The 41998-nt window shown below is 59.0% G+C and carries 38 protein-coding genes and 1 tRNA gene; 16 read left to right on the top strand and 23 right to left on the bottom strand.

All coding sequences use genetic code 11. From position 1 onward, the window contains the following. Positions 1–269: 269 nt before the first annotated feature. Complete coding sequence (locus NW829_RS00655) at positions 270–1160, bottom strand: ferredoxin--NADP(+) reductase (RefSeq protein ID WP_011434421.1); 891 nt, start codon at positions 1158–1160, stop codon at positions 270–272. A 351-nt stretch (positions 1161–1511) separates the two neighbouring features. On the opposite strand from NW829_RS00655, the gene NW829_RS00650 reads away from it, so the two are divergent. Continuing rightward, complete coding sequence (locus NW829_RS00650) at positions 1512–2519, top strand: phosphoribulokinase (protein ID WP_414416217.1); 1008 nt, start codon at positions 1512–1514, stop codon at positions 2517–2519. 86 nt (positions 2520–2605) lie between these two features. Then, a complete protein-coding gene (gene pgl, locus NW829_RS00645; protein WP_414416216.1) occupies positions 2606–3337 on the top strand; it encodes a 6-phosphogluconolactonase in 732 nt (243 codons plus the stop codon). A gap of 151 nt (positions 3338–3488) precedes the next feature. On the opposite strand, the gene NW829_RS00640 is transcribed toward pgl, so the two are convergent. The 4 genes from NW829_RS00640 to rplS form a co-directional block, all read right to left on the bottom strand. Continuing rightward, positions 3489–3911 (bottom strand): hypothetical protein, encoded by a 423-nt coding sequence (locus tag NW829_RS00640; protein WP_414416215.1) that lies wholly within the window; start codon positions 3909–3911, stop codon positions 3489–3491. 402 nt (positions 3912–4313) lie between these two features. After that, positions 4314–5138 carry a tetratricopeptide repeat protein gene (locus tag NW829_RS00635; RefSeq protein ID WP_414416214.1) on the bottom strand — a complete coding sequence of 275 codons (825 nt, stop codon included), beginning with the start codon at positions 5136–5138 and terminating at the stop codon, positions 4314–4316. Positions 5139–5207: 69 nt separating this feature from the next. Next, a tRNA-Trp gene (locus NW829_RS00630) sits at positions 5208–5280 on the bottom strand. Between the two features lie 67 nt (positions 5281–5347). Beyond that, complete coding sequence (rplS, locus tag NW829_RS00625) at positions 5348–5713, bottom strand: 50S ribosomal protein L19 (protein ID WP_041437725.1); 366 nt, start codon at positions 5711–5713, stop codon at positions 5348–5350. 178 nt (positions 5714–5891) lie between these two features. Between rplS and NW829_RS00620 the strand changes: the two genes are divergently transcribed. Both NW829_RS00620 and NW829_RS00615 read left to right on the top strand, forming a co-directional pair. Then, positions 5892–7265: an efflux RND transporter periplasmic adaptor subunit gene (locus NW829_RS00620; protein WP_414416213.1), complete on the top strand. Its 1374-nt coding sequence runs from the start codon at positions 5892–5894 to the stop codon at positions 7263–7265. Further along, positions 7262–8473, top strand: a complete 1212-nt coding sequence (locus NW829_RS00615; RefSeq protein WP_414416212.1) for an ABC transporter permease — start codon at positions 7262–7264, stop codon at positions 8471–8473. Before NW829_RS00620 ends, NW829_RS00615 begins: the two co-directional genes overlap by 4 nt. On the opposite strand, the gene NW829_RS00610 is transcribed toward NW829_RS00615, so the two are convergent. After that, positions 8470–9978 carry a UbiD family decarboxylase gene (locus NW829_RS00610; protein ID WP_414416211.1) on the bottom strand — a complete coding sequence of 503 codons (1509 nt, stop codon included), beginning with the start codon at positions 9976–9978 and terminating at the stop codon, positions 8470–8472. The genes NW829_RS00615 and NW829_RS00610 overlap by 4 nt on opposite strands. A gap of 18 nt (positions 9979–9996) precedes the next feature. After that, positions 9997–10893, bottom strand: a complete 897-nt coding sequence (locus tag NW829_RS00605) for a carbohydrate ABC transporter permease (protein ID WP_414416210.1) — start codon at positions 10891–10893, stop codon at positions 9997–9999. Positions 10894–11113: 220 nt separating this feature from the next. On the opposite strand from NW829_RS00605, the gene NW829_RS00600 reads away from it, so the two are divergent. Further along, entirely contained in the window at positions 11114–11449 is a 336-nt protein-coding gene (locus tag NW829_RS00600) for a YbaB/EbfC family nucleoid-associated protein (protein ID WP_011434432.1), read from the top strand. 21 nt (positions 11450–11470) lie between these two features. Next, entirely contained in the window at positions 11471–12070 is a 600-nt protein-coding gene (gene recR / locus NW829_RS00595; RefSeq protein ID WP_414344525.1) for a recombination mediator RecR, read from the top strand. Between the two features lie 13 nt (positions 12071–12083). Here recR and NW829_RS00590 read toward each other — a convergent pair whose 3' ends face one another. Continuing rightward, complete coding sequence (locus tag NW829_RS00590; RefSeq protein ID WP_414329036.1) at positions 12084–12662, bottom strand: hypothetical protein; 579 nt, start codon at positions 12660–12662, stop codon at positions 12084–12086. 246 nt (positions 12663–12908) lie between these two features. On the opposite strand from NW829_RS00590, the gene frr reads away from it, so the two are divergent. Both frr and NW829_RS00580 read left to right on the top strand, forming a co-directional pair. Then, entirely contained in the window at positions 12909–13457 is a 549-nt protein-coding gene (gene frr, locus NW829_RS00585; RefSeq protein ID WP_011429597.1) for a ribosome recycling factor, read from the top strand. Between the two features lie 235 nt (positions 13458–13692). Further along, positions 13693–16410, top strand: coding sequence for a CBS domain-containing protein (locus tag NW829_RS00580; RefSeq protein ID WP_414416209.1), 2718 nt, complete (start codon positions 13693–13695; stop codon positions 16408–16410). 9 nt (positions 16411–16419) lie between these two features. Here NW829_RS00580 and NW829_RS00575 read toward each other — a convergent pair whose 3' ends face one another. The 4 genes from NW829_RS00575 to NW829_RS00560 form a co-directional block, all read right to left on the bottom strand. Continuing rightward, positions 16420–16926 (bottom strand): hypothetical protein, encoded by a 507-nt coding sequence (locus NW829_RS00575; protein ID WP_011429595.1) that lies wholly within the window; start codon positions 16924–16926, stop codon positions 16420–16422. A gap of 92 nt (positions 16927–17018) precedes the next feature. Then, complete coding sequence (locus NW829_RS00570) at positions 17019–17978, bottom strand: transglutaminase family protein (RefSeq protein WP_414416208.1); 960 nt, start codon at positions 17976–17978, stop codon at positions 17019–17021. 408 nt (positions 17979–18386) lie between these two features. Further along, a complete protein-coding gene (gene mazG, locus NW829_RS00565) occupies positions 18387–19469 on the bottom strand; it encodes a nucleoside triphosphate pyrophosphohydrolase (RefSeq protein ID WP_414416207.1) in 1083 nt (360 codons plus the stop codon). Next, on the bottom strand, positions 19450–19671 hold the full coding sequence (locus NW829_RS00560) for a DUF2949 domain-containing protein (protein ID WP_041436895.1): 222 nt from the start codon (positions 19669–19671) through the stop codon (positions 19450–19452). The genes mazG and NW829_RS00560 overlap by 20 nt, the downstream gene beginning before the upstream one ends. 510 nt (positions 19672–20181) lie before the next feature. On the opposite strand from NW829_RS00560, the gene NW829_RS00555 reads away from it, so the two are divergent. The 3 genes from NW829_RS00555 to lipA all read left to right on the top strand — a co-directional run bounded on the left by NW829_RS00555 (position 20182) and on the right by lipA (position 22454). After that, a complete protein-coding gene (locus NW829_RS00555) occupies positions 20182–20418 on the top strand; it encodes a DUF3148 domain-containing protein (protein WP_011429589.1) in 237 nt (78 codons plus the stop codon). A 465-nt stretch (positions 20419–20883) separates the two neighbouring features. Further along, positions 20884–21369 carry a DUF4079 domain-containing protein gene (locus NW829_RS00550; RefSeq protein ID WP_414416206.1) on the top strand — a complete coding sequence of 162 codons (486 nt, stop codon included), beginning with the start codon at positions 20884–20886 and terminating at the stop codon, positions 21367–21369. 230 nt (positions 21370–21599) lie between these two features. Beyond that, a complete protein-coding gene (lipA, locus tag NW829_RS00545) occupies positions 21600–22454 on the top strand; it encodes a lipoyl synthase (protein WP_011434441.1) in 855 nt (284 codons plus the stop codon). Here the strand turns inward: lipA and NW829_RS00540 are convergent. After that, positions 22451–23695: an Era-like GTP-binding protein gene (locus NW829_RS00540; protein WP_414416205.1), complete on the bottom strand. Its 1245-nt coding sequence runs from the start codon at positions 23693–23695 to the stop codon at positions 22451–22453. The two genes, lipA and NW829_RS00540, sit on opposite strands and share 4 nt — an antisense overlap. 684 nt (positions 23696–24379) lie before the next feature. Between NW829_RS00540 and NW829_RS00535 the strand changes: the two genes are divergently transcribed. The 4 genes from NW829_RS00535 (at position 24380) to aroQ (ending at position 28856) form a co-directional block, all read left to right on the top strand. Beyond that, positions 24380–25813 (top strand): glycosyltransferase, encoded by a 1434-nt coding sequence (locus tag NW829_RS00535; RefSeq protein ID WP_414416204.1) that lies wholly within the window; start codon positions 24380–24382, stop codon positions 25811–25813. A gap of 318 nt (positions 25814–26131) precedes the next feature. Then, entirely contained in the window at positions 26132–28081 is a 1950-nt protein-coding gene (locus NW829_RS00530) for an acetate--CoA ligase family protein (RefSeq protein WP_414416203.1), read from the top strand. A gap of 168 nt (positions 28082–28249) precedes the next feature. Beyond that, the gene (locus NW829_RS00525; RefSeq protein ID WP_011434447.1) at positions 28250–28381 is read left to right on the top strand and encodes a hypothetical protein; all 132 of its coding nucleotides are present in this window, start codon (positions 28250–28252) and stop codon (positions 28379–28381) included. Next, complete coding sequence (gene aroQ / locus NW829_RS00520; RefSeq protein ID WP_049749607.1) at positions 28359–28856, top strand: type II 3-dehydroquinate dehydratase; 498 nt, start codon at positions 28359–28361, stop codon at positions 28854–28856. Before NW829_RS00525 ends, aroQ begins: the two co-directional genes overlap by 23 nt. Positions 28857–28862: 6 nt before the next feature. On the opposite strand, the gene NW829_RS00515 is transcribed toward aroQ, so the two are convergent. The 3 genes from NW829_RS00515 to NW829_RS00505 all read right to left on the bottom strand — a co-directional run bounded on the left by NW829_RS00515 (position 28863) and on the right by NW829_RS00505 (position 31438). Continuing rightward, the gene (locus NW829_RS00515) at positions 28863–29873 is read right to left on the bottom strand and encodes an alpha/beta fold hydrolase (RefSeq protein WP_414412617.1); all 1011 of its coding nucleotides are present in this window, start codon (positions 29871–29873) and stop codon (positions 28863–28865) included. Then, on the bottom strand, positions 29870–30796 hold the full coding sequence (locus NW829_RS00510) for a fatty acid desaturase family protein (protein ID WP_414399867.1): 927 nt from the start codon (positions 30794–30796) through the stop codon (positions 29870–29872). Before NW829_RS00510 ends, NW829_RS00515 begins: the two co-directional genes overlap by 4 nt. Before the next feature lie 105 nt (positions 30797–30901). After that, a complete protein-coding gene (locus tag NW829_RS00505; protein WP_414375330.1) occupies positions 30902–31438 on the bottom strand; it encodes a thioredoxin family protein in 537 nt (178 codons plus the stop codon). Between the two features lie 191 nt (positions 31439–31629). Here NW829_RS00505 and pheT point away from each other — a divergent pair, with 191 nt between their 5' ends. Further along, a complete protein-coding gene (gene pheT / locus NW829_RS00500; RefSeq protein ID WP_414412618.1) occupies positions 31630–34107 on the top strand; it encodes a phenylalanine--tRNA ligase subunit beta in 2478 nt (825 codons plus the stop codon). Positions 34108–35459: 1352 nt separating this feature from the next. On the opposite strand, the gene NW829_RS00495 is transcribed toward pheT, so the two are convergent. From NW829_RS00495 to NW829_RS00465, 7 genes are all read right to left on the bottom strand, one after another. Continuing rightward, entirely contained in the window at positions 35460–36599 is a 1140-nt protein-coding gene (locus NW829_RS00495) for a glucose-6-phosphate dehydrogenase assembly protein OpcA (protein ID WP_414416202.1), read from the bottom strand. 130 nt (positions 36600–36729) lie between these two features. Then, a complete protein-coding gene (locus tag NW829_RS00490) occupies positions 36730–38328 on the bottom strand; it encodes a glucose-6-phosphate isomerase (RefSeq protein WP_414416201.1) in 1599 nt (532 codons plus the stop codon). A 46-nt stretch (positions 38329–38374) separates the two neighbouring features. Further along, positions 38375–38881, bottom strand: coding sequence for a 2-amino-4-hydroxy-6-hydroxymethyldihydropteridine diphosphokinase (gene folK, locus NW829_RS00485; RefSeq protein ID WP_414414067.1), 507 nt, complete (start codon positions 38879–38881; stop codon positions 38375–38377). Continuing rightward, complete coding sequence (gene folB, locus NW829_RS00480) at positions 38878–39243, bottom strand: dihydroneopterin aldolase (RefSeq protein WP_414416200.1); 366 nt, start codon at positions 39241–39243, stop codon at positions 38878–38880. Before folB ends, folK begins: the two co-directional genes overlap by 4 nt. Next, positions 39230–40099 (bottom strand): dihydropteroate synthase, encoded by an 870-nt coding sequence (gene folP, locus NW829_RS00475; RefSeq protein ID WP_414388310.1) that lies wholly within the window; start codon positions 40097–40099, stop codon positions 39230–39232. Before folP ends, folB begins: the two co-directional genes overlap by 14 nt. A 541-nt stretch (positions 40100–40640) precedes the next feature. Further along, positions 40641–41732 carry a redox-regulated ATPase YchF gene (ychF, locus tag NW829_RS00470; RefSeq protein ID WP_011434459.1) on the bottom strand — a complete coding sequence of 364 codons (1092 nt, stop codon included), beginning with the start codon at positions 41730–41732 and terminating at the stop codon, positions 40641–40643. Between the two features lie 63 nt (positions 41733–41795). Further along, positions 41796–41998: hypothetical protein (locus NW829_RS00465; RefSeq protein ID WP_414416199.1), on the bottom strand; the 203-nt coding region annotated here is incomplete at its 5' end.

Raw genomic sequence — 41998 nt, 5'->3', positions numbered from 1 at the left:
GGAAAAAAGCGCTCACGCTGGGAGATAGAAGCATTTTGACATACTCCCCACGCCAATCGCGCCGGCGGAGCACAGCTCTCGGGCAAGGCTCTGGTCACGAGTTTCACGAAGCACTTCGGGAAAGGAGCTCCTGCACCACATTCTTGTCCCCTAGCTGCCCAGCCTGTGCCACAAACTATTGCCCATCGACCACACGGTACGGATAGCCTCATCCGGCACCTTGCAGAGGAGCGGGATCCCTTTGGCTCTGAAAACCCGACAAGCAGGGATCAGTAGGTTTCTTCGTGCCACCTGTCTGCTTTCTTCAGTTCCTTCTGGAACTTGCTCCAATCCTGACCGGCTTGTTCCGCCAAAGGCCCCATGACGTTGTTGATCCCGTCCTCCATCCCCTTGAGGCCGCAGATGTAGGTGTAGGTGTTGGGCTGTTGCAGCATCTCCCACAGCTCGGCGCCGTACTCGGCCATGCGGTTTTGCACGTACATTTTCTTGCCATCGGGGGTCTGTTGCTCGCGGCTGATGGCGTAATCGACGCGGAAGCGATCCCCGTACTGGGCTTTCCAAGCCTCCAGATCCCCGTGGTAAAGCAAGGTGGAGGTGGTGGGCACCCCAAAGAACAGCCAGATCTTGCCCTGATAGTTGGGATCCTCCTCAAACAGGTGCTTGATGAAAGCGCGAAAAGGAGCAATGCCGGTGCCGGTGGCGATCAAAATCAGGTTGGCGTTCTCATCTTCGGGCAGTAGGAAGGTTTTCCCCGATGGCCCCGTAATCATCACCTCATCGCCCGCCTTCAAATCGGTGAGGAAGCCGGAGCAGACCCCCACCCCCGGCTGGCCTGTCTCTCTATCGACATATTCGGCCCGCTTCACGCTCAAAGAGACGGTGCGCCCCTCGCCATCATCGCCAAAGCGGGTGGAAGCAATCGAGTAGAGGCGGGGCTTGTGGGGCTTGCCCTTGGCATCTTCGCCAGGAGGGATAATGCCAACGCTTTGCCCTTCTAGGTAGCGGTAGTTGGGATCCGGCAAGCTGAGCACAATGTGCTTGGTCAGTCCGGGTGCCCCTTCGCCGACAATGGAGTAGGTCTCCACGCAGTGGCCGATCAACGGTGCGTTGGGACGATACAGATTGACGACAACCTCTCGCTTTTCTGCGCTGGCAACCATACCTGCGATCTGCTCCTGGCTCTGGGAGGAAATGAGTTTACATATAGCAAAATAGCAAACACCACAGCAGCCCGGCTGCTCAAATGGAACTTGTCAGAGGAGAAGCAGACGACCTTCGCCAGCCCCCCAGGCCGTCCTGAGAGCGGCAACCCCGGAAAAATAATCCCGGCCAAGCTCATCGGCCAAAAATATGGATTTTTTGTTAAATTGTTGCTTAGGGTGCCCACCTCTCTGGCCTGCCAGCGGCTTGTGATGTAACGGCTTTATTTGGTATCATGCAAGACCGTAACAGTTGGTAACTTTCTAGAGCCTTTTTCTCAGTTTTGCCCTGCCCGTCCCCAAGGAGTTCCCATGGCAAGCAGTCCTGATCGTGTTGTGATGATTGGTGTCGCCGGAGATTCTGGCTGTGGCAAGTCCACCTTTTTACGCCGGCTGGGGGATCTATTTGGCCGGGATCTGATTACCACCATCTGTCTGGATGACTATCACTCCTTGGATCGCTACCAGCGCAAAGAGAAGGGCATCACGGCGCTGGATCCCCGCGCCAACAACTTCGACCTGATGTACGAGCAGGCCAAGGCGCTCAAGAACGGCCAAAGCGTGATGAAGCCCATCTACAACCACGAGACGGGGATGATTGACCCGCCGGAGCTGGTGGAGCCCAACCGCATCATCGTCCTAGAGGGGCTGCATCCCATGTATGACGAGCGGGTGCGCCAGCTGCTGGACTTCAAGGTGTACTTGGATCTGGCGCCGGAGATCAAGATTGCTTGGAAAGTGAAGCGGGACATGGCGGAGCGGGGCCACACCTACGAAGATGTGTTGCGCTCAATCGAGGCTCGCCGCCCGGACTTTGAAGCCTATGTCGATGTGCAGAAGCAGTACGCCGATGCCGTCATTGAGGTTTTGCCCACCCAGTTGTTGCCGGAGCTGGATCCAGAGCACAAAGTACTGCGGGTGCGGCTGATCCAGCGGGAAGGGGTGAAGTACTTCGACCATGTTTATCTCTTTGACGAAGGCTCCACCATTGATTGGATCCCCTGCGGCAAAAAGCTGACCTGTTCCTACCCGGGGATCCGCCTCCACTATGGCCCTTCCACCTACTTCGAGCACCCGGTTTCGATTCTGGAGATCGACGGCACCTTCGACAAGCTGGAAGAGGTCATCTACATCGAGAACCACCTGAGCAACTTGTCCACCCGCTACTATGGCGAGCTGACGGAACTGTTGCGCAAGCACCCGGAATACCCGGGATCCCGCAATGGCTCTGGTCTGATTCAGGTCATCGTGGGCCTGAAGCTGCGCGCCCTTTACGAGCAAATTCGGGCAGAAGCCAAAGAGCTGGCGGTGGCTTCCTAGTGTTTGCCCCGCTTAGGGGATCCCTTCGGTAAAGTGTTGGTGCAGGTCGGCTGACCCAGCATAGGTCGGCAGTAGGGCTTCGGTGTATGCAGGGATTCCAGTTGGAGATCTTTCCAGAGGGATCCGTCCTGATCCAACGGGCCATCGAGATTTGGCAAGCTCGGTCAGCCGCTGCCATTCGCGAGCGGGGACGCTTTACGGTGGTCTTGGCCGGGGGAAGCACCCCCAAGAAGCTGTATGCTGCCCTGGCCCAAACCCCAGGGATCCCTTGGCAACAAACCTGGCTGTTCTGGGGGGATGAGCGCTATGTTCCCCCGGATCACCCTGAAAGCAACTACCGCATGGTACGAGAAACCTTGCTGGAGCAGATCGGGATCCCGGCGGCTCAAGTTTTCCCTATGCCCACCCAAGCGGGGGATCCCCTTCGCGATGCTGCCGAATACGAGGCGACCCTGCGGCAGATTTTCGGTGCAGAGTGCCCTTCTCTCGACCTGGTATGGCTGGGAGTGGGGGAAGACGGCCACACAGCTTCTCTATTTCCCGACACCGCCGCTCTGCAGGTGCAGCACCGCTGGGTGACGGTGGGGCAAAAAGGGCAGGAGCCGCGTCTAACCTTGACCTATCCCGTCCTCAATCAGGCAGCCCAGGTGGTGTTCCTGGTAACCGGAGCGAACAAAGCCCCCATCGTGAAAGAGGCGCTGACCACCGAGGCCCACCTACCCTGCCAGCGCGTAAACCCCAGAGGACGGCTGCTGTGGTTGCTGGATGCGGCGGCAGCGGCTCAACTGCCCCTGCCCTGTGTCCCGCTGCTCAGCTAAACAACAGGCGGGCTAACTGCCGATGGGATAGGATCCCCAGGCCCACCGCCCCCAAAATCATCCCAGCCCATTCCAGTGGCCACAGGTTTGATAGCCCCAGCGGCCAACGCACCAGGTTTCATGGGTCGAGAACCGGCGGGGCAGGGATCCCTCAGGGGTTGCCGGGCAAATTCTTCAGTACTGGAATCACCAGCTCTTGGACGGGCAGCGCTACGGGCTGGGCGGAGTCACTGCTCAGGGAGCTGGATGGCGTAGAAGGGGAAGAGCTGGGGATCTCGCCCATGGGCCGCAGTTGCCAGCGGATGATCTGCTCGCCGCGGTAAAAGGTAACCAACAACTGATCCCCTTGCGATTGGATTTGCCAGGTGCCATCACCGCTGGTTACCGAAATATGGCCGCCGGAAAAGGGTGCATCCAAAGCCGGCCCCGATTGGCTCCAGATACGCCCGCCACCCGTTTCCAAGATCAATTGCACCGTCGCCCCCTGCCCCTGGCCGCTCAAAATTTGGCCGGTTCCGCTCCAAACTCGGGTTTCCGTCTGAGCCACGGCGGGTTGCCCAAGCTGCAGAACCATGAGCAACAGCCCTGCCCAGCTCCAGTGATTTCGCAGCCTCCCTCTTCCATCAGGGAAGAAGGAAGAAGAGCGAGAGAAACAAGCCATTGCACTCACGTTGATACCACGCGCCGCGATAGGACTGAAACAGACGAAGAAGAAGGCGAAAAGGTGTCGCAGGAAGCAATCCCTTACACAGTTTTTTTCACAGCTCGCTGAAAGCCTTTGGGATCCCTCTGCGCTCTCTTGGCTCTGGGTTAAGCCTGCTGCTGGAATCCGCCCTCGGCTTGATCCCAATCTAGCAATCTCCATCCCCCCAGACAGGATGTAACCTGAGACTCTGGCTGCGGGGATCCCCAGCAACCGTTTCGTCAATGCGCAGAGTCAAGACCCAGAGTGCCTCCGCCGCAATCGTAAGCCTCACTACTTGAGAGAAAGGAAACGCTCCAGAGCTGCCACCATTGCCGGTGGCCAACGGCGGACGGTTTTCACCCATTCCAGGTCGGCGTAGCGGGGATCCAGCCCTTGCACAGCCACCCAGTGACTTTCAGCCTCTCCCTGGCGACCCTGCGCCCAAAGAATGGCGCTGAGAGCAGCCCGCATATCTGGAAACTTCGGGTACTTGCGCACCAGAGCCCGCATCAAGCGCAGAGCAGCTTCTGTTTCGCCCACCTGGTAGAGGCTCAGAGCATAGTTGGCCTGAGCGAAGGCGTAGTCGGGAGCCAGTTCTGTAGCGCGGCGGTAGTCAGCCAAGGCCTGTTGCCATTGGCCCAGCCCTGCTTCCGCATTGCCACGGTTGTTGTAGGCCGCCGCATCGTTGGGATCCAACTGCAACACCCGCTCATAATCGGCAATTGCTTCCTGCCACCGCCCCAGCCCCTCCAGAGCAGTTCCTCGATTTAGATAGGGATCCGGTGCCTCAGGGGCCAAACGAATGGCCTCAGCGTAATCCTCCAGAGCTGCCTGCAGTTGGTGCTGGCTGACACGGGCATTGCCCCGGTTGCTCCACAGGGCTGGATTATCAGGCTGGATCTGCAACAGTTGAGTCCACAGGGCTTCCGCCCGGGCAAAATCTCCCCTCCGAGTTGCAGCAAAGGCTTCCTCAAACAGTCGATCGATCTGGCGATCCACCTTGTGGCTCGCCGCCGTTGCCACAACACCCAATCCAGGCCAGACAGGGATCCCTAGCCAAAACAGCAGCCCCAGCAGCAGCGCAGGGAGTAGGTTGGGTACACTGACGGACTTCATGGCTGCAAAAACCACCTTGGATGGGGTGTCCCCACCTGAAGCCATCGCCGCAGGGGGTCTGATGGTTAGCGCGCCCTGGAGGACTCGAACCCCCGACATCCGGTTTTGGAGACCGACGTTCTACCAACTGAACTAAGGACGCATTGGCCAAAGGTTACACCCGCTTACCCAGTGTAGCAGGTACACCTAATTTTCAGAGGAGCTGTTCCTCAACTATCTGGGCTCTCTGCCTTAGCCTTGATGCGAGTGGCTTTGCCCACCCGATCCCGCAAATAGAACAGCTTGGCCCGGCGCACTTTACCCCGCCGCAGCACCTGAATCGACTCGATGCGCGGGGAGTGAATGAGGAAAACCCGCTCCACACCGATCCCTTGGAAAACCTTGCGCACCGTAATGGTGCGGTTGATACCGGAGTGGCGCATGGCAATGACCGTGCCCTCAAAGGCTTGTACCCGCTCCTTGCCCCCCTCTTGGATGCGAACTCCCACCCGTACCTGATCCCCAACCCGAATCTCCGGCAGATCCGGCTTCATCTGGGCAGCTTCAATGGAGCGGATGATCTCCTCAGCGTTGATGCGAACGTTCATGGCCTTCCCGCGCTACCGGCAGTTAACCATCGTAGCAATCGTCGCTGTTTTTTGTACAGAGCTGGCCGACATAGAGCTCAAGAGGTGGGAGACTGTGTTTACGCTTCCCCCATTTTTCCAATAGGCTAGACAAAGATAAAGCTTTTGTTACAAACGGGAGACTTTTGTGATCCTGCACACCGATGAGCCCAAGACGGGATCCCTGTCTACTCCCAAGCTTGCAGAGCAGCCTCTGCCGCAAAGCAAACCCCGCCGCCAGAGATTTCCCTTCGGCTGGATGCTCCTGGGCTTGCTGTTGGCCGGCCTAGGGGGCAGCGGTCTCCTGATCCAGCGTCAGCTGCAGCAGCAGAGGGCAGAACGGCTGGAAAGATTGACGGTACCGGTTCAAGTGGTGGATCTGACCCAACGCCTGCGGGTGAGCGGCCAGGTGCAGCCGCTCCGCCAGGTGAATGTCAGCCCTCGCGAGTCGGGTCGCCTGGCGGAACTGTTGGTGGATCAGGGAGATGAAGTGGTGGCAGGGCAGTTATTGGCCCGGATGGACTACGGCGATCTCGCCAGTGGCATTCGGCAAGCCCAAGCCCGCATTCAAGAGCTGCAAGCCCGTCTAGCGGAGCAACAGGCCGGAGAGCGCCCCCAGGTGATCGCGGCGGCCCAGGCCAGGGTGGATGCTGCCCGGTCGCAGGTGGACTTGGCTCAGAGGGAGTTAGAGCGCATCCAGGCCCTGGTGCAGGCGGGGGTGGTAGCCCGCAGCGAGCTGGATCAACGCTCGGCCCGCCTGGAACAAGCGCAAGCGGATTTGCGAGCTGCTCAACAGGAGTTGGAGCGATTGCAACTGGGGAGCCGCCCGGAAACCCTACAGCAAATTCAAGCCCAAATTGCCCAGGCACAAGCCGAGCTGGCCCAACGGCAATCCCGGTTGGCTGACACCGAAGTCCGCGCCCCCTTTTCCGGTGTGGTGGTGCAGCGCTTTGCCGAGGTGGGATCCTTTGTAGCTCCCACAACAGCAGCTTCCGATGCCACCGCAGCTTCTTCCAGTTCCATTTTGGCGCTGGCTCAGGGAATTGAGGTGCGGGCAGAAGTGCCAGAAGCCCAAATTGCCCAGGTGCGGGTGGGCCAGCCGGTGGAGATCCGCTCCCTGGCTTACCCCGACCGCGTAGTGCAGGGGCGGGTGAAGCGGATTGCACCCGCTACGGTGGTGGTGCGAGAGGTAACCGTCTTTCGGGTCTTCGTTGAACCGGAGCCTGGGGCCGACTTTTTGCGCACCGGCATGACTGTTTCGGTGGATTTCATTGGGGATCCCCAGCCTCAGGCTCTGACGGTGCCCTCAGTGGCTATCCTCCGGGAGGAAAGCCAGGAAGGCGTGCTCCTGCTGGATCCCCAAAGCCGGCAACCTGTCTATCGCCGCGTGGAAACGGGCATCACTCAGGGTGGAGTTACCCAAATCCTCTCTGGTCTGCAGGCAGGGGATCGGGTCTTTACTGCCCTGCCTCCTGGGGTGAACCTAGAGACCTTGATTCAAAGAGCGGAGCAACAGCCATGAGCCTGGCAACGGCGGCCAAAATGGCCTGGCAAATGGTGCGACGACATCGCCTGCGCACCGGGCTGAGCATGCTCGGGATCCTCATCGGCAATGCGGCGGTGGTGGCCATTGCCGGATTTGGCTATGCTGCCCAAGAGATGGCGGTGGATCAATTTCGCTCTCTGGGCACCAACTTGCTGATCGTCTTTTCGGCCAACTTGGGCCTGGTCGATGCCGGCAACATCCGCCCCCTCACTTTGGAGGATGTGCGAGCCATTGCTGCGGAAGTGCCTGCCGTGTCAGCAGCCGTCCCCAGCCTGGGCACCAATGTGCGCGCTGTGCGAGGTGGAGTGGATCGCCGCTACGAGGCCACCGGCACTTGGCCGGAGTATTTGTCGGTGTTGAACTTAGAGATCGAGGCAGGCCGCTTTCTCTTGCCCTCGGATATCGAGGAACAGCGCCCGGTGGTGGTGCTGGGCAGCGATGCCGCCAGCCAGTTGTTCGGCCTGGACCCTGCCGCTGCTATTGGGGAGACCGTCCTACTGAACAATTTGCCTTTCGAGGTGATCGGCACTTTGCGCTCGAAGCCGACGGTGTTTGGCAACAGCGATGCCGGAGTGTTTCTGCCGGTGGATGTGGTGGCCAATCAGTTGGTCGGGCGACGCTCCCCCTACGGCACAGAGCTGACGGCGATTTTCGTCTCGGCCCGCTCTGTGGATGATCTGCCCGCTGCCGAGTTCCAAATCCGCAACCTGCTGCGCCAGCGGCACCAATTGGTGGGAGAAGATGACTTCATCATCCGCAACCAAAAGGTGCTCCTGGATGGGTCGGCCAGGATTTTGAGCCTGCTGCGGGTGCTGCTGACGGGCACGGCGGCCCTCTCCTTGCTGGTGGGAGGGGTGGGGATCATGAATGTGATGCTTATCTCGGTTGCGGAACGCACCCATGAAATCGGGCTGCGCAAGGCGATTGGGGCGGATAGCCGGCAGATTTTGCAGCAGTTTGCCGCCGAAGCGATTTTCATTGCCGTGACCGGGGGGGTGCTCGGGATCCTTCTCAGCAGTGGCCTGCTGGTGGCGGTGCAGGTATTCACCCCCTTGGCCACCCAAGTCGATGGGGTGGCAGTGGGAGTGGCGTTCTCCCTTTCCACTGGGATTGGGCTGGTCTTCGGCATTTTCCCGGCCCGCAAAGCGGCGCAACTGGATCCCATTGAGGCCCTGCGGGCTTAGAGCTCGTATCCAAACAGGCGGGGATCCGCCGGCTGCCCATCGAGATCCGCCAGGCCATATTCTGCCCAGCGGCGATCCACCAAGCGGGCCACCTCCGGATCTGGAGCAAGGGGCTCCCGCCAGGGAGCATCGGTTTCCGGGGGAATTTTGGTGGTGGCATCAATGCCCATCTTGCCCCCCAGACCCCGTTTTTCGGTGGCAAAGTCCAAGGTGTCAAAGGGGTTGTCCGCCAGAATAAACACATCCCGCTGCGGATCCACCCGCGAACACAGACACCAGAGCACCTGCCGTGGATCCCGCACATTGATATCCTTGTCCACCACGATCACAAACTTGGTGTAGCTAAATTGGGGCAGGGCGCTCCAAAAAGCCAAAGCCGCCCGCCGCGCCTGGCCAGGGTAGGCCTTGTCGATGGAGAGGATGGCTGCTTTGTAGCCCAGCGCCTCCATCGGCAAAAAGAAATCTACAATCTCCGGCACCTGCTGCCTGAGGATGGGGGTGTAGATGCGGTTCAGGGCCAGCGCCATCATGTCGTTTTCTTTGGGGGGCTTGCCGCTGAAGGTGGTGAGATAGATGGGATCCCGGCGGTGGGTCAAGCAGTGGAAGCGAATCAGAGGGGCCTGCTCGTTGCGGGGGCCATAGTAGCCGATGTGATCCCCGGCAGGCCCGTCGGGGGCCACTTCCCCAGGGGTGATGGTGCCCTCCAAAACGATCTCAGCATGGGCCGGCACCTGCAGATCCACCGTTTTGCACTGGGCCAGGTGCAACCCTTCTCCGGCGTAGAGACCGGCAAACAGCCACTCCGACAGATCCACCGGCAGGGGTGTGGCCGCCGCCAGAATCACCACCGGATCCACCCCCACCGCCACCGCCACCTCCAACTTTTGGCCCAGGGCCGCCGCTTTGCGCAGATGCCGAGTCGCCCCCCGCACCGACAGCCATTGCACCGTCATGGTGGTGCGGCTTTGCAACTGCAGGCGGTACACCCCCACGTTGGGGATCCCGTTTTCCGGGTCTTTGGTGACCATCAGGCCCAAGGTCAGCACCCGTCCGGCATCGCCGGGGTAGACCCGCAACAGGGGCAATTGGGTGAGATCCACTTCCTCTCCCCGCCGCACCACCTGCTGACAGGGAGGGATCAGATCCCGGCTGGGTCTCGCTTTGAAGACGCTAAGCAGCGCCTGTCCCAACTCCACCGCCTGGGCAAAGCTCCGCGGTGGCCGCGGCTGGTAAAGCAGGGCCAGCTTTTTCCCCAGTTCCTCCAGATCCTGAGGCTGCTCCATTCCCAAAGCCCAGCAAATGCGCTCCACCGTGCCCAGGGTGTTGATGAGCAGCGGCATTGAGGATCCCTTCACCCGCTCAAACAGCAGCGCCGGCCCCCCGCAGGCCAAGAGGCGATCGGCAATCTCGGCAATTTCCAGATCCGGATCCACTTCTGCCGAAATGCGGCGGAGCTGACCACGGGATTCCAGCAGAGCAATAAAACGGCGTAGATCTCTGGGCATGAAAGGGAACCTAAGGGCTTACTTGTCGCGATTGAGGGCTAACCCGCTCATGAAGGGCTTTTGCAGGACAATGAACACCAGCAGCGGCGGGATACTGGCGATGATCGCTCCCAGCATCATGGGGCCATAGGAGGCCGAGCTATCCAGATTGAGCAGGGATTGCAGCCCCACCTGCACCACTTGTCGCTCTCGGCCTTGCACGATCAAGCGGGGCCACAGGTACATATTCCAAGCGTAAACGAAGTGAATCACCGCCTGCGCCCCGATGGCGTTCCAGCTCAAGGGGATCAGCACCTGGGTGAGAAATTGCAGCGGGTTGGCCCCGTCCAGTTGGGCCGCCTCCGCCAGCTCGCGGGGAATGTTGGAAAAATGCTGGCGAAACAAAAACGTGGCCGTGGCGCTGGCCAGAAAGGGCACGATTAAAGCGTAGTAGGTGGATCCCCAGCCCAAGTTGGTGACCAACCGCAGCAGGGCAATGATCAAGATTTCTGTGGGCATCATCAGCGTGATCAGCACAAAGCCAAAGGCCAGCCCTTTGCCGGGAAAGCGGAAGTACACAAAGGCCAGCCCGGCTAGCAGCGACAAAACCGTCTTGCCCACGGTGATCGCCACCGCCACGATGGTGCTGTTGACCATGTAGTGGCCCAAGTGCCGCGCCACCATCACCTGATGCCAGTTGAAGGCAAAAGAGGAGCCAAAGGTCAATTGATAGCGGAACACCTCGGCATTGTTCTGGGTGCTCACGAGCAGGGCGTACAACACCGGAAATCCCAGAACCAAGCAGGCCAGCACCAGGCCCAAATGCACATACCAACGCTCCGGGATCCAGCGCCGCCAACGCCAGGGAGAAGGCTCCACCCGAGTTGAACTGGGCTGGGCTACTTGAGAGCGGGGATCCTGCAACAATTGAGCCATAGCACCTCCGGACAGCAAACGCTGATGAGCAGATGGAGTTTCTGGGTCGATCTTCGGCTTCTCTTGTGAGGATAATCTGCCAGAGTTAAGGGCAACCTAAGGAAGACCGGTCGCGTTAGCGGTGCAAGCACCTCTGCCCAGACTTGCGAGTGCTTTCACCGGCGATGGGGAAACGGGTAGAGTAGAACAGCAGTATCTGGATAACCCAAGAGAGGATCCCATGACTCGAGGCTTTGGCCCCTTCGGCAAAATCCAAGAAGCGCTCAAGAAAGCCCAAGAGGTGCGCGATGGCGCTCAAAGGCTGCAAAAAGAGCTAGAGGAGATGGAGATCGTCGGCGAAGCCGGCAATGGGCTGGTGAAAGTGACGGTAAACGGCAACCAAGAACCCCTTAAGGTCTCTCTGGATCCCCAAGTGCTCCAGGAGTCGGTGGATGTGGTAGAAGACTTGCTCCTGACAGCAATGGTGAACGCCTACACCCAATCTGCTGAGACGATGCGCAAACGCATGGAAGAGCTGACCGGAAACATCAGTCTGCCGGGGTTGGGACTGGGTTGAGCCCCGCCTCCTTAACTCTCTATGTACACTCGCCCCTTGGCTCGCCTCATCGAAGAGCTGCAACGGCTGCCCGGCATTGGCTCCAAAACCGCTCAGCGCCTAGCTCTCCACTTGATCAACCGGCCTGCCGGCGAGATCGAGGCCCTGGCCAAAGCCCTGCTGGAAGCCAAGCAGACGGTTCGGCACTGTTCCATCTGCTTCAACTGGTCAGCGGAGGATCCCTGTGAGATTTGCCGTTCGCCACAGCGGGATCCCTTGCTGTGGTGCGTGGTGGCCGATGTCAAAGATTTGATTGCGATGGAACGCACCCGCGAGTTCAAGGGGCTCTACCACGTTTTGGGCGGCCTCATCTCCCCCATGAACGGGATCGGGGCCGACCAACTGCACATCCGCGAGCTGGTGGCCCGGGTGGCACGGGAAAAACCGCAGGAGCTGATCTTCGCCCTCAGCCCCAGTGTAGAGGGAGAGGTGACCATGCACGTGGTCAAGGATTACCTGAAGCCAGTTGCCCCCACCTTGCGCATGACCCGCCTGGCCTTCGGCCTGCCCATGGGATCCGAGCTGGAATACGCCGACGAGGTCACCCTGGCCCGTGCCCTGGAAGCCCGGCAGGAGTTGTGAGCCGCCCAGCCCATCAATCGCAGCCGGTTACCCCCTCCGCGCAGTAGGTGCTCCACCAGGGGTTGAAGTTGGCAGGATCCTCCGGCAGAGTGCTGATGTTCAGAAGTTCCTGGAAGCTGCTGTTGCGGCCTCCGTAGCGCAGGTGCATGTGCACCGGATCCCCGTGGGGTGCCCGCAGAATCACATAGGTGAAGGTCTCGCAACTGGCGTCTGCTCCAGGCTGCAACTGAAACAAATCCCAGATGGAACTTAAGGAGCGCTCAGGGTAGTAGAAGGGATCCGGCGCAGCCCCCCGATAGGCGTAGCGACAATTTTCCGCCAGGGGCTTTTTCCCCTCCAGATCGGCGTAGAAGGAGAAGAACTCCATCTTCTCAAACTTCACCCGCTTTGGATTGCGCGGATCGTTGGCCGATTGTTCCAGGGACGTATCCAGAGTGAAAACACCATCAATTCCCAGGTAGGGCACTTTATAAGCATTGGGGGACACAATCTGCAGCTCTAAGGCTGCCGCAGCCGCTCCAAAACCCAGGAGACTCAAGCTGCCGATCAGCCAGGCTAGGGCCGTTGAAGAACAAACTTGACGAGAGGGCATAAAACTTCGTCGTGCCTGTATTGTGCAGTAAAGTCCAGACCAGTCTAAGAAAAGCTTTGAGCTCGTACTATCCCACTGGGGGGCATTTTGCGGAAATTCGCCAGCTGCAGGTGCAGCTCTGGGGAACGGGATCCCATCTGGATCCCAACAAGGCAGTAAAATTGAGGTCAGGCTCACCGTAGAGGTGCCAGGTTTGCTGCCAGAGCCTGATATCTGGAAACTGATTTTGAAAGCGAGGAAAACCCCGTGGAGCTAGCTGAGATTGAGGAGTTGATGAACAAAGCTGTGCAAGCCACACAGCGCTCCTTTAATACGGTACGCACCGGGCGGGCCAATTCCAGCCTGCTGGATCGGATTCAGGTGGAGTACTACGGCGTGCCCACTCCCCTGAAGGCCCTGGCCAGCCTCACCACGCCAGACTCCAGCACTCTCTTGATCCAGCCCTTTGATCCCTCGACCTTGGCGGCCATTGAGCGGGCCATTGTTGCCTCTGACCTAGGTCTAACCCCCAGCAACGACGGCAAGGTGGTGCGGCTCACCATTCCCCCCCTGACGGAAGAGCGCCGCAAAGAGCTGAGCAAACAGGTGGCCAAGCTAGCCGAAGAGGGGCGAGTCTCGATCCGCAACATCCGGCGGGATGGCATCGACTCGGTGCGCAAGCGAGAGAAAAATGGCGAGCTGTCTGAAGATGAGTCCAAAAGCTTGCAGGATGCCATCCAGAAACTAACTGACCGCTACATTAAGAAGATCGATGAGCTGCTGGCAGAAAAAGAAAAGGAGCTGACGACCCTGTGAAGGCTCCTTGCTGGCATCCTCCCCACTCTACTGGATTGCTTCTGCGCAGCGGTAGGACGGGGTTATGACCCAATTTTTTGATAAAAACCCGGACACCCGTCCTGAAACTTAGCTTCGAGGTTTTCACTTGCCCCTCGGAGTTGAGCAGCCCTTCATTTCTTCTTGTCCGATTCCAACAAGAGGGATCCCGGCTTAGGCCAGGATGGAAGGGGGGAAAACGACAACTCTTGCCGCAATGGATCTGGTCCTGTGCCATCAATCGGCGGATTTCGACACCCTAGGGGCGGCGGTGGGAGCGGCGCGCCTGTATCCGGGTGCCCGCATCGCCTTGACCGGGGGATCCCTGCCGGGGGTGCAGGAGTTTTTGGCCTTGTACCGAGATGAATTTCCCCTCATTGAGTTGCGCTCTGTGGATCCGGGACAGGTGCAGCGGTGGATTGTGGTGGACTGTCACGATCCGGATCGCTTGGGCAAAGCTGCCGCTTGGTTGAGCGTCCCCGGCACCCAAATCGAGATTTTCGACCATCACCTCAGGGATCCGGAAACCCCACCGGATGGCTTTTGGCCGCAGCAGCAGGTGAACTGTCATATCGAGGCCGTGGGGGCCACCTGTACCTTGCTGGTGGAGCGGCTGCAGGCTGCTGGGATCCCTCTCAGCCCTTTTGAGCGGCTGGCGCTGGCTTTGGGCATTCACATGGATACGGGATCCCTGACCTTCCCGGAGACCACCGCCCGCGATGCTGCTGCCCTGAGCTGGCTGTTGGATCAGGGGGTGAACCTGGTCTTGTTGCGGCGCTTTTTGGGGGATGGCCTCACCCCAGAGATGCGCGAGCTGCTCAGCCAGGGGTTGGCCCAGATGCAGGTGCAGCAGGTGGGGGAGTATCGCCTGGGAGAATGGCTGCTAGAGCTGCCGGAGTTTGTGCCCGGCTTGGCCGGCCTGGTGATGCGGCTGATGGATCTGACGGGAGTGGATGTGCTGCTCTTGGTGGCGCGGCAGGGGGAGCGGCTCAGCCTGATCGGGCGGGCGCGGCAGGAGTTTGCCCAGTTGGGCAGGGTGATGGCCCTCTACGGCGGCGGTGGACACGATTGTGCTGCAGCAGCCACGTTAAAAGCCAGCCCAGAGCAGCCTTTGCCCGACCCGGCCCAAGTCATGGCGGCCCTCAGGCAGGCTGTCCAAGAGCGGATCCCGCCCCCGGTGACGGCCAAAGATTTGATGTCGGCCCCGGTGCGCACCATCCGACCGGAGATCACCATCGACGAGGCCCAGCGGGTGCTGCTGCGCTACGGCCATTCCGGCCTGGTGGTGGTGGACGCTCAAGGTCGCCTGGTGGGGGTGATCTCGCGGCGGGATATCGATATCGCCCTGCATCACGGGTTTGGCCATGCCCCCGTCAAGGGCTACATGACCACCGACGTGAAAACCCTCTCCCCCGACACCCCCTTGGCGGAGATTCAGCGGTTGATGGTGCAGTGGGATATTGGCCGCCTGCCGGTTCTCCAGGATGGCCAGTTGGTGGGCATTGTAACTCGCACCGATGTGTTGCGGCACCTACACGAGTTGCCGGCCCTCTCACCCCAGTTGGCTCTGCCCACCCTTTCCTGCCCCTTGGATCTCACCTTCGCGGCCCTGTCGGAGCGGCATCGACAGTTGCTGGAGCAGGCCGCCCACATCGCCGATGAGAAGGGCCTGAGGTTGTATCTGGTGGGGGGAACGGTGCGGGATCTGCTGCTGCACCGGTGGGGACGGCAGCCCTCGCCCAACCTGGAGCGGCTGGATCTGGACTTGGTGGTGGATGGGCCCTACTCTTCGGCCCCGGATGGGACGGATCCCCCGGGCTGGGGCTTGATTTTGGGACAAGCGCTCAAACAGCACTTCCCAGAAGCGCGGCTGGAGATCCACGGCAAATTCCAAACGGCGGCCTTGATCTGGCCAGGCGGCTTTTGTGTGGATATCGCCAGCGCCCGCACGGAGTTTTATCCCTACCCGGCCTCTCCCCCCGAAGTGGCCATGGGATCCATTCAGCAAGACCTCTATCGGCGGGATTTTTCCATCAACGCCTTGGCCTTGCGCCTCAACGGCCCCCAGCGAGGACAGGTGCTGGATTTTTTCGGCGGACAAGCGGATCTGCAACAGGGGATCATCCGGGCATTACACCCCAACAGCTTCATCGAGGATCCCACCCGCATTTATCGGGCGGTGCGCTTTGCGGTGCGCTTGGGCTTCGCCCTGGACTCGACCACAGAAAAATGGATCCGCGCTGCCGTGGCCAGTGGTCTGCACGATGCCGTCGGCGGGGATCGCCTCAAGCAGGAGCTGGCCTACATTCTCGGATCCCGCGATTGGCCCCAAGCCTTTGAGCGGCTGGCAGAATGGGGGGCTTTGCGCTGTATTCACCCCGACCTGGAGTGGGATCCCTCCCTGTGCCGGCGGTTGCAACGGGTGGGCCGCTGGGCTTATCACTTTCGCCGCCGCTATCCTGAGCTGGGATCCCAGGAGATCTGGCAACTGCGCCTAGAGGCTCTCCTCCTCACCCTACCCCAAGCCCCCCAGGTGGCCAGCCAACTCCACCTCACCCAAGCAGGCATCGAACGCCTCAGCCATTTCCCCCATTACCAAACCCTGTTGGCCCAACTGGATCCCAGCACCCTCTCTCCGGCCCAGGTGGTGCAACTGCTGCAGGGGCTGCGGATCCCGGCGGTGATTTTGTTGGCCGGGATCGCCCCCAAGCCGGCCCGGCGGCTGATCTGGCGCTATTTGCAGGAGTGGTACTGGGTGAAGCCGCTGCTCAACGGCCACGATCTGCGTCGTCTGGGTTATAAGCCAGGTCGCCCCTTCCAAGCCATTTTGGAGCAACTGCGTTGCCTCACCCTGAACGGCGAACTCACCACCCCGGCAGAAGCCGAAGCTTGGCTGCAAGAACACTTCCCCCTGCCACAGGCTGGGCCAAAGTAGAAGGTCGAATCAGTCGAAATAGAAGAGAGTCACCAACTTGTGTTGCTCCTCGGCGTGCTTGCAGGCATCCAGCAGCGTGACGCTGTCGTGGAAAACAAAGCAGATCAACTGCTGGCACTTGCCGATGATCTCCAGGTTGCACAGGCGGCTGGCCTCCGCCAGGGGAAGATGGTCGTTTTCGGGATGTTCCACCAGATGCAGCACCTGCTCCAGGCTGGCCCGCGACTCTGCCGGCTGTCGCTCCAAACTCTGGGGCAAGATCACCGTCAAGGACTTCATGTCCGCCCGCATCGCCCCCCGAATGACGGCCAAGTTGGTGCCAATGGCCCCAGAGGTGAGGATCTGATTGCCGGTAAGGGCCAGGGCATAACTGAGGGTCTCGATCAAATACTGGTGGGTAATGGGCACATGACGACTGCCCAGGATGGCCACTCGCTTCGGCCCAACTTGCTGAATGGCGGCCAACTCCTGCAAAAACGTATCAACGCTGGTGGGGACATCAATAGACTGGGTCAACGGGATCCCTCGGCAAATTCTCAAGATCTGGGCTAGGCTATGCTATCTCAAATTTCCGCTTTGGGATCCGGCCAAGTTGAAGCTCTACGGCTTCAGCCCCAAACTTTTGGTGAAGTGCTAAGGCTGTCTGCAGCAAGCTGGGCTTGGCTTTGCGCAGAAGATCCCGCCTGGATGTGGATGGTGTAGCTCATACTGCTGTGAACGCCCTTGCCCAGCCAATGGCCGTAAATGGGAGCGGCATCTCTGGGGTAAGCGCTGGCCGCCAAAGCCACATGACCATCGGCCACGGCCAACCCCTGGGTGGGATCAAAGCCCCGCCAACCGGCCCCTGGCAAGTACACCTCCGCCCAAGCGTGCAAATGACGGCGCACAGGCTCTGGGGGTTCTCCACCCCTGCTCTCCCCCGAAGGCTGCGAGGGGCTGACCTGGTAGCCACTGACAAAGCGCGCGGCCAAGCCTACCGTACGGCAGACCTCCATGAACACCAGGGCCAAATCGCGGCAGGCTCCGGTTTTGCGATGCCAGGTCAAGCCGGCAGGCCAGGGATCCCCCTTTTCCCGCAAGATGTGGCGGCATTCTGAATAGATGCGCTGGTTCAGCGCCGGCAGAAAAGCTGTCGTTTCCCCCTGCACGTGATCCCATAGCTCCCAGGCCAAGGCCTGGATGCCGGGATCCGCCTGAGCCGTCAGATAAGGCTGTAATTGGGCTGCCAGCGTGCTGGGATAGTCGATGGGGAGATGGGTGGCCCAATCGCAGAGCAGGTAGTCGAAGGGATTCTGCCGCAGGGTGAGCACCGTGGCCTGAGTTTGGATGCGCAAGTGCTCGGTGGGATCCCCAAACCAGAGCCGAACCGCCGCGTTGCCCTCCAGGTCCACCAGCGCCGATTGGCCCACCGGCTGCGGATCCACCTGCAACTCAAAAGCCAGGAGAGTTTGGATCCCGTCGCAGCGCGGTCGCAATCGCACCGTGTGGGGCTCCAGTTGGACTGGACGACTGTAGCGATATTCGATGAGATGGCGGATCTGAATTTGCACAGGCCAAATGACGGGCAAGAGGTTTCACCACAGGCAGCCGAGCCTTGAGATTAGGCAACCCACCCAAACTGCTCTCGAATCAAAGCCAGGAGGTAGCTGTATCCTCTGCCGGGGAGCTTTGAAACTTTATCTGAGTTTGAGATCTCCGAGAGCTCTGCCCTGCCTCCCCAATCATCGAAACCTTCAGCTTAGAGCGAATATACTCCCCGGCCCGTACAGGAGCATAGCGAGGGGGGTTTGCTGCATTCTGGCATGTGGGCAGGCATTCAATCCAAGCCCCAGCTTGCTCAAAGGAAGAAACTGGAGACATAGCCGACATAGAGACAGGTGCTCAGAACAGCTCCTACCCTACAAAGAGAACTTGCCCCAAGACTGTGTGGGCGGATACCCCCTCAAAGCCAGCGCCAGCTCAACCCCATATCCAAACTAGGGATATTCTTGCTTGGCCTGTTGCCAAAGGACTTCCAGCTCCTGGAAACTGCGTCCTTTCAGAAGGGAGCTTATGCCATCGCCGGGCAGGGATCCCGCTGGTTCCTGAGCCAGCTCTTCCATGCGCAAAAAACGGCGAGCAAAGCGCAGGTTGGTTTGGGTTAGAGCTTGGGCAGCATCCAAACCATACCAACGGCCCAAGTTGACCAGGGCAAAAAGCAGATCCCCCAGTTCGGCTTCCTGCCGAGTTGGATCGGGGGGATCCCTCTCCAATTCTCGACGCAGCTCGGCTTCTTCCTCGCGGATCTTGGCCCAGATCCCCTCCACCGTTGGCCACTCAAACCCTGCCCCCACCACTTTGCAGGAAATTTTCAGGGCAGCCATTAGGGGAGGCAAACTTTGGGCATAGTGCAGCAGTTTTTGGCCAAGGCTTTGATCCGGTCGCTCCCCTTGCTTGATCTGTTCCCAAGAGCGGTGCAACTCCGGAAGATCTGCCATCACAGCATCCCCAAACACATGGGGGTGACGGCGGATGAGCTTATCGGCAATTCCCGCAGCCACAGCTTCCAGATCAAAGTGGTTCTGCTCGGCAAAGATCTGAGACTGCAACACCACCTGCAACAACAAATCCCCCAGCTCTTCGGCAATTGCTGCCGGATCCCCGGCTCGAATGGCAGCTACCGTCTCATACGCTTCTTCAAGAATGTAGGGGGTAAGAGACTCTGGAGTTTGGGCCCGATCCCAAGGACACCCGTCGGGAGCGCGCAACCGAGCAACAATAGCCGCCAAACGACTCATGTGTGAGCTAGAGGCGGAACGCTCCAGATAAAGGTGGGCAAAATGGCCCGTCGCTTGAGGATCCCAGCTTTGCAGCGTCAATGGGCCGGCCACCACCTCCAAGTCTTCTGTTAGCAACGTAACAGACTGGACAGGAGAACAGATCTGTTGCAAAACACTGCGCAGCTTCGCCAGATCCTGGCCCCCACAGCTTTTCAGCAGCAGGGATCCCTGCTCAGCAGCGAACCACCGAGCCAGAGCCTGTTGCCAGTTGGGCTGAAGACTATCCAGCGTTTGCAGCATGATCAAAAGGGTAGGCGCGGCCCAAATCCAAAAGGCGGCTGAGCTGCTCCAGATCGATGAAACTCAACTCCAAAAGGATCATCAGCAACGGCCCTTGCTGGCGATGCTGCAGCTTCTTGGCCAGGCTCAGTTGAGAACGGTCGATAATGCCCGTTTCCAATAGATATTCCTCAAGGGCTGGGGGGGGAATGGGATCTAGCATGGTCGTTTCGCAGCGCTGAAGTAAGGACGAGTATGAAAACTGAGAAGATAGCAAACCAATGTAACTATTCTTAACACTTCTACAGAATTTCGGCAAAGATCTGGCTGGTGCGTAGGCCGAAGGCGAGCTTGCTAAGCGCTGCGCCCACAGCTCCAGGACAAGAGAACCCCTAAATTGCCTCGGCAAATGAGGTTTCCGTATCCAAGGACACAAAAAATGGGTACCAAGAGTTCATGGTATGGTAGCAAATTGGCGATCAGTTGGCAGCACCCCGAAAGGCCGACTGCTTTTTCTTTGTGGGAAAAACCAACTCACCTTGCAAGATGTTACCTTTTTATCTCGTTGAATCCTCGTGCTTGATAAAAATCTTACAACAATTCTTCGGGGATCCAATCTGTTCGGCTCCTCTGGGATCTGCCCTAATGCTGTCATCCTGCTCGGGTTCGGTTTTGGGCATACATCGTCCTACGTTCAGCTAAGCTAGAGACACTTGCCACATGGACTCCCGTTATGTCTGAAGCCCAGGGTTTACTGCCGGTGGGGGCAACGGTTCAAGTGGTGGAGATGCCTCCTTACCTAAAAACGGCTGACCCAATGCCGATGTTGCGCCCGGCCCATTTGATCCGCTTGCACGAACAAGGGGTGATCCTGCAGCGGCGGCTGTTGGGCACCTACAGTGTGCAGTTTGCCAATGGCATCTTTCTCATAGACGGAAAATATCTCGCGCCGGTGGGATCCCTGTCCTGACACGCCCATCTCTCCTCCGAGCCAGCTGGATGGGTTTGCCGGCCTTTAGAACCTTTGGGAGCTGGCAGCTTTCTGCAGAAGCGAGCCTTCAACTGGCCGGCGGACTTTCGCGATAGCCTGAACCGCGGCTAGCCGCTTCTGACGCTTCAGCGAGCTCAGTTGCTTATTCCCGTCAGCGGTGTCGAAGTAGCTGACAGACCTGCCCAGCTTTTGGTAGCTGGTTTTGCGATCTGCCACCGCCGCGCTGTAGAGGGCTCAGCACATCCGCCCCCAGTGGTGCAAGAGTTTTTCTTGCTGGCGACTGGGATAAAGCTGGGCCGCGGCAGCGTTGCGTAGCCACAAAGTGACGCAGGGGGTTACCCTGCCATAGGGTGCCAGTCCGCTGCGCTGAGACTGGAGACTGCCGCGCATCAGGTTAACTCATGTTAATTTGGGGGCGTCTTCCTCTTCCATCCTGCGATCTCTATGAGCATTCAACTTCCCCGCTGGCTAGAGCTGGCCTTGCCCTTCTTTCATCCTGTGCTGATGATTTTGGCGTTTGCGCTGGCCCTGTATGCCCTTTACCTGGGTCTGCAAGCGCGACGGGTGCGCACTGCCTCGGCAGAAGAACGCAAAGAGCTGATCAAAGGGAAGTTTGGTCAGCGGCATTTCCTCGCCGGATCCCTGTTCTTGGTGTTGATGGTGTTCGGGGCGCTGGGCGGCATGGGGGTTACCTACCTGAACAATGGCAAGCTGTTTGTTGGGCCTCACCTGCTGGCTGGGTTGGGCATTGTGGCCTTGGTGGCCAGCTCTGCGGCTCTAGCACCGCTGATGAAAGACGGGCAAAAGGTCTGGGCGCGTAATGTGCATGTCCTATTAAACGTGGTGATCCTGGCGATCTTGGGTTGGCAGGCGGTGACCGGCTTTCAGATTGTGCAGCGCATCGTCAACCAAATGCTGACCACACCCTAGGTGGCTTAATCTCCCCGAAAGACCCATGCAACCCTGAACAGGGCTGAGCTTTGGGAGGACTTTGTCCCGCTGGTGCGAGCCGAGAAGTCCGTCGACCCAAAGACTTCGGCCTCCCCTTTTCGGAACCCAGAGCTTCATCATGTCAGAATGGCAGAGCAGGCGCTGCATCCTTCGGCTGTAGAGGGGCGCAGTCTTGTTGCCGATACCCAGTTAACGCAACGGTTCTCCCTATGTCGGTTAGCCCTCTTCCCAGTTGGGTCAAGCGTTCCATCGGCAAAGCCAGCGAGACTTCAGCGGTGCAGCAGGTGATCAAGCAGCGGGGCCTGCACACCATTTGTGAGGAGGGGCGCTGTCCAAATCGAGCCGAGTGCTACAGCCAAAAAACCGCTACATTTCTGCTGATGGGAGGGATCTGTACCCGCGCCTGCTCTTTTTGCCAGGTGGCCAGTGGACGGCCCGCACCGTTGGATCCCACAGAGCCGGAGAAAGTGGCCGAGGCGGTTGAGCTGCTGGGGCTCAGCTATGTGGTACTCACCTCGGTGGCCCGCGACGATCTGCCCGACCAGGGATCCGGTCGCTTTGTGGAGGTCATGGAGGCAATTCGGCGGCGCTGCCCCGGCACCCAGATCGAGGTGCTCACCCCCGACTTTCGCGGGGATCGCGAGTGCATTGCCCGTGTGGTGGCTGCCCAGCCTGTTTGCTACAACCACAACATCGAAACGGTGCGACGCCTCTCCCAGGCAGTACGGCGCAGCTCCGGCTACGACTTGTCCTTGCGGGTTTTACGAACGGTCAAGGAGCTGAATCCTGGATTACCCACCAAGTCTGGGCTGATGCTGGGGCATGGGGAGACCCGCGCAGAAGTGCTGGAAACTTTCCGGGATCTGCTGGCGGTGGGATGCGATCGTCTGACTCTGGGGCAATACCTGCAGCCTTCCTTGGCCCATCGCCCTGTGGAACGCTACTGGACTCCGGAAGAGTTTGCCGAGCTGGGCCAGATAGCCCGCCAGATGGGGTTTCGCCAGGTGCGCTCAGGGCCATTGGTGCGCAGCTCCTACCACGCTGCCGAAATGGTTGAGAACTAGGCCAGGGAGCTTGGCAGAGAGGCTGTGCAGTCTGTCATAGCCAACCTTTCCCGTCCGATCAAGGCACGAAGGCCCGCTTCCAGGCCGAACGCTCGGGCTGCAAACCGGCTGAGCACCTGTGGCGCCAGGGATCCCAGGCGATACAGGCTGACCCCCGCTACCAGACCCGGCAAGAGGCCGTTGCCCCAGCCTCCCCACAGCCAGGAACTCACCCCTTCCGCCAGAAGCAGCAAAGCCCCATTGAGCAGCAGCGGTCGCCACAGCCCCTCGCGAAAGGAGACCAGCCCCCTCCACAAGGCCGTCCGGGGTAGGTGAAGCCGCACTCCCAAGCCCAACAGCCAAAGGCCATCCAGCAGTGGGGCCAACAGCAAATCCAACCCCAGCGGAGCCAAGCCCACCACAATCCCCTTGCCGAGGGCGACAGCTTGGCCCCATTGCTCCACAAAGGGGGCATGGTGCTGCCACTGTTTTTCCAGAATCTGGGCCTGAACCCGGTCCAGCCGCTTCAACACATTCAAAGCCAGGAGGGATCCCGCCTCGGTTTGCAAAATCTGCAGAATTCGCCCCCGCAAGGCTTCAATTTGGGGTGCAGGCCGTTCCCATTCCAAAGTAATGCGGCCATCCGGCCAGTGGGTGCGGACTTTCAGAGGTTTTGGGCAAGCGGCCACGGTCAAAATCTCCTGCGGCGATACCCAGCCTAGGTGGCGGCTGATCTGGGCACAAATGGCCTGCAACTCCGCTTCGGAGTAGAGATCGCATTTGTTCAACACCAGCAGGATGGGCTTGTATAGAGTGCGCAGCTCCGAGAGAGCTTGGTATTCCAACTGGGTCAGGTCGGTGGCGATGACAAACACGATCAAATCCGCCGAGCGGGCCACATCCCAGGCCAACTGTTCGCGGGCTTCTCCTTCCACTTCGTTCAAACCCGGAGTATCCACCAGCCTCACCCGCCAAGGGATCCCTGGCTCCGGCTGCCACAGCAGGGATTGGGGCTGCTGAGTGACCCCATTGAGGGGGCCCACCTTCAATCGCTCCTCGCCGGTTAGGGCGTTCAGGACGGCCGACTTGCCACGGTTGACCAGCCCAAACACCGCAATGGAAAACAGCCGCGCGGTGAGGCGCTTGCGCAAAGTGGATAGAGCCCTGAACTCCGGTTGTAAATCCCGACGGCTGGCCAGAGATTGCCAATGATCCCAGCACCTTTGCAAAACGGTTTCGGCTTGGGTCAAGGGAGTGGTCATAGACAGGGGCAATGGACTAACCCTCACTCTAGAGGGAATTGCCCCTCAGGGCTAGCCGTTTCTCCCCCCCAGCGTGGGGAATCCAAACCCCACAAAATAGGGCATGATCACCCTAGGGTTCCGCCGAATCTCCTATGCTGTACCGCCTTCCCCAATCTCTGAAATGGCTTCGTGTGGGTGGATCCCATCGTTCTAAGCAAGAGCGCCAGATCGTGCGCAGCCTGCTGGCCTTTGCTGGGGCGCTGCTGGTTATGGATGTTGTGCTTCTGAGTACTCTTCGTTAGTTCAATTGGCTTGCCTGAGTGGTTTTTGGGATGCGCACCCACCACAAATGGCGTCGAATGGCGTCTTGAATAGCGTTTGGGGTTGACCGAGCAGCTTGGGAGATTTCTATTCCGAATTGCAGCTGGCGAACCCAGTCTCCCCTCCCTAGTTGCGGGAGAGGGGCTGAGGGCAGTCGCATTCGCGTGGCAGATCGGAGACCAAAAGTAGCACCGAGCACCAGGGGAAAGCCAACGAAGCTTTCTCTGCCCGCTGCAGGAGAGGCGGAATAACTGTAACTCTGGCGGGGAAAGGAATAGGATGCTACATTCTGTCTTCCTTGCAGGAGCTTAATCTGGCTCTCAACATCTCTACATGCTACAATTCGCCCTGTGCCAAGAAGTTTTGAGGTAAGCGCTATTCATGCAAGCCATGGAAAATTCTAAAGCTGAGGCTCTACAGCCGCGAGTTCTCTTAGTATGGCAAAATGTGGTGGACTACCTCACATTCCCGGTTTTTTCCAATAAGCAGGTAACCCTGTGTCCGGGATGGGCAGCGAAGGGGTGTGGCTTTAACTTTTACAGCATTCCTCAGGGGCTGGTTGAGTGCCCCTTGGGAGACTACGATCTTTACGAGTTTGTGCATCGTTCGAATCAGATTGAAGATAAAGAGTTTGATTTAGTAGTAGTTAACTCTTCTATTTTCGACTCATGTAAACCTTTCAACACCAAAAAGTTCGGCTGTCCAACAGTTTTGTTAGCTGGAGATACCCATTGGGGATTTCCTCTATATGGTCACAGAATAGCACCTATTAACTATCTCTTAAATTACTGCAGCCAAGAGAACTTTGACTATGTAGTCACTACTTACAATCGGCAGCATCTACACTGGTTTGTTTCAGCAGGGATCCAAAATGCGGCGTGGCTGCCTTTGATGAATATGTACGTGGTCACTCATGAGTGGGTAGAGACAAGAGAAAACAGAATTGCTTTCTTTGGCCACATCGGTAGCTTTCACCCAAGGCGCTCTTTCCTGATCAATGCTCTGAGAGAAGCGGGTTTGCCTTTGATTGCTAAGTCAGGAACTAGAGAAGAGGGAGCTCATTTATTTGCCCACTCCTTGATCTCTTTTAACTGTAGCCTAAATGGCGACATTAACTTGAGGAACCTTGAAATTATCTCTGCAGGGGGCTTTCTATTGACAGATCGCCTTTCATTTGCATCTGGTTTTGATGAGTACTTAGTTCCCGGACTATATTGCGATACCTACAACTCTTATTCGGAGCTAGTAGAAAAGATTAAGTTTTACTTAGAGAACCCTGAATCAGCAATAGAGATTGCCAAAAGAGCTTATGAGAAGTTTTTTACCGACTGGCATCCAAAGTATCGAATGGCCGATCTAATGAATTGGATATTTAATGGAGAGCTGCCCGATTTTTACGCAGCAAAATCTGATCCCCGCTTTCTTATCAGCACCTCCTCTAGGGATTTGATAAACACACGTCTGGCTATTTACGAGTCTGCTCAGGAGCTACATCGACTGCAGGAGCAGCCAAAGGTGCTCGTTGGCCGGAACTGTCCTCCAGTGATTGTGGCCGATTTGCTAGACCTGCAGAGGTTAGATCTCTATGTTGAGCCTGGTTTCCCCCTATCTGATCTCCCAAGCGATGGAAAAATCCTGTCTCGTCTCCACGTAGCCAATATAAACTCTTATGTCAAAGAAAAGTGGGATCTTCTTATTGTAAAGACAGACGACCAATTGACAAAATTCGGTTTTGTTTTTTCCTCTAGATTTGTCTTTATTTTAGGAAGTGAAAATCAAATTGCTTTCTCCAACACAAAGGACTTATTTACTTAGTCGGCTGTTAATAGAAGAATGGGAACTCTAATCCGTCAGATACTTCACGATAGGATTTAGCCTATAAGAAATCCACAAGCAGGAATCGGGGGAGCAGCAGCTTACCGGGGTATCCAGACCCAGGCCTGCCTTCTATCCTGCTCGACTGGAACTCTTGTACTTAACTCTCCAAAGGGGCTTTAACAGGCAAAAAGCTGCCCGGGATCCCTTGTGCTGCGGGGATGGGGGTCGGATCGGGAATAATGGAAGCGGCCCAAGCCGGGGGAGTTGGGTTTTCTCCGAGCTGAGGTCGTTGTTTCCCTTCTCTTGAGGCCGGCTATGGTTTTGCAGGAGGCGGCGGGCGTGCCCCGCATCAACGCGCGCGAGTCGGATGTTTTCGACATTTTCAACCTGAAGCATTATCTCGGCCCTAACCCCTATCTCAATACAGCCGCTTTCACCTTCGACTTTGCCCTTACCCAGTGCCCACAGCCGCTGCCCATTGATGTCTACCTGTCCAAGGTCTGCTTCCATTTCCCCCAGTTGCAGGAGGGATCTTATCCTTCCTACGCCCACTTGTTTGCCCGGCTGGTGACGGAGGTGAACCGGTTGCAGATGGATCTCCACTTGCAGCGGTGGAGCTGTCATCCGTTTTCAGAGTATGTGCGCATCGCGGTGCAGACCTTACATGGCCGTACCACTCGTGCTGCGGTCTATTTTGCTTGGGATTGGCTGGAAGCCATCACCCAAGGACAGCCCTTCGATTTTGAAGGGGAGATGCGCCGCCTGCAGCAATTGTTTCGCGACTCGGTGTACGGCGGGCCGACGGTCTATGCCCTCTTGCGGGCTGCTCACGAACGCGGGATCCCGACCTACTACCTGTGGGATGAGGGGGTGATGCAGTATGGCTATGGGCGCAACCAGGTGCGAGGGGTGGCCACCACCTTTCACTGCGACAGCCATCTCGACTCTGACTTCACCACCCGCAAAGACGATTGCAAAGCCTTTCTGGCGGCGCAAGGGTTCCCCGTGCCCCAGGGAGAGGTGGTCGCCTCTTTGGCAGAAGCTTTGCAGCAAGCGCAAGAAATCGGCTATCCGGTGGTGCTCAAGCCGGTGGCCGGCCACAAGGGGATAGGGGTAACAGCAGGCATTCAAACCCCGGAAGAACTGGCCTTTGCCTACGAGGTAGCCGTGGCAGCCCTTCCCCCTGAGGAGCCCATCCGACTGATCCTGGAAAAGCATCTGCAGGGCACTGATTTTCGCCTGTTGTGTGTGGGAGGCCGCTTTGTGGCGGCCACGGAACGACGCCCCGCCTCGGTGACGGGAGATGGCCAAAGCACCATCGGGCAGCTCATCGAGCAGGCCAACCGGGATCCCGTCCGTTGGGATACCCCCACTTCTCCCCTGGGGCCGATCCAATGGGATGAGGCAATGGAGCGCTTTCTGGCAGAGCAAGGCTTGACAGTGGACAGTGTGCTGGAACCGGGGCGGACGGTCTATCTGCGCAAGGTATCCAATCTCTCGGCGGGAGGAGTGAGCCGCGATGTCACGGCCACCGTCCATCCCGACAACGTGGTTTTGGCCCAAACCATTGCCCAGCAGTTCTCGCTGGTGTGCTTGGGCATCGATGTCATTGCCCCCAGCCTGGAGCGCTCCTGGAAAGAGAGATCCCTGGGGATCATCGAGATCAATGCTGCGCCAGGTGTGCTCATGCACCAAAAACCTGCCATTGGCGCGGGAGTGGATGTGCCGGGGGCAATCCTCGACCATCTGTTTCCCAAGACGGCCCGCATCCCGATTTTGACCTTTAACCGCCTCACCTTGGCGGAGGCGCACACCTTGGTGGAGCATATTTTGTCCCACCGCCCCAACGCATGTGTGGGATCCGTCTGTCGGGAGGGCGTGCTGCTAAACCACAGCTCTAGACCCCTGCAGGGCAGCCTCTTTCGCCAGGTGAAAACCCTGCTGCGCCATCCCCAACTGGATCTGCTTTTGGCAGAAGCCGACGCAGAGACCCTGGAGCGGGAGGGCTTGGCCTACGAAGGCAGCGATCTGGTGGTGCTGCGGGATCCCTCCGATCAAGAGCTGCAAACCCTGAAACGGGATCTCAACCCCGGCGGCGCCCTCTTCCTGCAGCGGGGATCCACCCTAACTTTGACGGTGGCGGGCCAGGCGGAGCGATTTGAATTGCCGGGGACAGACCTTCAGATGGGGATCCTGCTGCGCTCCATGACCCTGCGGATCATCTGCAGAACCATTAGCCAGATGCTGAAGAACTGGTCTGGCTGAGGGGTTTTGGATTTTCTTCAGATTCTTGTAAAAGGGTAGGCAAAACAAGGGATCCCTGCTGGGGAAAAAGGCTGGCCAGCCAGTCAGCTCTACACCCCTCGGAAAGAAGCGCTATCATAGAAGTCCGTCGAATAAACTCCCTTCGTAAAACCTCGCGAGGCAGATCGGATGGATTGGGTAGAAAAGGTGCTGGAAAAGATCCGGGAATGGGTGGAACGTGTGATCGACACCCTGCTGGGGAACCCCCAGCCTCAACCTGCTCCCATTCCGGTAGAAGATGGATCCCATCGTCGTCGTTAATCCGACTGCCATTGCCCCCGGCGGCGAGCCTCTCAGCCTCTTGGTACTGCATGGCCCCAACCTCAACCTGCTGGGGGTGCGAGAGGTGGGCATCTACGGCTCAGTATCCCTAGAGCAGATCGATCAGGCTCTGCATCGGCAGGCAGAAATGCTAGGGGCGAAGCTGGAGATTCTCCAGTCCAACCACGAGGGGGTGCTCATCGATGCCATTCACCGCGCCCGCCAGCAGCATGTCGGCATTCTGATCAACCCTGGGGCCTATACCCACACCAGCATTGCTCTCCGAGATGCCATTGCAGCCGTAGGATTGCCCACTGTGGAAGTCCACCTGAGCAACATCCATCGCCGCGAGCCCTTCCGCCAGCACTCTTACATTGCTGCCGTAGCGGTTGGGCAAATCAGCGGCTTCGGAGCACAAAGCTACCTGTTGGGACTACAGGCTCTGGTGCAACACCTGCGCCTGCAATCTGTGTAGGTGCCCTCAGCTCTCCAGGAACTCCTGCACGGCTGTGCGAATAAAAGCTTCATCCTCGGGGTTTTGATGAGGATTACCGGCCCGGTGCCCCCAAATGGAGGGGATGATCTTGTAAACCGCGTTCGGGATCCATTCTGCCTCAGCCCGACAATCTTCTGGGGTGAAATACAAATCCGTCTGGGCGGGCATCACCAATGTTTGGGCCTGAATTGCCCTCAAAGCAGCCCGATAATCTCCCCGGTGAATGGGGTTGTCGCTGATATCGCAGCGGATCCAAGTTTCGATCATCGATAGCAAATTCTGCGGATCCCGGCGGCGGTAATTGGCCTCCCAGCCTCGCTCTAGATAATCTTCGAGAGAGGCATACCCCAAGGATTCATAGCATTTTTGGTTGAAAAAAGGTTGGGAAACAGCCCAACTGGCGTAGATGTGGGCAAAAGCTCGCAGACCCCGCTCTGGGACACCCGTAAATCGACGACCGTTCCAGGCGGGATCGGCAGTTAGGGCTGAGCGCAAACTCTCCAGAAAAACCCGATTGTGAACTGTGGTCTTGGCGGTGCCACAGAGGGCTACGATCCGTTCCACCCGCTCAGGAAACAGGGATCCCCAGTGATAGGCTTGCTGAGCCCCCATCGACCAGCCGTAGATCAGGCGGATGCGTTCGATCCCAAAGTGTTGGCGAATCAGGCTCTCCTGCAGGCGCACATTGTCCCAGTGGCTAAACCAGAAGCCGTCTTCCCGCAAGCCACAGGCTGGATCGTTGCTGGGGGAAGTGGAAAGGCCATTGCCCAGCATATTGGGAATGAGGATAAACCACCGCTCCGGGTTGAGGATGCCGTCGGGACGGATCAGCCACTCCAGGTCAGGATGCTGAGCCCCATAGGAGGTGGGGTAGAGGATCAGGTTGTCTTTTTGGGGGGAAAGAGTCCCGTAGGTGGCATAGGCGAGCGTGATTTGGGGCAGTTGGATCCCGCACTGTAGCTGAAAATCGTTCAGGCTCCACGTGTAGTGAGTCATGCCTGAAATTGTTCAATCACCTGACGATGAACCCGCACATACCCCTGCCCTAGATGAGCCAGATGGGGCTTGAGGTATTGATGGGCATCGGCCAAAGCATGAAATGGAATGGAGGGGTAAAGGTGATGCTCAGCATGGTAAGGCATATTCCACATCAAAAAGCGAATTGGCCAAAGGGTAAGGGTGGTACGGGTATTGGAGAAGGGATCCTCGGTTTGGCTACAGCCTGTGTGCTCTGCCAGCAAAATGAAGCGCAAGATCGGCTGCCCTACCGCCAAAGGCAACAGCCACAGCCACACTATCCAGGGATCCCCCAGCAGAAGGGAGAGCAAGCTCCCAAGGCCGTAGACCCCTAGCTGCAACCGCACCGAACGAATGACCTCTTGGCGGGCCGATTCAGGAATGTAGGGATAGCCTTGCAACTGGCCGCTGGCTATGCGGATGTAGGTCTTCACCTTGCCGATCCACCAAGTCAAGCCGCTCAGCTCGAGCAAATACTCCGGCCAGCTCTGGGGCTTGGGATCCTCCAGCTCCGGATCCTTGCCCGGAATCTGGGTATAGCGGTGGTGCCATTTGTGGTATCGGCGATAAAAAGTGCTGTTGTAAAATGAGAGCAAGCCCGCCACCCAGGCTACCCCGTCATTCAGTTTTGGGCTGGCAAAAGCGGTGCGGTGTACACATTCGTGCAAAGCAGCAAACATCGTCGCCAAACTGGCCCCGTAAACCACCAGCGCCGGCAGGGCAATCCAGCCATTGACACCTTTCTGGGTCACCCACAGGCTGCCACTCACCGCCATCACCGCCAAATGTCCCAAAAGCTGCCGGAGCCCGGCTGAATTGGAGCGGACATTCAGTTGTCTGAGGCGCTCGCTCGGGATCAACCGTTGCGGATCCGGCAAAATCGGTGTCGTCTCGACAGCCATGGCCTGTTCTTGTGAGCTACGAGAATGGATAGAAGTTATCCAATATCAAACCGAGGCCAGACCTTTCCGCCTGTGTCCAAGACAACAAAACCCTGGACCAAACTCCTAACCATGACTGCGGGGATCCGGCTGACTGGGGAGGGCGCGCCTGCCCCGCTCCAGCTCAGACACCGGCCCGATGTTGGTCAACTGCAGGGGCTGTCCAGTTGCCAGAGCCAACACATTGGCTCGCAGAATCGACGGCGGCTGTTCGCCAATCGCCGATCCCAGCACTTCTCCCTGCCGATCCAAAAACAGAAAATGAGGGATGCCGTTCACCCGGTAGCGGCTCAGCTCCGGCAGCCACTTGGGATTATCCACATTGAGCATGACAAAGTTGACTTGATCGGCAAATTCCTGTTTCAGGCTGGCCAGGAGGGGTGCCATGGCACGACAGGTGCTGCACCAATCGGCATAAAACTCCACCAAAGAAGGTTTGCCATTGGCCTGAGCTTGCTCCCAAGGTATGGCCTCTTGGGCTAGAGCCTCTAAGTTGCTGCCCGCCTGACGCCCTTGGTTAGCCAAAAACAGTCCTGCTGCCAAGAGCACAGCTACTGCGGCAATCAACCCGTTGCGCAACCGTTTTGCCCAGTCTTTCTTCATCCTTCCTCACCTTGCTAGGCGCTGGATCTGACCTCAGCCCTCGCCTTCACTGTTTTAGCATCCCACCCTGTCCCACCGGTTCCGGCCAGAACCGGGTCTATGCCATCCCACGATCTTGGGCCGGGATCCCGGCTGGAGAAGAGGGCCAGGTGAGCGATAATGGGGGCGGCGTTTGCACCGATGGCTCAGCGATGCGCATCTCCTTGAAGTGGCTGCGAGAACTGGTGGATTTCCAACTTTCACCCGAAGAACTGGGAGAGGCCCTCACCCTGGCGGGGTTTGAAGTGGAAGAGATTGAAGATCGCCGCACCTGGGCAGAGGGGGTGGTTTTGGGCAAGATCCTGGCTGCCGAGCCTCATCCCAACGCCGACAAGCTGCAGGTTTGCCAGGTGGATTTGGGATCCGATCGGCCTGCCACCATTGTCTGTGGAGCCGCCAACGCCCGCCCTGGGATCCTGGTAGCAGTGGCCACGCCCGGCACCCATTTGCCCGCCCTCTCCCTCACCATTGCCAAAGCCGACAAGCGGGGGGTGATCTCGGAGGGCATGATCTGCTCTCTGGCAGAGCTGGGGCTGGAGAAATCTTCCGAAGGGATCCACGAATTCCCGCCCGACTTGGATCTGGAGGTTCATCCGCTTGGCTCTGATGTGCGCCCCCTTCTAGGCTTGGACGATGTGGTGCTGGATCTCACTTCCACCGCCAACCGGGCCGATGCCCTGAGCATGGTGGGGATCGCCCGCGAAGTGGCTGCCCTCACCCGCAACCCGCTGCGCCTGCCCCCCGTCAAGCCTCTTCAGGCCAAGCCCATCCCCAACTTTCAGTTGCGCATTGCCGACGCCAAAGCCTGCCCCGCCTACAGTGGCGTGTTGATCGAAGGGGTGAAAGTCGGCCCTTCCCCCGACTGGCTAAAACACCGACTGGCCGCCGCCGGCATGCGCTCCATCAACAACGTAGTGGATATTACCAATCTGATCCTGCTGGAATGGGGCCAGCCTTTGCACGCCTTCGACTGGGATCGCCTGCTCCAGGTCATGGGCAAGAAAAAACCCACCATCGAGGTGCGCTTGGCCCAGCCGGGAGAAACCTTAAAGACCTTGGACGGCCAAACCCGCACCTTGCAAGCCGACAGTCATCTCATTGTGGCCGGCAGCCAACCGGTAGCTCTGGCCGGGGTCATGGGAGGGGAAGAAACCGAGGTCGGCTCGACCACCACTCGCATTTTCTTGGAAGCAGCCCTATTCGATCCAGCGGTGACGCGGCGCTCGGCCCGGTCTCAAGGTCTGCGCACCGAGGCTTCCACCCGCTATGAGCGAGGGGTTAACTTTGCCACCCTCGATCAGGCCCGGGATCGGGCGGTGCAGTTGATCCTGGAACTGGCAGGGGGAGCAGTGGCCGGCCTCACCACCTTTGACCAGCGGCCCCCCCTGGAACGCACCCTGAAATTGCGGCTGTCGCGGCTGATCGATGTGTTGGGGGACGAGGTGCAGGCGGCGGATGTGGAGGAGATCCTATCTGCCTTGGGCTTTCAGCTCTCCCGTTGCGAAGGGGCCAATTCCCAGAGTGCCCTCTCCCCCGCTACCGAGACGGCAACCGTGGCCAGCTGCGTTTGGCAGGTCGTCGTTCCCCCCTATCGCCTGCGGGACATTGAGCGGGAGATCGACCTCATCGAGGAGTTTGCCCGTCTCTACGGCTATGACCGCTTCTCAGAAACCCTACCCACCGAGCCGCAGGTGGGATCCCTTTCGGCGCGGGAAACGTTCACCCGCCAGATCCGAGAAGTGCTGCGCGGCATTGGCCTGACAGAGGTATATCACATCTCCCTCTGCCCGGCGGAGGAGGATGGATCTTTGGTGAGGATTGCCAATCCACTTTCGCCTGAATATTCAGCCGTGCGCAATGCGCTACTTCCCGGCCTGGTGGAGGCCTTCCGCTTCAACTGGGATCAAGGCAACGGCCCGCTCCAAGCCTTTGAAATCGGTCGTGTTTTTGCCCATGCCCTTCCCCCCAACCCCCACCCTTACCGGGAAGCTGAGCATATCGGCGGTATCTTGGGCGGGGATCCCAATCCCCACGATTGGCAGCACCGCAACCGACCCATGGACTGGTTCGAGGCCAAGGGGCTGCTGGTCTCCGCTCTGGAGCGGCTGGGATTTGGCCCGGAGTTTCGTCTGGATCCCCCTGAAGAGCAATCGTCCCTGCTTCACCCCGGTCGCCAGGCCAGTTTGTGGATTGAGGGATCCCGCATCGGTTTGTTCGGGCAACTGCACCCCCGCCTCTGTCAGGAAAAGGGGCTGCCAGATCAGGTCTATGGGTTTGAGCTGCAGTTGGATCCCTTGCTGGAAAGCCTGGAGAGACGGGGCATTGTGCAATTTGTCCCCTTTTCGCCCTTTCCTGCTGCCGATCGGGATATCGCCTTCTTTGCGCCACTCGACCTTGCCGTTGGTGAGATCGAGAAGGTTATCCGTCGAGCGGGCGGAGAACTTCTCCAATCGGTGCAGCTTTTCGACGAGTACCGGGGCCAAGGAGTACCTGCAGGGCAGCGCAGCCTTGCCTTCCGCCTAGTGTACCGCGCTCCCGATCGCACCCTCACGGATGCGGAGGTAGAAGCTCTGCAAAACCAGGTGAGGGCGCAGTTGGCAACACAATTTCCGGTGACCTTGCGCAGCTAGCCGACCCCTCTGTAGCTACTATAACATCCTCCCGGCGCTCGTCCTGCGGACAGGGCGCGGGCCACTCTTCCTGTCAGCGGGACGGAGTCCTTACCTCGCAGTTGGGCATTCCTGCCCCACGCCACTTGCCTGGGTCTACAACCCCCGACAAAACAACTGGACAGGCGGTTCTCCTTCCCCAGCCTCCCTGGCTACTGCCAGCTCGCAAAACAACCTCTAATCCACCCAGCACAGTTCCCAAGGCTGAGGCTGAGTCCCGATGCACCCGGTACCGGCATTCAGGGCACTGAGGCCCCCCGACAGCCCAGCTGTTGCTAACCGTCCCTCAGCACTTGCAACCGACTCGACGCACTCCTTGGGCAACATCCCCCTTGCCCAGCCCTTGGCCTTGAGGTCTTCCACAAAGAAAAGATAAAGATAAAGAGGGTCTGCCCTCGGTCCTAACGCCAATGGGCCCTCTGGAAATGGAACTCTTGGCAACCATTGGCAATGCCCTGCTGCATCCTGGCAACCTGCAGTGGTGCTCTCTTCCAGTGGCAAGACCCCTGCTGTTTTCTCGCCCCCCTGGGTTGCAGCCTTCTCAGCTGGCCTTGCAGGGCTTTGAAACCCTTGGGCCGTTCCCGGCAGACGCTGTCTGGCAAGGGGTTCTGCTGACGGTAATCAGAAGGGAAGGGTGCATCGGCAGGCAGGATGGACTCCTGCAGCAAGGAACCCCTGTCCAGTGGCCAAGAGCAAGATTCTACCCACTCCTTAGATTTCCGGCAAAGTGTAGTTGTATACGCGCCGGCCAATCTCCAGCCACGTCAACAGCGAGGACTCTGTCCCGCTAACGCGAGCGGCTTGCTGGGAGGCATCTGGATCAATCCGGTGCTTGTAGGGTACGCCAGCACAGGTACGTTTTACTACAGATTTTGCTCAGGGGTATGGCGGGGATCCATGTATCCCGGTGCTCACCCTGCGGGCAGGGCGCGGGACTGATTGCCCCCGCACCCCGTTAGCTACACCGCTGGGAAGCCCCGCCCTCTATTAAGGGGCTAGTGACTAGTGACTAGTGGCTAGCCACTATCCAGGGTGAGAGTCGGGATGAAAGGCGGGGACATGATGTTTTGTCCTTGACTGGTGCCATAAACATAAAAAGTAGCGGGGTTTTATACACTGCCGCTATAAACATCAAGTACAGGGTGGTGGGGCATCCCGTCCTTTTCGCGCTAGCAGCGCGGAGCGCTAACCGGAGTCACTGTTCGCGTCAGCGGGACGGAGTCCTTGAAGCCCGCACTCTCTCGCTTTAGCGGCGCGGAGCGCTTTGCATCAGCATGAGTGCGGGAGTATGTCACTTAAACCAGAAGCAGATCTCAGCTTTTGCCCAGCTTCAGCATCTGATCCACCACCCCTAGGGTTTCTTCGTAGAGGTAGTCGGGGCCAAGCCGCTGCAACTCGGCAGCCAGCAGGGTGTCGAGGGAATCCTGCTCCAGGGGAGCCACCTGGCGAACCACACATCTCTGAGCACCCCCCATGGCTTCCATGCGCATACACCCTGTGGTTTCGGAGCACAGCACGGTACAGGCGTCGGCTTCTTGGTTGCTGGAGGTGAGGCGCAGCCCGATGAGATCCCCCGGCCGGCTGATTTCCGAGGCCAAGGGCACAGCCGCCAGTTCTGCCATCACCTCGCCGCCCCTTTGGGTTTGCAAGCGGATGCGGTCGATCTGGTAATCGTGCTCCTGAGCCTGAACCCGCTCTGTGGGAGTCCACCCCAGGCGACCGGCCAGCCAGCCCAGGAAAAGGAACGCCTGGCAGGGATTGCCGGCTTTGTAGTCGAGGTTCACGCGATCTACGAGGTAGAGGGACTCTCGCCGGTCGGGAGGGTCAAAGGCTTGGGCGGTGAGTTCCTGCCAAGGCAGCAGCCGCCGCCAGTTGAGATCCCCACAGTGGCGCCCCTCACCCACCAAGAGGTGGATTTCCTGCAGATCTTCTTCTGGATTGACAAAGCCCCGTGAATCGACGATGACCCGGTTGCTCAGAGCCACCAATTTTTGAAACAGCAAGCTGTTCAAATCCAGATCCCCTTGCCACCACAAAAAGGTGGGCAAGTTGGGGATCAGCAGCGAGGCGACCGTGCTGCAGGCCCGCACAAAGGCCGATTCGGGCGCTTTCAGGGTGATGTATTCGCAACAGACCAACGAGCTGCGCTGCTCACGGGTCACCGGACAGTAGGCGGCCACCTGGGCCTCGATGGCGTCGTCTGCAGATCCCTCCCGTTTGGCTCGCAGGTCAATGACGCGACAGGGGTTTTGGGTGGCGATGGCCTCGACGGTGGGGGAAGGCAGCAACAGCGCATCGTCCAGAGATTCGTACACCACCAGGGTAAAGGTGGCAGCGCGGGCGGCAACGCTCTCTCCTTTGGAAGACCAGATCTTGTTCAGCTCCCGCTCAATATCTTCGATGGAGACATCTTTCGGAGTCTGTAAGGGTAGGACGGCAGCAGATTGATCCATAGTCTCCTCCTGGAGTGGACTCTTGCTCGATTCTAGGCAGGGGGGTCGGCTGGCCGGGAAGGGCTTAAGGCGAGGTACAGATTGACCAACTCAAGCCTGCTCTCCGCACTTGCTCCAGGAAACTCGAGGCTCAAGCAGGCCGAGGCTGGATGTTCAGCTCCAAGGGGCGGGCGGGATCCCCTGTCAACAGGACTCCGCGGCCATTGGCGTGTAGGTGCCGCACAATCCAGTACAGGGTTTCTATGCGCTCCGGGCAGCCCAGTTGCTTCGCCAGTTGGGGCAAAGTCAGGGATCCCTGGTGCTCCTGCACCGTCTCTAGCAATCGCCGTTGCAGCTCCAAGACAGCGCTGGCGGCTTTCTTGCCTGCTTCCACCCCCGGTTGATGGTAAGCGTTGATCTGGATTAGGGAGGCGTAGAGGCCCACGGCTCGCTCGTAGAGGGCAATCAAGGCCCCCACCGAGCGGGCATCCACCCGTGGCAGCGTTACGGTAATGGAGTCGCGACCGTTTTCGTAGAGGGCCTGGCGGGTACCCTGCAGCAGGCCGCTCAGGTAGTCACCACTGGTCACCTGCGGCTCCACGAAGGGGGAAGGGATCCCAGGCTCCCGATCCTGAAGCACCTCGATGAAGGTGACAAAGAAGTTGTTCAAGCCATCCCGCAACTGCTGGACGTAGGCATGTTGGTCGGTGGTGCCCTTGTTGCCGTAAACGGCGATGCCCTGCTCCACACGGTTGCCGTTTAGATCATGGGATTTGCCCAGGGATTCCATCACCAACTGTTGTAAGTAACGGCTAAACAGCAGCAGGCGATCCTTGTAGGGCAAAACCACCATGTCCTTGCGCCCTTGCCCTTGACCGACGATGTACCAGGCCATGGCCAGCAGAGCGGCGGGATTGCGCTCCAGGTGGGGCAGGCGGGTGGCCTCATCCATGGTGGCTGCCCCGGCCAGCAAAGCCCGGATATCAATGCCCTGCAACGCTGCCGGCAACAGGCCCACCGGGGACGTTTCGGAGGTGCGCCCCCCCACCCAGTCGAAGATGGGGAAGACCTCCAACCACCCCTCCTGCCGCGCCTGCTGCTCCAATTGGCTGCCGGGGCCGGTGATGGCCACCGCATGGGCAGAAAAAGGGATCCCGGCTTTTTGGTAGGCCAGCTTCACCTCCACCAAGCCATTGCGGGGCTCTGGGGTGCCGCCGGATTTGGAGGTGGTGATCACCAGGGTTTGCCCCAGTTGGTCTGCCAGCCGCCCCAGCACCCGGTCAAACCCGTCGGGATCCGTGTTGTCGATGAAGTGGATGTTCAGGGGGGGGTGCAGCGGAGCCAGGGCCTCCGCCACAAATTGCGGCCCCAGAGCTGAGCCGCCAATGCCGATGCAGAGCAGCTCGGTGAACCGTCCCCCCCCGCTGGCCGGGATGGTTCCGCGATGGATCTTTTCGGCAAAGGTTTCCACTCGCTCAATGGAATCCTGAATGGCCTGCCGGATTTCAGGGGTGGGAGCCAGCTCGGGCGCCCGCAGCCAATAGTGGCCCACCTGGCGGCCTTCGTCGGGGTTGGCAATGGCTCCTGCCTCCAAAGCCTGCATATCGGCAAAAGCCTGGGCAAAGCGAGGCCGTAGCGCTTCCACCTGAGGGGGAGTGAAACGGATGCGGCTGATATCGACGAAAATCTCCAGGCCGGGATGGTAGTAAAGCCAATCGCAGTAGCGCTGCCAGAGTTGGAGGCTGTCCATGGGATCCCTTTTGCCGAAATCCCTAACCAGCTTACCAAACTCTTTCTTACTCCCAGCCGAGGGTCGTGCGCTCCAGCCAGGACTGATCCAAACTGATGAGTGCCTCTTTGACCCCCACACCGGTCTCAGGGTGACGCCAGTCGGGAGCGATCTCCCCCAAGGGAGCTAAGACAAAAGCACGTTCCATCATGCGGGGGTGGGGCAACGTCAGCTCAGGGCTGTTCAGGATGCGGCTGCCCATGGCCAGCAGATCCAAATCCAGGGTTCTGGCCTCCCAGCGGATGCGCCGCACCCGTCCTGCCTCCTGCTCGATGGCCAGCAGCGCCCTTAGTAACTCCAGGGGAGACTGGTAAGGGGGGAAGGGATCCAAGGCCACCACTGCATTGAGGTAATCAGGCTGTCCGGGTGGCCCCCCTTGGGCTGGGCTGCGGTAGAGACTGGAACGGGCCGCCACCTCTCCCAGCTGGGGCAGCTTCTGCACAGCCAGGCGCAACTGCTGCAGCGGATCCCCCAAGTTGCTTCCCAGGGCAATGTAGGCCAGGTCGGGATTCATACAGATCGGCGACGGTCGATCTCTACGTAAACATCATCGAACAGCCCCGGCAGGGGAGCTTGGGGCTTGTGAACCCGCACGGTCAGGGCCTCCAGCTGGGGATAGCTCTGCCACAGCCGCTCTGCAATCTGGTCTGCCAAGGTCTCGACCAAGCGGCGGCGCTGGCCGGTCACCTCCTGCCGCACCCTCTCGTACACCTGGGCGTAGTCCACCGTGCGCGAGAGGTCATCTTGGATCTCGGCTAGGGAAAGCCGCATCTCCACGTCCACCACAAAATGCCCACCCAAAACCGCTTCCTCCGGGCAGTGGCCGTGATAAGCATGAAAGACGAGGCCCTGGAGCACCAGCCTACCCTGCATCATGGTGCAGAGCTTCCCAAGTGGCGAGGGCGGAGACATGAGCCGGCACGTTGTGAACCCGTACCAGGGCAGCCCCCCGGCTGGCTGCAAACAGGTGCACGGCCACGCTGGCGCTGTCTCGCTCGCTGGGCACGGCAATGCCGGAAAGCTTACCCACAAAACTTTTGCGGGAGGCCCCCACCAAGACCGGGTAGCCGTAGGCCACCAGCCGCGGTAGGGCTTTAAGCAGGACTACATTCTGCTCGGCAGTTTTGGCAAAGCCCAAGCCCGGATCCAAAACAACGCTGGGCACGCCCGCTGCCAGGGCCCGCTCTGCCTGTTCCCTGAGAAAACCGAAAACCTCCCCCTCCAGGTCAGCATAGTCGGTCTGCTGCTGCATGGTGCGCGGTTCTCCCCGCATGTGCATGATCACCGCCGGCACCCCCTTTTCGGCACAGACCTGTATCATTTGGGGATCCCGCAGCCCGCCGACATCGTTGATGATGTGCGCCCCGGCAGCCAAAGCCGCAGCCGCCACCTCCGTTCTGCGCGTATCGACGCTGATGGGGATCCCGGATCCTTCCAGGGCCCGGATCACGGGCAAGACTCGGTCGCATTCCACCTCCACTGATACCGGCTCCGCTCCCGGACGGGTGGACTCGCCGCCAATATCCACGATCAAGGCCCCTGCCGCTGCCATGGCTTTGGCTGCCTGCACAGCCGCTTCTGCAGATCCCCACTGGCCGCCATCGCTGAAGCTGTCGGGGGTAACGTTTAGCACCCCCATCACCCCAACGCCCCGCCAAGAAAGACGGTAGCCCTCTGGCGTCTGTTCTGCCCCAGGCAGAGGACGTCGGGAGATCAAGCTGGTAACACCCATAACCGCTGCAGGCTGCCGTGTTGCAAAAGCAGGGGGAAAAGTCTCCCACTGCCTAGGATGGTATTGCCGTCAATCCCAAGGCTGGCGCAAGCCCAACAGGATTCTACAAAATTTTTTACAACGTCCTTACAGAGCCACGATTGGTGAAAGGCTGCCCCTGCCGGCTCAAGCGCAAGGAATGGCCCCCGCCGACAGAGGAAGCTCTCCCGCTCTGGCTAGAACATGATGTCGTCTTCCGAACGACCCCAAATACACCAAATGATAGAGGCAAAGATCGCCATGTAAACCCAGGCCATCGGGCCGTATTGCAGCAGATCCATCAATACATCCCTAAAACATTTGTTTATCTAGTCCAATTATTGTGATGTTTCGTTACAGCGTCAACCGTTTTCTTAGGAAAAGGCCCCCTCTCAGACCCAGCCGGAGCTGCGCTGGGATCCCTTGTCCAGGGCGGGTTAAGTCTTTTTGCCTAAAGACAGGGAGCAAGTCTTCAGTTTCTGAGAAAACCCAGCTTGCCTGAGAGATGCAGGAGGATAGGGAACTAGACATTGAAGCGGAAGTGCATCACGTCCCCTTCCTGGACGACGTAGTCTTTGCCTTCGCTGCGCAGCAGGCCCTTTTCTTTGGCGGCATTCAGGGATCCCGCCGCCACCAGATCGGCATAGGCCACCGTCTCGGCCCGGATGAAGCCCCGCTCAAAATCGGAGTGGATCACCCCGGCTGCCTGAGGGGCTGTGGCGCCGACTGGAATCGTCCAAGCGCGGGTTTCTTTGGGGCCAGAGGTAAAGTAGGTGCGCAAGCCCAACAGCTCGTAGGTGGCTCGGATGAGAGATTTCAGCCCGCCCTCTTTTACCCCTAACGAATCCAGATAGGCCTGTCGCTCGTCGGGGGGCAGCTCCACCAGTTCCGCCTCCACCTGGGCTGAGACCACCACCACACCTGCCCCTTCCGCCTCGGCAAATTGCCGCACCTGCTCCACCCAGGCATTGCCGCTGGCCAGATCCGTTTCCGCCACATTGGCGGCGTAGATGACTTTTTTGCGGGTGAGCAGCCCCAACCCTTTGATCAACTGCTCTTCTTCTGGGCTGAGGGGTACCAGGCGAGCCGGCTTGCCCTCGTCCAAGGCAGCCTGTAATTGTTCCAGAGCCTGCAACTCCAGTTGGGCGGTTTTGTCGGACTTTGCCTGCTTGCGCACCCGCTCTATGCGCCGCTCGATCTGGGCCAAATCCGCCAAGGCTAGCTCCAAGTTGATCACCCCGATATCCCGCAAGGGATCCACCGAACCCGCCACATGCACAATGTTCTCGTCTTGGAAGCAGCGCACCACGTGCACCACGGCGTCCACCTGGCGAATGTGGGAGAGAAACTGGTTGCCCAGACCCTCCCCCTTGCTGGCTCCAGCCACCAGCCCGGCAATATCCACAAACTCGATTTGGCTGGGGATGATCTCGGCAGAACCGCTGATCTTGGCCAGCACCTGCAAGCGCTCGTCGGGCACCGCCACCCGCCCCACATTCGGCTCAATGGTGCAGAAGGGAAAGTTGGCCGCCTCGGCTTTGGCATTTTCACAGAGGGCGTTGAACAAAGTGGATTTGCCTACGTTGGGCAGGCCGACAATTCCAGCTCTTAACATCCAGATCTTGGGGAAAAAGCCAAAAACCAGGGTAACGGGATCCCTTGCCCAGCGGAAAGATCCCTACTCTGACGTTAGCATTTGCCGCCCCTTTCCCAACCGGTGGATCCGCTCCCAAGCGCTCCGCGCCGCCAACGCCACCACCCTCGGCTCCTCTCCCAAGAGAACTGTATTTTTTGTCAGCTGCACAGTGTTGGGCAGCTGAGGTCTTTTGACATCCTCCCCGGCCTGAAGGCCGGAGATTCCTACCACGCTGCGCATGGATG

It is taken from the genome of Synechococcus sp. R55.8, assembly GCF_047461895.1.
Classification (GTDB): Bacteria; Cyanobacteriota; Cyanobacteriia; order Thermostichales; family Thermostichaceae; genus Thermostichus.
The sequence above is the reverse complement of the archived record's forward strand: the minus strand, read 5'-3'. Positions and strand labels throughout refer to the sequence as shown.

Excerpts from the sequence above, each read along its gene's own strand:
- pgl (WP_414416216.1), top strand. The coding sequence starts at position 2,606 with ATGCAGGGATTCCAGTTGGAGATCTTTCCAGAGGGATCCGTCCTGATC.
- NW829_RS00490 (WP_414416201.1), bottom strand. The coding sequence starts at position 38,328 with ATGGACAGCCTCCAACTCTGGCAGCGCTACTGCGATTGGCTTTACTAC.
- NW829_RS00530 (WP_414416203.1), top strand. The coding sequence starts at position 26,132 with ATGGTTTTGCAGGAGGCGGCGGGCGTGCCCCGCATCAACGCGCGCGAG.
- NW829_RS00510 (WP_414399867.1), bottom strand. The coding sequence starts at position 30,796 with ATGGCTGTCGAGACGACACCGATTTTGCCGGATCCGCAACGGTTGATC.
- NW829_RS00535 (WP_414416204.1), top strand. The coding sequence starts at position 24,380 with ATGCAAGCCATGGAAAATTCTAAAGCTGAGGCTCTACAGCCGCGAGTT.
- NW829_RS00610 (WP_414416211.1), bottom strand. The coding sequence starts at position 9,978 with ATGCCCAGAGATCTACGCCGTTTTATTGCTCTGCTGGAATCCCGTGGT.
- NW829_RS00495 (WP_414416202.1), bottom strand. The coding sequence starts at position 36,599 with ATGGATCAATCTGCTGCCGTCCTACCCTTACAGACTCCGAAAGATGTC.
- NW829_RS00560 (WP_041436895.1), bottom strand. The coding sequence starts at position 19,671 with ATGCTAGATCCCATTCCCCCCCCAGCCCTTGAGGAATATCTATTGGAA.
- NW829_RS00650 (WP_414416217.1), top strand. The coding sequence starts at position 1,512 with ATGGCAAGCAGTCCTGATCGTGTTGTGATGATTGGTGTCGCCGGAGAT.
- NW829_RS00635 (WP_414416214.1), bottom strand. The coding sequence starts at position 5,138 with ATGAAGTCCGTCAGTGTACCCAACCTACTCCCTGCGCTGCTGCTGGGG.
- NW829_RS00515 (WP_414412617.1), bottom strand. The coding sequence starts at position 29,873 with ATGACTCACTACACGTGGAGCCTGAACGATTTTCAGCTACAGTGCGGG.
- recR (WP_414344525.1), top strand. The coding sequence starts at position 11,471 with ATGTACACTCGCCCCTTGGCTCGCCTCATCGAAGAGCTGCAACGGCTG.
- folP (WP_414388310.1), bottom strand. The coding sequence starts at position 40,099 with ATGGGTGTTACCAGCTTGATCTCCCGACGTCCTCTGCCTGGGGCAGAA.
- NW829_RS00640 (WP_414416215.1), bottom strand. The coding sequence starts at position 3,911 with ATGGTTCTGCAGCTTGGGCAACCCGCCGTGGCTCAGACGGAAACCCGA.
- aroQ (WP_049749607.1), top strand. The coding sequence starts at position 28,359 with ATGGATCCCATCGTCGTCGTTAATCCGACTGCCATTGCCCCCGGCGGC.
- pheT (WP_414412618.1), top strand. The coding sequence starts at position 31,630 with ATGCGCATCTCCTTGAAGTGGCTGCGAGAACTGGTGGATTTCCAACTT.
- NW829_RS00505 (WP_414375330.1), bottom strand. The coding sequence starts at position 31,438 with ATGAAGAAAGACTGGGCAAAACGGTTGCGCAACGGGTTGATTGCCGCA.
- NW829_RS00655 (WP_011434421.1), bottom strand. The coding sequence starts at position 1,160 with ATGGTTGCCAGCGCAGAAAAGCGAGAGGTTGTCGTCAATCTGTATCGT.
- NW829_RS00550 (WP_414416206.1), top strand. The coding sequence starts at position 20,884 with ATGAGCATTCAACTTCCCCGCTGGCTAGAGCTGGCCTTGCCCTTCTTT.
- NW829_RS00590 (WP_414329036.1), bottom strand. The coding sequence starts at position 12,662 with ATGCCCTCTCGTCAAGTTTGTTCTTCAACGGCCCTAGCCTGGCTGATC.
- NW829_RS00600 (WP_011434432.1), top strand. The coding sequence starts at position 11,114 with ATGACTCGAGGCTTTGGCCCCTTCGGCAAAATCCAAGAAGCGCTCAAG.
- folB (WP_414416200.1), bottom strand. The coding sequence starts at position 39,243 with ATGATGCAGGGTAGGCTGGTGCTCCAGGGCCTCGTCTTTCATGCTTAT.
- NW829_RS00540 (WP_414416205.1), bottom strand. The coding sequence starts at position 23,695 with ATGACCACTCCCTTGACCCAAGCCGAAACCGTTTTGCAAAGGTGCTGG.
- NW829_RS00580 (WP_414416209.1), top strand. The coding sequence starts at position 13,693 with ATGGATCTGGTCCTGTGCCATCAATCGGCGGATTTCGACACCCTAGGG.
- lipA (WP_011434441.1), top strand. The coding sequence starts at position 21,600 with ATGTCGGTTAGCCCTCTTCCCAGTTGGGTCAAGCGTTCCATCGGCAAA.
- NW829_RS00555 (WP_011429589.1), top strand. The coding sequence starts at position 20,182 with ATGTCTGAAGCCCAGGGTTTACTGCCGGTGGGGGCAACGGTTCAAGTG.
- folK (WP_414414067.1), bottom strand. The coding sequence starts at position 38,881 with ATGAATCCCGACCTGGCCTACATTGCCCTGGGAAGCAACTTGGGGGAT.
- NW829_RS00615 (WP_414416212.1), top strand. The coding sequence starts at position 7,262 with ATGAGCCTGGCAACGGCGGCCAAAATGGCCTGGCAAATGGTGCGACGA.
- NW829_RS00605 (WP_414416210.1), bottom strand. The coding sequence starts at position 10,893 with ATGGCTCAATTGTTGCAGGATCCCCGCTCTCAAGTAGCCCAGCCCAGT.
- ychF (WP_011434459.1), bottom strand. The coding sequence starts at position 41,732 with ATGTTAAGAGCTGGAATTGTCGGCCTGCCCAACGTAGGCAAATCCACT.
- mazG (WP_414416207.1), bottom strand. The coding sequence starts at position 19,469 with ATGCTGCAAACGCTGGATAGTCTTCAGCCCAACTGGCAACAGGCTCTG.
- NW829_RS00525 (WP_011434447.1), top strand. The coding sequence starts at position 28,250 with ATGGATTGGGTAGAAAAGGTGCTGGAAAAGATCCGGGAATGGGTGGAA.